The following is a 57,671-nucleotide window of genomic DNA, read 5'->3' as shown; positions in this document are numbered from 1 at the left end:
GCACGCGCGAGCGAATCTGATGCTGCAAGGGTGGAAAACGCCGTTGCAGGGGCAGGCGCTCGCGGAACAGATGCTGCAAGGGTGAAAAATACCATTGCAGCGGCGAGTGCGCGCGGATCAGCTTCTGCAATGGCGGAAAATGCCGTTGCGGACGCGCGCATGCACGAGCCAGACGCTGCAAGGGTGAAAAATGCCATTGCAGGGGCGAGTGCGCGCGGATCTGATGCTGCAATGGCGGAAAATGCCGTTGCTGACGCGCGCATGCACGAGCCAGACGCTGTAAGGGTGAAAAATACCGTTGCAGCGGCGAGTGCGCGCGGATCTGATGCTGCAATGGCGGAAAATGCCGTTGCGGACGCGCGCATGCACGAGCCAGACGCTGTAAGGGTGAAAAATACCGTTGCAGCGGCGAGTGCGCGCGGATCTGATGCTGCAATGGCGGAAAATGCCGTTGCAGCGGCGCGCGTTCGCGGATCTGATGCTGCAAGGGTGAAAAATGCCGTTGCAGGAGCGAGTGCGCGCGGATCTGATGCTGCAATGGTGGAAAATGCCGTTGCAGGGGCAGGCTCGAGTGGATCTGATGCTGCAATGGTAAAAAACACCGTTGCAGAGACGGGAGAGCACGGATTAGATGCTGCAATGGTGGAAAATGCCGTTGCAGGGGCAGGCGCTCGCGGAACAGATGCTGCAAGGGTGAAAAATACCGTTGCAGCGGCGCGCTTTCGCGGATCTGATGCTGCAATGGTGAAAAATGCCGTTGCAGGAGCGAGTGCGCGCGGATCTGATGCTGCAATGGTGGAAAACGCAGTTGCAGCGACGAGCGCGCGCTGCAAGGGTGGAAACGCCGTTGCAGGGGCAGGCGCTCGCGGAACAGATGCTGCAATGGTGGAAAATGCCGTTGCAGCGGCGCGCATTCGCGGATCTGATGCTGCAATGGTAAAAAACACCGTTGCATCGACGAGCGCGCGCGGATCAGCTTCTGCTATGGCGGAAAATGCCGTTGCAGCGGCGCGCTTTCGCGGATCTGATGCTGCAATGGTGAAAAATGCCGTTGCAGGAGCGAGTGCGCGCGGATCTGATGCTGCAATGGCGGAAAATGCCGTTGCAGAGGCACGCGCGAGCGAATCTGATGCTGCAATGGCGGAAAATGCCGTTGCGGACGCGCGCATACACAGGCCAGACACTGCAAGGGTGGAAAACGCCGTTGCAGGGGCGAGTGCGCGCGGATCTGATGCTGCAATGGCGGAAAATACCGATGCAGAGGCGCGCGTTCGCGGTTGCAACAACTATAGCGCTAACTTAGCGCCAGCATTGCGCAAAAAGCCGCTCCACGGATCATTTAATCCGGGAACGGCTTTACGTTTAAATCTGCTTCGATGTTTCGCTGCGAAGGCTTGGCGCGGCGCTTTTCTTCCCGATACGGGGGACGCGCCTTGATACTAGCGTCCTGCAGGCGTCGCGCAATTCTTCATAGACTGGCGGGTTTTCTAAACCGCCCGGGGCACCAAAGCTCGCCTCTTCCAGCCAATTCGCGAGCAAAGCAAGCGTCGCGCGTTTTTCTTCGGGCAGCCGCTCACCTAGCATACGAGTCAGCTCTCGCGTCGTAACGACATCTGGATTAGCGGCAAGCCCCTCACGCGATGCGAACGCCGCCTTCGATTCACGGCGGAGCTGGCTCAAGAGCAGCGCGAGCAGCGCCTCGACGACGGCGACCAGCGCGCCGCGCTGCCGCTCCGCCGCTGACGCCGCAGCAGCGGCTGCCTGCGGCCGGCGCGGCCCGAGCGCCTCGCCGGCGGCGCCCGTGGCCGCCTGCGGCTGCAGCGCGGCCCGCTCCAGGCTCGCCGCGCGATAGCGCCGCAGCGCGAGCGCTACGCGCAGCCGCCTGCGCTGCGCCGCAGCCACGGCCGCGCCTGCCAGCGCCAGCGCGGCTGCGCCAATCGCGGCCGCCGCCCCCGGCTCGGCCGCGGCAAACCGGGCGGCGCGCTTCGCCGCGCCCGCCAATTCTCGCGCTCCGCGCGAGATCGCGGCGGCGCCGTCCTCCGCCGCCGCCTCCAGGCGCTCGGCCAGCGTCAATCCGCCGCCGGCCGCCGCTCCCACGGCCGCGCTGCTTCCGCCGGCGCCGGCCGAAGCCCCTAGCATGCCGCCGCCAGGCGCCCCCGATGCGGCGGCCGCGATGGAGGAGACGCCGTCATAACCCGGCGTCGGGTCGAACGGGACCCACCCCGCTCCCGGGAAGTATACCTCTACCCACGCGTGGGCGTCCGAGCTTTTTACCTCGTAGAGCAGCGCGCCCGCTTCGAGCGAACCACCGCCTGAGCTTTCCCCTCGCACGGGCGTACCCGGCGCAAAGCCCTTCACCCAGCGTGCTGGAATGCCCTCGGCCCTCAGCAGAACAACCATCGCGGTAGAGAAATGGACGCAGTAGCCGTTTTTTTGCTCGAATAGGAAGTGGTCGACAAAATCCGCTCCCGCGGGCGGCACCGCGCTGTCCGTTTTCGAATAACGGTACGTGTTCTCCAAATATTGCTCAACCGCCTTCACCCGGTCATAGCGGCTTGTCACGCCTCCGCCGGCAACCTCGGCCGCCAATGCGCGAACGCGCACCGGAAGGGCAGCCGGCAGCTGCAGGAAGGGCGTGAGCTCCTCTTTGGTCCATTCCTTCTCGGCTCCCTGGACGCCCTGCGGCAGCTCATCTCCCGTTCCAAGCGACCGAAGCGTGGCCGCATCCGTCACCGGCAGGCGGCTTTGCACCGTGTACTCTTCCAGCAAAAGATCCCCCGATTGCGCATACAGCGAGCCAAGCTCGCCGTTGGACAGGTAGCTGCCCAGCTTTCGCCTGGGATCCGCCGCAATCAGCTCCGACACTTTGCCGTTTTTACCTGATAAAAAAATCGGCATCGCCGCGGTAGGATGGTCCCAAATGACCGTCTGCGTAATAAGCGGCCGCTCAAGCGACAATACCTCATCCTGCGAAGCCGCCGCAGCCGAGTCCTCCTCCGGTTCATCGCGGTCAACCTCTTCCGTTATCGAGCGCACCGGCATGAGCATCAACTGGTCATGGTCCGGATTGCTCCAGCCTCTGCCGTCATATTCGGCCTTCGCTTCCCCGCGCCAATACGTGCGGAGGGGCGAATAGCCCCAGAACACCGTCACGGGATTGTCGCTGACCGCGCCGCCAAGCGAGGTGTCATCGAACCCGTAACCGGTCAATGCCCGGCCGAGCCCCGATGAATCGACAGACCTCAGTGTCGTCACGCTTGATCCGCTGCCATTTAATGCGGCAAAGCTTTGCTCCAGACGGTCCGTAATGGAAGCTGTCCAGCCCGCGGGCGCCGCCGTATTGTCTTTATCCCCAGCGGCAAGCAGCGCGCAGCCGACCACGATCAGCGTAATGAACAAAGAGCCCGCCAGCCAGCTCCCCTCGATTTCCTTCAGCTTCCCGATGCCGGCATCCATGAGCCGCCGCGCACGGGGCAGGGCTACAATCGCCGCCAGCAGCAAGCCTTCCGCTGACGTCCGCAATAGACCGCCCATCACATCCATGCCGAGCCAGACATGCAGCGTCACCAAGTAAAGAAGCGTAAGCGCCGCAATGCCGAGGGCTGCCTGCCGCAGCCAAATCAGCGCTTGAAGAGCAGGAGCCAGCATTGCCCAGCCGGCGAACAGCAGCAGCGTTCGCAGCTCTCCGGACATTGCCCAAAGCCCGCCCTCTGCGATAAGCGTGACCTGCTCCGCCAACATGCCGGGAAACGACAGCAGCCAGTCGATGCTGGATTGGTTTTCGCTTTTGTACAGCCACATCAAACAAAAGATAACCAGCAGCGTATGAATAACCGCGGTCATCCATCCGTTCATTTTAAAAAGGCCGGTCGCCAGCATACAACCGATGATCGTAAGCAGCGGGACGGGGTGGTACAGTATCGTCCATTCCCCCTCACCGGTCCAAGGGAGCAGCCATTCCGCAAGCAGGCCGAACAGCAGCAAGCTCGTTATGAACCGGTAAGGGGCGGAGAGTCCCGCAGCAAGCTCATCCTTATCCCATCGCATAGGCTTTCACTCCCTCTCCTGCCGCAGACCGCTGTTCGTTGCGTCCCGCAACATGCATCCAGTATACCGGGATCCCTCGCTCCTCAAGCTGGCGCGCCTGTTCCCTCATTGCAAAGGACAATACGGTGTTCCGCGTGAGCAAACACAACTCAAGCCGGACGCCTTGGCTTCCCATTTCCTCCAAAAGCCTGTTCCATCGCTCCGTATTTTGCCAGTCTGCCGAAATCATTTTTAACATGTTATCCCTAAAAGGCTTAACCGACTCTTCGTCCAAATGAATCTTGTCCGCTTGCTCCGTCGAGGGACGCAACAAAGCAAGCCTCCGTCTCAACTCCTGTAAACCGGCAGATCGGTCTCTGCCAGCGGAACTGGACAGCATGTAACTCCAATCCTCGGTATGCAGCGTCACGAGGTTCCCCTCATCCGAAGCGCGCGTAACCGCTCCAAGCGCTAGACCAATACAAGCGTCGAACAATTCGTTATCTCCGCGATAAGGCGCGGCATATTGGTCGATCGCCACATGCCATTCCTTGTACGAATCGGAGGCATACACCTTTGTTTGCAGCCCCCGCCCTCTAGCCGCCGCCCGGAAGTCGAGATGGCGGATCGAATCGCCGTCCCGGTAAGCTCTTGTGTCCGGCCCCGATCCCGATCGGTTTATCGGAACGCCATCCACGCCCGGCTCGCGCAGCGCCTGCCTTGTCCGTACATGCTCATCCTCGGCAGAAGCCGATTGAACATAGCGTGACGCGGAAGCATCGCCAAGCATCTCCTCTTCCGTCCTGGCAGGCGTCACAACAAGCTCCGACTGCAAAGGCAGCTCGCGCCTTACACATGTCAGGCCAAATGGATCCCCGCACGTCACCGTAACGGAAGATAACGAATAAAGCCCTCTATCCAGCCCGTCCAAATCATAATGAACGGTCATCTCTCCCGCGAACATCGGCGCAAATACGGATCGGAGCGATACGTTTTTTTCTTCAAGCCCGCAATCGTTGTTCAGCAGATCCTCCAGCGCGAACCATACCATAGGAATTCGCCGGCTCCTGAGCAGCGTCATACGAATCGTCAACTGCTCTCCGGCAGCAATGTCTGTATCAGGCAAAGCGCGAGACACGGATATGTTCCGTATAGCGATAAACGGCAGCAAACCGCTAACAAGCACAAGGCCTCCTGTCAGCATCATAAAAAACCACTCCACCGCCCCGCCTCTTACAATGACAGCCGAGCATGCGCAGCCGAATGCCGCCGCGATGACTAGCCAAGCCGCCCATCTTGTGCGATATCGTTTGCGTCCGCTCATTTCCATTTCCCCTTTAGCGGACCTGCAGCCGCTTCCTTCGGCATCGGCGTCTCGCGGATCACTTGGCGGATGAGCCCCGCAGCACTTCTTCCCGCAAATCCGGCGCTGCCTCGCAGGCCAAGACGATGGCTGAGCACAGCCTCCGAAGTCGCCAGCAAATCATCCGGAATCACATACCGCCTGCCTTCCAAATAAGCGCTCGCTTGCGCGGCTCGAAGCCAATCCCGGAGCGCTCGCGGACTTAAGCCAAGCACGACGTCGGATGAACGTCGCGTTGCGTCGGCAACGTCGACCATATAACGGAATAGCGCGGGGTGCACATGGCCTTGTCTCGCTTCCGCCTGCATTTGCAGCCATTCCTGAACCGCAAGGACGGGACGCAGACGATGCGGCTCGACTCTTTTGCCATCGGCGTATTGCTCCAGCATCTTCCGTTCGAATTCGGCGCCTGGATAACCGATGGATAGCCTGATCATAAAACGGTCTAATTGCGCTTCCGGCAAACCGTTCGTCCCTTCGAAGCTGAGCGGATTCTGTGTCGCAATCAGCATAAACGGAACAGGAAGCCTTCGCGTCTTTCCTTCGATCGTTACGCTCCGCTCTTCCATCGCTTCGAGCAGCGCGGATTGCGTGCGCGGCGAAGCGCGGTTAATTTCGTCGGCCAGCACGACATTTGCCATAATAGGCCCCGGCCGATAGACAAGCTCGTTTGTACGTGGCTCCAGCACCAGCCCTCCGACCACATCGGCAGGCATCATATCCGAAGTAAATTGAATGCGTTTAAATTCACCGCCTACCGTTCGCGCAAAGGCGCCCGCCAGCATCGTTTTGCCGACGCCCGGCACATCCTCAAGCAGCACATGTCCGCCTGCCAGCAGCGCGATCAGCGTCTGCCTGATCATCTCTTGCTTCCCTAGCATCACCGACTCTACTTTATGCAGCAGCCGATTCAGCAGCACCTGCGGCGGCTCCGGCCAATGGCGCGTAAGCTCCTCGTTCGTGTTTTCTTCTTTGTTATCGAATAATGGGGGAGTTATCATCGCAGCTTTCGCCTCCTGAAAAATAAATCTATCTACTTTTCAGTGTCGCCACGTTTCTCTCCCTTTAGACCTGCTAGATTCCGATCATTCTGCGCTATTCTTTCCTACTCCTCAATCCAAACCTCTCTACGTTCGCTCGTGATGACATAGTCGGTGATGTCGAGACCGAACTCGCTAAGCGTCGCGCGAAGCGGAACGTCCATCATAAGGCTTTCGTCTTCCTCCTTCGGGGGCCAGGTATCTGTCATCCAGAACACTCGCTTGCCAAGCATGAACGCTTCAATAACGCCGGACTCCTCGTCAAGCTCCGCTTCTCCGCCCATCCATTCCGTAAGCGTAAGCAGCGGAACATGAATAACTCCGCGGATGAGCTCATACTGATCCGATTCCAGGACAAGCGTTTCTTCCCCGCGATGTATAATCAACGCCGGCTCTCTATATGGTGAAAGGTTGCGTTCTCCGCTTGCGTCCAGCTGCTTGCCAAAGCTCACCAGCATCTCGCGGTCCTTATCCCGGACTGCCCCTCTGCTCCATTTCGGCCGATCCGCAAGCTGGAACTGCATCGGTTTGACTTCATCGCTCAACACCTCAAAAGAATACCCAAGCTCCTTATAGTAACGAATAATTTGCGGAAGAGCTTTGACAGACTCCTCATGTCCTACGCCGTCATGCAGCAGCACATTGAGCGTATCCGCGATCCGGGACTCTTTGATATTGCTCATAATTTCCGCTGCCGGCACGCCGCGGCGCTTCGAATCGCCGCTGTCCACGTTCCAATCGTGGACCCGGTACCCTGCCGCCTCCAGTGCATCGAAATAGCCTTTGTCGAAGTTCGCGTACGTCCCCCCCGGCGCTCTGACAAGCGTGGTCCTTACTCCTGCAGCCTCATAAATCGCATCGTCCGTGCGCATAATTTGACTCGCAAAATCTCCGAAGCTGCCGTAGAGCTTCTCATAGACATGATTATAGGTATGATTGCCGATAGCGTGGCCCTCTTCTACAATTCTTTTGGCAATTTCAGGATACTGCTCCACATGCTCGCCCAGCACGAAGAAAGTCGCCTTTACCCCTTCCCGCTTCAAAATATCCAAAACCTCCGGCGTGTAGCGGCTTGGTCCATCGTCAAACGTCAAATACAGCACCTTCCCGCTTTTAGGTTCCGATGCGGCTTTCGTTTCCGGCTTCGCGTTTGGCTCTGATTTGGTCTCCGAAGACGCATCCTCTTGCTTGGCAGACTTCGCCCCTTTGCCTACTACGCCAGCTGCTCCCGTCTCCGGTTCTGCCTTTTCATCCGTGTTCGCATTCTCCCCCGTTCCCTGCTGTACAGTTGGCGTCTCCTTACTAGAATCAATCGCTCCGTCATAATCAGGCCTGTACACCGCTTTTTCCGGATGTAAGCCATCTTCCGACGCCGCGTCAGCCCCTTCACCCGACCCGCTTAATAATGGACGCGTTTCATATTCAAGAGATACCGTCTCGGAATAGCCGGATTGATGCCGATCAAGCGCATTCTCCTCCTGATGCAGCAGACCTCCCCCAAACTCCATCACGCCAAACCACAATACAGCCGCGCAAATAGACGCCGTCACTACTCGCCGCATTATCGTTGCCACCCTTCTCTATCATCAAATTTCGAATGGATTCTCGAATTGATAGAGTATATGAACCGCGGCTCTATTAAATGACATTAACAAGGTGTTTAATAAAACTTATATTTAAACCCCTTCACAAAAAAATACAGCCCAGACGATGTCTGGACTGTACTCGTTTATTCGCTCGTTTTTCCGTTATCTCGATCAAACTAGCGCTTCACGTTTATATCGGCAAAATAGAGGCTGCTGCTACCGAGCCCGCCCACTAACCGCGACTCGCGCCATTTAAACGCGCCGCACGTTACTATTCCACCAGCCAACGGCGACTCGCACCATTTAAACGCGCCACACGTCACTATTACGCCTATCTACCACGATTCGCGCCATTTAAGCGCGCCACACGTTACTATTCCACCAACCAACCGCGACTCGCACCATTTAAGCGCGCCGCACGTTACTATTCCACCAACCAACCGCGACTCGCACCATTTAAGCGCGCCGCACGTTACTATTCCACCAACCAACCGCGACTCGCGCCATTTAAGTGCACCACACGTCACTATTACGCCTATCTACCGCGACTCCCGCCAATTAAACGCGCCACACGTTACTATTCCACCAACCAACCGCGACTCGCGCCATCTAAGTGCGCCACACGATTGCTCGCTCACTTCTTTTTCAAGCTCCTTACCGCCTGCAGCACTTCCTCCGCATGCCCCTTCACCTTGACCTTGCGCCATTCCCGGACGAGATTGCCCTTGGCGTCGATTAGGAAGGTTGAGCGGACGATGCCCATATACTCTCTGCCGTACAGCTTCTTCAGCTGCCAGACGCCATATTGCTCACACACCTTATGGTTCTCGTCGGACAGCAGCAAATACGGCAGCTCTTTCTTTTGAACAAAATTAACATGCGACTTCACGCTGTCCCCGCTTATGCCGAGCACAACCGTATTTTCCGCCGCAAATTCCGAATAATGATCCCTCATGGCGCATGCTTGCTCCGTGCAGGTCTGCGTCATGTCCTTTGGATAAAAGAAAAGAACGACGTTCTGCCCCCGCAGCTCCATCAGCGAAACGATTTCCCCATTGGATGCGGGCAGCTTGAACTTGGGCGCTTTTTTTCCGATTTCGAGTGTCATACTACCTGCTCCTTCCTGCTACGATCCCGCTCCCCGGTACTTCTTCACGCCGTGATTCCAGAAAGCGAGCCCCAGACCGAACACGATGAGCCCCATTACGGGCGTCAGAAGCGCCAGCTGAGATAAGTCGTCGCTCTTCTTCTCCAAGAAGTAGGAAGCCGGGATCACCCCGACAAATGCGAACGGAAGCAGCCAAGTCAGAACGAAACGAATGAGTTTGTTATAGATGTTAACGGGATAACGCCCGTAGTTTTGAATGTTATACATCAGAGGCACAATGCCTGTCGGAGCGTCGGAATAGAACGATACCGCATTCAGCGCCGTATACAACCCTCCATAGATAAGCGTCGCCCCCACAACCAGCACGAGCATCAACAGCAGATCCGTCAAATGGAACGGCAGACCCATCTGCGTCCAGCAATACGCCATTATGCCCGCGCCCACGATCGACCCGACCATGGACGGCGGATCGATATTTTCGAACAGCACTTGGAATAAGCTGTGAGCCGGACGTGTCAGGACGCGGTCCATCTCCCCTTTGACGATATACCGCTCGCTGAAATTCCAGATGCCGAAAAACGTGCTGAAAAGTCCATAAGGGATCATAAAGAAGCCGTACACGAACACAACCTCAAGCTCGGACCATCCTCCGAGAGACGGCGTATGCTGGAACACGACCAAAATAAAGATCAAGTTCACGAATTGAAAAAGCAAGTCCGAGGCGACCTCGATCCAGAAGTCGGCTCGGTAGGTGAGCCTTGTTTTGGCATAGTTTTTTATATATTCCCAAAAAAGTACCGCATATCGCATCGGCGTTAACCCCCTTGCACGAACAGCCGCTTGCGCGCCGCCCGCCATGTCAGCCAGATAGGCAGCAGAAGCAGCAGGAACCAAAATACTTGAAGTCCAAGCACGCCGCCCGCTTCGCCCAGCGGCGTTCTGCCGGTAAACACAGAGCTGGGCAAATACGTGATCGCCTGGAACGGCAGCCATTCCATCGTGCTTTTAAGCCAGCCCGGGAAGAAAGCGATCGGCACGACCACGCCGGAGAACAAGTCGACCATAACGCGTTTCATACGCATCATGCCCTCGTTGTTTTCCACGAAGAAGGCGAACAGCCCGGTTAAAATGTTGATCTGCGAATTAATCAAAAAGCTGAAGAGCAGCATGACAAGATACAGCAGCCAAACAACCGGATCCGCCGGCAGCTGTACCGGGAAGATCAGACAAACGATAAGTAAGCCCGGCACCATGAACAGGAGCAAGCGGAACAGCCCCTCGCCGAAGCCCTGCATCATTTTTACGAATAAATAGTTATAAGGACGAATCAATTGCACAGCTACGCTTCCGTCGCGAATCTCGTTCGCAATTTCACGGTCCAAGTTATTGAAGTAGAATGCCCTTGCCATCCACGACACCGCGATATAGGTTGTCATCTGGGGGACGGTAAAGCCCGCCAGCGACTCCTGCTCCCCGTAAATCGCCTGCCATAAGAAATAATACGCGCCAATGTTAATCGCATAAATGATAATCCCGCTGTAGTAGTTAACCCGATATGCGAGCATCATCAAAAACCGGATACGGATAAAATCGAGATAAGCGCTCATCATGACGAAGCAACTTCCTTCTTCGCAATGTCAGCCGAGCCGGATTGGTAAATGCCTCTCACGATTTCGTCCGTGTTGGTCTCGAAAATTTTAATATCGCGGATATCCGCGCCGCTGACGACTCTCGCCATTGCCTCCGACACGCTCACCTCATGCGGCACGAACAGCTTGGCCGTCACTTCATTTTCCATCGACCAATCGACGGCCAGCCCTTGCGTCAGTTCTTGCAGCCTCGCCAGCTTCATCTGCGCGGCGAATTGGAACTGGATTTCGCGGCCTTTGCTCCATCTCGTCTTTAGCTCGTCCAGGCCGCCGTCGTAAATGATCTGGCCGTCATCCAGCATAATGACACGAGAGCATAGCGCCTCAATATCCTGAAGATCGTGCGTAGTCAGCAGGATCGTGGTCCCCTCTTCTTTGTTCATCTGCATGAGGAAATCTCGGATTTCCGTCTTCACAACGATATCGAGTCCGATCGTCGGCTCATCCAGGAACAGAATGGACGGATTATGCAGCAGCGACGCGACCAGCTCGCAGCGCATCCGCTGTCCGAGGCTCAGCTTCCTGACCGGACGATTCAGCAGATCGCCAAGCTGCAGCCGCTCAACCAAATTATCAAGCCGTTTTTTGAAATCCTGCTCCGACACTCGATATACCTTGCGAAGCAGCTGGAACGATTCGATTACCCCGATATCCCACCATAGCTGGGACCGTTGGCCGAACACGACCCCAATCCCGTTGACGAATTTTTCACGGTCCTTATACGGGACATACCCGTTTACCTTCAAGCTGCCTGCCGTAGGCACAAGAATGCCCGTCAGCATTTTGATCGTGGTCGATTTGCCCGCCCCGTTCTCGCCTATGTAACCGCAGATTTCTCCTTGCGGAATTTGGAACGAAATATCTTTTACCGCCCTTACCTCTCTATACTCGCGCTTGAACAGATCCTTCAACGCGCCGGACAGGCCTTCCCGGTTTTTCTGCACGCGAAAGTCTTTGCGCAGATCCTTCACATCAATCGCCAACATTACGTACATTGCTCCTCTCGCTTCGACATTTCCTGGGAAATAGCGACTATATTGTGCCCAAAATGATAAAACTTGCAACTAGTTAGTTATGAGCCTTATAATTTTATGATATGTAATCATACATCAGTTATCTCGATGCGTAAACTGTGTATAAAATTGAAACAGTTCCATTATAAAAGAACCTGCACATCCAATAAAAGTTTATCGTCGGGTACGGAACAATCCTAATCGTCTTTATTGAAAGGAGACCAACTAACGCAATGCGTACAAGGTCAAGCAAGAAGAAATCATCGAAATGGAAATGGATCATTATAAGCTTTTTAGTTATTCTCGTACTTGCTATCGCCGGAGTTGTCGTCTGGGGCGCCGGCGTCGTCAACGAACTGGATAAATTTCAGAAAGCGCCGGAGGAATCGATCTTTAAAGATATCGAACCGGAAAAAACGGTTGAAATTCCGAAGTGGGAAGGCAAAGAGCGCGTCAACATTTTGCTGCTTGGCGGCGACGCCCGCGGTCTGGCCGAAGGCGAAATTGCCCGTTCCGACTCCATATTAGTCGCTTCCTTCGATCCGGTCACGAAGAAAGCGCATCTGTTCTCCGTGCTGCGCGACACGTACGCGGATATTGAAGGCTATGGACCTAGCCGGATTAACACGGCGATTACGGTAGGCGGCCCGTCCCTTGCGATGAAGACGGTCGGCGATCTGCTCGGTCTCGAAATCCAATATTACGTCTATACGGATTTTGAAGGCTTCAAGGCGCTCATCGACAAGCTCGGCGGCATCTGGTTTGACGTCGAAAAGGACATGCATTACACGGATAACGCGGACCAGAACCGTTACGACATTGATTTGAAAAAGGGCTACCAGCTTCTCGACGGCGACAAAGCGCTGCAATACGTCAGGTTCCGTCACGACGCGATGAGCGATTATACGCGCACGGAACGTCAGCGCAATTTCTTAAAAGCCGTAGCGAAGGAAATGCAGTCAACCTGGAACATCATTCAGATGAAAGAAATATTAGGCAGCGTTTCTCCTTATATCGAAACGAACTTGAGCGTGATGGACATGCTGAAGCTCGGCCAGCTAGGCGTTGAAAGCCACGTCGGCGGCACCGCTCAAATCCCGCCGATGGAGCTTGTGAGCGAGGAGCATATCGGCGGCGCATCCGTCATCGGCATTCGCGATAACGACGCGCTGCTAGGCTACGTCCAGGAAGTATTGATGAAGGACGAGACGATTCCGGCGCCTTCCGAGACGCCGGGTGTTGACGGCGAAGACGGCGGCACAGACAACTCGGCGAGCGGCGGCGGCGTCTCCGGCAGCACAGGAAGCGCAAGCCGGTAAGATCATCCAAAAAGCAGCATCGGAAGCCATTCGGATAGAGCACTTCATGTGCTCTATTTCTCTTGGTATTGCTTTACTTCATTTCACAAGCGAAAGGACCGTTAACCATGAATCAGAATCGACCACAATCCGAAGCCCTTTATCAGGAGGCTCTGCAGCATATCGTCGGCGGCGTGAACAGCCCTTCCCGCTCGTTCAAAGCGGTGGGCGGCGGCGCTCCCGTGTTTATGAAACGCGCCGAAGGCGCCTACTTCTGGGATGTCGACGACAACCGTTATATTGACTACTTGGCCGCTTACGGCCCAATAATAACGGGACATGCCCATCCGCATATAACGGAGGCCATTGTCCGCGCGGCTGCTAACGGCACGCTGTATGGCACGCCAACCGAGCTGGAAATTACGCTTGCCCGCATGCTGAAGCAAGCGATCCCTTCTCTGGACAAGGTCCGCTTCGTCAACTCCGGCACGGAAGCTGTCATGACGACGATTCGCGTTGCAAGAGCTTATACGAAACGGAATAAAATTATTAAATTTGCAGGCTGCTACCACGGCCATTCCGATTTGGTGCTGGTCGCCGCCGGCTCGGGTCCCTCCACGCTCGGCATTCCGGACAGCGCCGGCATTCCTACGAGCATCGCGCATGAAGTCATTACGGTACCGTTCAATGATCTAGGAGCGCTCGAACAAGCCTTGCAGCGTTGGGGCAATGACACAGCGGCCGTCATGGTCGAGCCGATCGTCGGCAATTTCGGCATGGTCATGCCTCATGAAGGCTTCTTGGAAGGCCTGTGCAAGCTGACGAGAGAAGCCGGCGCGCTCGTCATTTATGACGAAGTGATCAGCGCCTTCCGCTTCCATTACGGCTCCGCGCAGACATACGCCACTTTCGCCGATCACGCCGCCATTGAACCCGATCTCACAGCCCTTGGCAAAATTATCGGAGGCGGTCTGCCAATCGGCGCTTACGGCGGACGCCGCGAAATTATGGAGCAGGTTGCGCCGCTCGGCCCGGCTTACCAAGCAGGCACCATGGCAGGCAACCCGGCCTCCATCTCCGCCGGCATCGCATGCCTGGAGGTGCTGCAAGAGCCGGGCATCTATGACAGGATGGACGCGCTTGCTTCCAAGCTTGCAGCCGGACTTATGGAAACCGCGCGGGAAAACGGCATTCCGCTGACCATTAACCAAATCCGCGGCTCCTTCTCGGCCCACTTCTGCGATCATCCTGTTACGAATTATGAGCAGGCGCAGGATACCGACGGCGAGCGGTTCGGCACGTTCTTCCGCCATATGCTGGATCAAGGCATCAACCTTGCGCCGTCGAAGTATGAGGCTTGGTTCCTGACGACGGCCCATACGGACGAGGACATCGAGACAACGATTGAAGCTGCCCGTGTCGCGATGGCGGCATTGAGATAGGAGGCTTCGCCCGTATGGATCCAATCATCCGTCTATCGGAACAGCGCGACCTGCAGGGGCTCGTTGATTTGAACAACACGGTATGGAACGACAAGAACGCCCCCGCTTCCCTTCACTGGGAAAGCCCGGAGGAGTACGCCGGCTACAACCCTCCGGGCTCGCAGCTCGTCTGCGTGCTGGGCGATGCGCTCTGCGGCTATGTCAGCTTGAAGCAGCCGCTCAAAACCCCGTCGAACGCGCATGTCGTGGAGCTTGTTATTGCCGTTAACGACCGATTCCGCGGACTTGGAATCGGCCGCCGGCTGCTCGACTTTGCCTACGAATGGGGCAAGGCGAACGGCAAAAAAAAGCTGTCCCTCCGCGTCATGTCCACAAACGAGCCGGCTGTCTCGTTTTATACGAAATGCGGCTTCGGCGTTCAAGGCAAGCTGGTGGGGGAATTTTTTATCAATGGACAGTATGTCGATGATATCCTCATGTATCGCATGATTGAGTAACGAGTGGAACTGAACAGGGAGAGGCGGACCTCAGATTGAGGCTCGCCCTCCTTTTTTTGTTGGCTGAGAGGCCGTTCTCCGACCTGCCGATGCTTCCGCTTCCTCTTCCTATAGGCTGCACACAAATGGGAATACGCCTATATATTATAAAAACGAAGGAATGAGGAGCATAGAAAACCATGTACAATTACTTCCAAGCCTATTGGAATTCCCCTTATCGTCAGGTGTTTCCCTTTACATGGACGCCTTCGAAGGTAACGCTGAATCAAACGCTCCGGACTCTGTGGGAGCAGCATGTCTATTGGACGAGGTTAACGGTAAACAGTATTATAGGCAGGCAGCCGGACGAAAACGTCACGACGGAAAGACTGCTCCGGAATGCGGTTGATTTCGAGGCCGTTCTAAGACCCTTGTATGGAGCGGCCGTTGCGGAAAGGTTCGGGGACCTGCTGCGAAACCATCTCACGATTGCGGCGGAGCTCGTCAAGGCGCTCCGGGACAATCAGCAGGCAGCGGCGGCGGACGCGAATAGGCGCTGGTTCGCCAATGCCGACGCCATCGCTGAGTTTCTAAGCCGTATTAACCCTCACTGGTCTAGAGAGGAATGGAGAAGGATGCTCTATGAGCATCTGAGGCTTCTTAGCAGCGAAGTCTCCTCCCGGGTGACCGGAAACTATACCGAGAACGTCGCGTTAAATGACCAGATCGAGCCTCAAGCGCTTCAGATGGCCGATACGATGACGACCGGCATCATTCAGCAGTTCCCGGCGGCTTTTAGCCGTTAATATGCATTACGACAACGACACCCGACTGCTCGCAGACGGGTGTCGATTTTTCGTTTACCAGCGCTCCACATCCCGGCTCTTCGTTTTCCCTGTCCGATTTACCTTTACGATGACTTTGACGTCCTTTAGCGAATCTGCCTTCGGTTCCGCAAGCCCTTGACTGCTCAGCCTCTTCCATTCCCGAACATTTTGCCTGTACAATGCTTGCTCCAGCTGAAGCAGGTCCGCTTTCCGCTTAAGGCCTTCGCGGAATACGCTCAAAATCTCACGCCTTACCTCTTCCTCCGCCTTCCTTTCGATGTCGGACTCTGTCATCGGTTTCACCATCTCCGTCATATTCCCGGTAAGCTCAACCCTCATCGTATAGGTCGCCAGTCCGTTCTCGATATGAGGCTTTATTTTAATTTTTGGACGTTCCAGAAATAAGGATGCCTCAATCTCTCCCTTTGATTTTAGGATGACCGGCGCGCGGATGGTTTCCGGTTCCACCCATGGGATACCTTTTATTGTTTCGTAAGAGACCCATCCACGATACTGGTCTTTGCTATTGATGATATACGCGCCGTTCATTTCCAGCATTCCGGTGCTTTTCTCGCCTCGTTTCATGCTGTTTTCGCTTACTGCCAGCGATGGCAGCAGCGTCGTTTTTCCCGGCTCCCGTAGATCCACGTTAAATTGGCGCATGGTAATCGGGCGGATGAACGACCTTTGTTTGTAGGTCTCTTGCGGCTGATGCATGACCGTTACGTTTTGGGAGAAGCTGAACAGCGAGGTGACGGCCAATAGCTTATCGACCGGTTGAGCGGTTCCGAATATCCATGGGGTATACCGAATTTCGAAATACCGGCTGAGGACCTCATAAATTTCTTTTAGCTTATCCCTGTTTTCAAGCAGCTTCTCTCCGATCACAATCGCGCTCACATGACCGTAAAACAACCTCAGCTGCGCCGTACGATACACATCCGAGAACGCATCGGTTAGCGTCTCCCCGCGTCCGATGCCAATCCAAGCCGGCGCCTGCTGCCCTTTTCCGCCTTCGGCCTTGGCGATCGAGCTGAAATCCAGCATCTGCGCATAGACGATGAATTCCTTCCCTTTCAGATCGAACCCTAATGCTCTGACATAGTTCACCTCCTGCAAATCCTTCAAATCCCAGCAGCCGGATAAGAGGAGCGCAAAAACGGCGGAAGCAATAGCCGCCTTCCCGAAACGGAGCATGCTCAACTCCTCCTCTCCTGCCGCGTGTCATCGGTCGTTCGCAGCATCTTCGGACGCTTGTTTTTTTTCACCCAAGGGATACGTGCGAGCACAAACTTGACATCCCTCCACGTAACCGGCGACAAGGGGGCCAAATAAGGCAAGCCGTACGATTTGAGCGTGGCAAGGTACAACAACGTTGCGATCAGTCCGAGTATGAACCCGTACACCCCAAGGAAGGAAGAGCAAATCATAATAAAAAGACGGCTGATGCTTACCGCAAATACGAGCGTTTGATTCACGATGGTGAAATTGGCGACGCCCGTCATGGCGGCAACAACGATCATGGTCGTGGAAGTGAGGCCGGCGCGGATCGCCGCTTCGCCGACCACGATTCCGCCGACTACAGCGACCGTCGACCCGACCGCTTTGGGCAGCCGTTCGCCCGCTTCCCGAAAGATTTCAAACATTATGACCATAAGAAAAGCCTCTAAAGGTCCCGGAAACGGGAGGCCCATACGGGATAAGCCGATGGTGGCAAGCAGCGGAAACGGAATCTGTTCCACATTGTAAGACGTAACCGCGATGTAAAATCCGGGAAGAAGCAATGCGGCCACCAGACCTAAATAGCGGAATATCAAGCTGAAGGTGGCCGGGAGATAGGAGAAATAGGAATCCTCCGGCGAACGAAGCATATAGAACAAATTGCCCGGCGCGAGCACCGCTGTCGGAGCTCCTTGCGCAATGACGGCGAATCTTCCGCGTATCAGGGAATCGACGACGAAGTCTGGTCGTGTTGTATAGCTAAGAAGCGGATACAACGAATATTTATTATCCGCGAGCTGCTCCTCGAGGGGACTTCCGCCCAGCAGTATATCCTTATTGATGCTTCGCAGACGTCTCCTCGCTTCTTCGATCATCTCCGGTCTTGCGATATCCTCTATGAACAGCAGTGCCACGTCGGTTTTGCTTCGCTTGCCGATCTTAAAACGCTCGCAGCGCAATGAATTGGTGCGGAGACGCTTACGCACCAGCGCAACGTTCGTGGCGAGCTCCTCCGTGAAGGCGTCCCGAGGGCCTTTGATCGACATTTCCGCGCTAGATTCCTCCGGCTGACGCTGCGGAATGTTGGCGATATCCATCGCAAAGGCGACGTCCAGTCCTTCGATGACAATGATGAGCTGGCCCGAAAACACCAGATAGATGACATCCTCGATTTGTTGGATTTTTTGCACATCCCACTTCTTATCGAGCTCCAGCCCGCCTTTTGTGACCGGCAACAGCGTGGTTAGTCCCGGCAGAATAAACCGGTTGATTTGATTGGTATGCACCATGCCTTCGCAATACGCCAGGTGCACGGTTTGCTGCAGTTCTCCGCTATCAAGCTCGCAGCGTTTCATCTGGACATCGTCATTTCCTTGGAGCAATTCATGGACGGCAGCGGGCGTAATGTTTTGAGTATCAGCCATGAGTCTTCCTCCTCGTTCGGATCGAATGAACGAATGCCATTACGAACAGCACGATAAGCACGCCTGTTGCCGTATATAGCGACACAGGCAAGTACACCATTTTCAAAAAAGCTAAAAACTGAATATCGCTAATCGGAAGCACCACCAAAATAACGAATAGAAGGCTAAGCGAGGACAGCCAGATCTTCCCCCGCGTTCCCTTCGGTCCGCCGGCTGCCAGCTCTGTCATCAGCAGCAAGGAGACCGATATTCGGGCGAAGGCGCCGGAAAGCCATTGATAAATCGATAAGAAGTCAACGTGCTGAATGTACCGGCCAATTCTGACAAGCCTCCATTCCTCGTAAGCGGGGTATCTCAGATCCGCCGCTTCAAACGGCCCGAACTCGGCAATCGCCCCCATGACGGGCCCTGCCGTTAGAATGACGAGCGAAGCCCCTAACAGGCTCACAGACCACAGCCGCTGCTTCGATTTCAGATGATGCTGAACGATGACAAGGACGAACAGCTCTGCGAGCCCTCCTCCGATATACACGCATCCTTCCAGCACCGGCTTCCATCCGTCCTCGAACATAGGAGTAAGCAAAATGTACTCCTTGCGCGGGAGATTCGCGCTCATCACAAAATCGCCGAATAGAATGACAAAGGGCAGCAGGATGCCCGAGACGATGGCGATTGCTTGAAGGCCGGCCCATGCAGCGAAAAAGCAAAGCAGCAGCAATGCGGCGCTGAGTATGAAGTCCGGCGTTCGCGGCAAATAGGACCCATGCGTCCAGTTGATCGTTTCCTTTACGGTTACCGCGCCGATCAAAAACAAATATCCCATCAAGATGATGCGGAGCGCTCCGCTGACCGCGCGTCCAAACCGCTGCTGCCGGACCCAATCGAGAATCGGCTGTTGATTCGTTTGCTTCATCACATAGTGCATGATTGCGATCCAAATCAAATAAGGTATCAATACGGCAAGCACGCTGATCCAAGCGTCTCTCTTCGCCGATTGGAGGAGCGGAGGAAGCACGATTACGTGGTTCATAAGCCCGAGCCCCAGTAACACAATGCAGTACATAGGAAACGTCCGGATTCCTACATTTGGATTAGACATAGCTAAGACTCCTTCGTGTCACGTATTCATGATCATTATTTTTCCAATAGATAGAAAAATTACTCTCCATGAGAACCCGGGAAAACAGAAAGAAATGAGCGCAAAAAAAGCGGCTCAAAGCACGCATTGCGCGCCTTGAGCCGCCTTATCCCGAGAGCTGTTCTCTTATTTCTACGTATAATCCATAGCAATGAGCCGGTCATCCGTCGCCGACGGCTGCCCGCGGCCGTCCCGGTTGTTTGTAATCAAGTAGAGCTTGCCGCCGCGAAGCTCCAAGTCCCGGATTCGCCCCTCTCCCTCGTGCAGCACTTCCATCTTGCCCGTCTCCAGCGTATAGCGGTAGATCGCTTCCCCTCTCAGAGCGGCGATAATCAGCCTTCCCTGATCGTCAACAATGGTGCCGGAAGGCGCAATCGCTTCGTCGCCTGTATGGTACAGCGGCGTTTCCATGCCGGCTTGAGCCGCATCGCCTATAATCGAAGGCCAGCCGTAATTACGCCCTGGCTCAATCTTATTGATCTCATCATGGCCGCCAGGCTGCCCTGACGGCCCGTGCTCCGTGCTGTACATCACGCCAGCCTTTGTCCAGGCGATTCCCTGCGGATTCCGATGACCGTATGAATAGACGTAAGATTGCCCAAACGGATTATCGGAAGGTATCTCTCCCTCCGGCGTCATCCGAAGAATCTTGCCTGCTAAGCTGTTTTTATCCTGCGAGAGCGCCCTTTCCTCAGCATCGCCGGTTGTGGCATACAGCATGCCGTCCGGACCAAACGCCAGACGGCCGCCGTTATGGTACATATCTCCCGGAATCTTCTCCAGCAGCGCCCTCTGCTCCGCCCATTCCGAGCCCTCGAGCTTAAGCAGCACGATTCGGTTGAAGGTTTTGCCGTTATCCTGATAAGTATGGTAAGCGTAAGCAAGGCCGGTCTCCGCGAAATCCGGAGCAAGCAGCAGACCGAGAAAGCCGCCCTCTCCTTCATGCCGGACTGCTTTGGTTAGCCTTACGGCTTGCCGTTTCATTTCGCCATTTTCGATTTTAACGATATTCCCTTCCCGCTCGCTTACATAGATGACATCATCCGCAAATTCGATCGCCCATGGGATGCGCAATCCTGCCGCAACCACACGGTAAGGCTCGTCGGCCTCCACCGGTTCGTCATGCTCGGTTGGAGCCGGTGTCTCTGCAGCCTTCGTTGGGTTTGGCGGACCCGAAGCAGTCGGCGCCGCGTCCCCCGAAGACTTAGGAGCATTATCGTTATCGTTACCGGAGCATGACGACACAAGCGCGGCGAGCATGACGGCGGCAAGGGACAAGCGGAGCCGGCGAGCCATTACTCATGAGCTCCCGCCTGCTCAAGCGCGTCCAGCAGCTCGGTATGCATATGGCCGTTCGTTGCAACGACATTGCGCACGTCAAGCGAGTAGCTTCCGCCTTTCGTATCCGTAACGAGACCGCCTGATTCCTGAATGAGCAAAGCGCCAGCCGCCAGATCCCAGCTGTTCAGTCCGATTTCCCAAAAGCCGCTGAGCCGGCCGGCAGCCACATACGCCATATGCAGCGCCGCAGAGCCCGCCGTCCGAAGATTGCGAACCCTCGGGGCAATTTCTCCAATTCCCTTTATGTTGAGCGGCAGCGCATAGCGATGGTCAGCCGGGAAGCCTGTTGCGACCAGACTTTCCCTCAGGGTTTGCTCCGAAGAAACGCTCATTCTTTTCCCATGGACGTAAGCGCCCTTGCCTTTCTCTGCGACAAAAAGCTCGTCTCTTGCCGGATCGTAGACAACGCCTACGATGACCTCTCCGCGATACGCCAATGCGATCGATACGCAAAAAAACGGAAATCCATGCACAAAATTCGTCGTTCCGTCGATCGGATCGACAATCCATAAATATTCCGAATCCCGCGCTTCCTCAAGCGCCTTTGCGGAAGCTTCCGGTCCCGGCTCGACCCCTTCTTCACCCAGGAAGGAGTGATCGGGGAAATGAGTAGCGACAAGCTTCCGAATAAGACGCTCCGAGCCTTTATCTACTTCGGTTACCAGATCATGCGCCGAATATTTAAGCTCCAGGCTCGTGTAATTGCCGAGCTTCGTCATCGCCCATTCTCCGGCTTTTGCCGCGCAGTTGATCGCGACAGCGGTAAAGCTCTTTCCGCCTACGATTGGCGCGTTATTCCCGTCATTCACGATTTTACACACCCTTTGCGATTAATAATGATATGGAATAAATAATTTGTTAGCCTTACTCCCGAATGAATGTCCTCGTCAATCATTTCTAGTCCATCCGTTTTTTACGTTTCAATCCGGCTTAAGTTGCACGCTTTTCAGCAATTAGAGCTCGCGTATTCCCTCGATTATTAGCTGAGCCGCAAGAAGAACCAACGTCGCGCGAAGCAGCCATAGCAGTCCTTTGCCGCTCATCCGGAGAGCGATGCGGGCGCCTAGCTTGCCGCCGATCCAGGCTCCGGGTATAAGGGCGGAAACGAGCAGCCAATTGATCTCGCCGAGCGCGATATGCATGCCGCTTCCTAATAGGGAGGACAGGAAGATGACGAACATCGATGTGGCGGTCGCGACATGCGGCGGGAAACGAAACAGCAGGACCATAAGCGGAACGAACAGCGAGCCTCCGCCAATGCCGAATAATCCGGAGATCAGGCCGACGCCGACGCCGATTGCGAGCGCCGGCAGCGTTCCGTAGCTGTATGTATGCCGCTCTCCCGAAGCATCGATCAGCTCCCGCTTGATCGGCCATTCTTTCGTAAACGGTTTCATATAATCGCGAGCAATTAGCAGACCCGCCATCAATAAAATAAAAACGCCAAACACCAGCTGGAACATGCCCGCCTGTAGGTAGCCCGTTATCGCTGCTCCGAGAATTGCAGCGGGACCGCTTGTCATAAAAAACAGCAGCGCGCTGCGGAAATCTACCAGCTTCTTCTTCGAATAAGATATCGTAGAGGAAAGCGCGGTGATGACGAGCACGGATAATGAAATGCCTACGGCCGTTGCATGATCGATCGGCGAACCGATAAGAGAGGGCGCTATGTACAGTAAGGCGGGTACAATGATAATGCCCCCGCCCAGTCCAACGATGCTGCCGAATATCGCCGCCAGGGCGCCTAGCAAAACGAGGATAACCCATTCCATGCCGGCTATATAGGCGAGATTTCTACGCTTGCTCCATTCAAAATCTTCACGCCTTCTCCTTTCGCTTCCAGTTGTTTGAAATCCTCCATTAATTGCAGCAGTGCGGCATCTTTATTTTTTGCCTCGAGCATGCAGTCGAGATGTCCGGTTTCGCGGGCAGCCCTTTGCAGAAATCGAAGCAGCGGCTCAGGCTCCACATTGTCGGCATGGCCGCGGGGATCCGTCGCGCTTTTTGGACTGGAAGCATGAATCTTCGGAGGAAGCTCGGATTCCGTAAGTCCGAGACGCTCTCTCTCCTTCCTCCATGTTCCGGCGATTCGAGGCCATACGTCCGCAAGCAGCTCGTCCTCCTCCAATTCGCCCGGATTAACTGCATGATGATGAATATCAAGCACCATCGGCACGGACACGGTTTCCGCTGCCGCGAGCGTCTCTATCACATTAAAGGTTTTGTCGTCATTTTCTAGCGTTACCCGGTGCCTGCACCGGTCTGGAAGCGCGCCGAATTGTTCGACGAAGCGTTCGCCCGCCGCTTCCTTATTGCCGTAAGCACCGCCCATATGAATATTGTTTTTCGATCTCTCGTCAAGCTCCATCAACTCCAGCATCCGCACATGATGCTCCAAATCCTTTATCGAATTTTTGAGCACTTCGGGCCGCGGGGTGCTGAAAACGCAGAAGTGATCGGGATGGAACGACGTTCGAATCCCGCTCTGCGTCGCATAGTGCCCGACCTCGCGAAACGCGCCGGACAAAGCCGTGGCTTTATACGGATCCCAGTCTTGAAGAGCTTCATGTGTAGCAAGCGGAATCAGCTTGGATGAAAAGCGGTACATGGCAATATCATGAGCTTTGCTGTGCTTCAAGATGCGCAGCGTGTTTTTTAAATTTTCTTCTGCGATACGTTCCAGCTTTCGAATAGCGGCTTCCCGATCATCCAGCTTGGAGAACGCTGTAAACGTCATCGTCTTTGACGGAGACGCATTCTCCAGAAGCAGGCTCATCGCGACAAAGCCGAATCTGACGATCATTCGATTAATTTCGCTCCCCAAAAAACATTTCGTAGGCCAGCGCGGTTTGCACCCTCGCTTCCTCGTCCGTTAATTTGCGGATCAGCTCCATCTCCACCTGCGTCACTTCTTCGCCTTGGAAGTTAATTTCCGCAATGGACGCGGAAATGCGCACAATGGCAATCGCTTCGTTGTTCGGCGTATACGCGATCACTTTCTGACCGGTCGGATATACGCGAAATCCGCTCTTCACCATTTTGCCCTTCCCGTATTCCAGTAATTCATACAGCTCTTGCTCGGATTTGAATTTGCAGACCGAATTAAATTCCGTTTGAAATCCCATGCTTCAACCCATCCTTCCTTGTAAATGAAGCCGCGCAACCTGCTCCACTTGCGGAGCGCCGCGCGGCATATTTTTTTGCATTTGAGCTGTCTTAGAGAGACTCCCCGGTATAGTCGATTCGCTGCTTTTCCTTATGCCTTTCAAGCGCCAGGCGTATTAAGGTTTTTAGCAGTTCCTTGTACGGCACGCCTGTTTCGCGCCAAAGCAGCGGATACATGCTGAAAGGCGTAAAGCCGGGCAGCGTATTCACTTCATTGATCAACAGCCGATTATCTTCCTTCCGAAGGAAGAAATCGACGCGGGAAAGCCCAGAGCCGTCAATGGCCAAAAACGCGCGAATCGCCATTTCACGGGCGGCATCCGCCGTTTCTTCGGGAAGCTCGGCCGGTATGATCATCGTGGACTTGCCGTCGATATATTTTGCCTTGTAGTCGTAAAACTCATTGGACGGCGCGATTTCTCCCGGAACCGAAGCGATCGGCTCGTCATTGCCCAGAACGCTGACCTCGATCTCCCGCGCATCGATAAACTCCTCGACAATTACCTTACGGTCAAAGCGGAAAGCGTAATTAATGGCATCGATCAGCTCCTCGCGGTTTCTCGCTTTGGAGACGCCTACGCTTGAGCCTAAATTCGCAGGCTTGATGAAGCATGGATAACCAAGCGACACTTCGCATTCCATGATGAAATAGTTCGGATCCTTCTCCCACTGCGTCCGGTTAAAATAGCGGAACACGCATTGCGGAAGCCCCTCCTGCGCGAATACCTTTTTCATCATGATCTTGTCCATGCCTACGGCCGATGCAAGCACGCCTGCACCGACATAAGGGATGTTCGCCATCTCGAACAATCCTTGGATCGTGCCGTCTTCCCCGAAGGTGCCGTGAAGCAGCGGGAACATCACGTCGACCGCTTCTCCCTGCGTCTGATCGATGACGGCGGGTTGTCCGCTAATCGTCGCTTCGCCGGTCTTCTTCACAGACTTGCTGTCGAGCGCGCTGAACAGCGGCGACAGCGCGGTTGTCGATGTTCCGCCCGACTCCGATCCATAACGAAGAGCCTCCACGCTCTCAGGCGGAGCAAGGAGCACGTCGCCGCTTTTCCACTCGCCTTGTTTCGAAATATAAAAAGGCTTGATTTCGTATTCGCTGTAATCGAATTCGCGCATAACCGCAAATGCCGTCTGCAGCGACACTTCATGCTCGCCGGACTTTCCTCCGTACACAAGCCCTACTCTTACTTTGGTTCCCATAGTTATCCTCCGGTATGATGTAATTTCCCTTCCAGGCATGCCTAAAGCAGATCCTCTATATGAAAAAAACGATAGCGTGTTGCTTTCGTCCATGCGTAAGAATCCCGGTAATCCCAGAATCGGTGTCTGCTGGCTACCGTATTGGCATTAACTAGCGGCTGACCGGCCGAATCAAAGGCTGTGACGATCGTACTGTGCTCAAACCGTCCGTCTCCGTTCCAGTCGTATGTAATAACGTCGCCAAGCTGAAGCTCGCCTGCCGTCTCCGTCTCGAAAGCGCGAAGGCCGGATTTGCGGGCTGCGGATAAATATTGCGTTAAAGAATTGGATACAGCCCAGCTGTAGCTCCACCATTCCTGGCCGCCGTTCCTTCCTTTATACCACCAGCCGTTGCCCCTTTTACCAGTATAGTTCATAGGGGCATTGCCTGCAAAGATGCATTGAGATACGTAATTCGTGCAGTTGACCTCGAACAGCTCATACGCGGGGTTTCCTTCATTCCACCAGCGGTCCGCATACGCCGCAGCCAAATCTCTCCTGTAACGAATACCCTTCACCCGGTTTTTGAATCCCGGCATTAGGTCATAATTTAAGTAAGGCAGCGAAGGCATGATGTAGATTTCTTCGCCCGGAGCTTCTTCCGGCTCCGGCGTCCGCTGAAATACGGAAGCGCCGTAACGCGGCCTCCGCTCCGCGATGACCGGCTCAATCTGCAGCACTTCCCAATGAGGTCCCGAAGAAGCAAGCCATAATCGTTCGTATTCATAACGCTCTTCCGTGTAGAAGCGTCCGCCCTGCTCCATCCTTCTTTTAATATGGAGCCTCAGCAGCACAGACACTTCGCTGGCGGATTCATTCACCCGCACGAGCTCGGCTTTCGTCTCGCTGCCGGCAGGGAGCGCGCCGCGGTACAGATCCCGCTCCCGAAGCCTCTCGAGACGCAGGCGAAGCCGGTCGCCGTGAATCGGATCGGCGACAAAGTCGGTTAACACGCGCGAATGCTGCTCCGTCTCCGCCTGATTGTATAAATTGATGTATTGTTGAATGGAGCTTCTCCAATTCCGGTTGAGAATAGCACCTCGCGTTCCGGCAATATCAGAGGATTGGAGCAGCGAGCTCAGCTTCGGTTTGTGGGGCTCACTGCTCCTCTCTTGCCTATCTTCCTTATCGTTCAACCGGATGTCGGCAGGCGAAATCGTCTTTTTAAGGCGTTCCGAGGAGGCCGATGGCGATTTGCCGTTTTTTCTCGTTTTTTTATCGTCGCGTCTCGCGCGCCCGCCTGCGGGCATTCGGTTACCAGATTTAGACATCTCGAGCCCTCCCGATCCAGATTAAATTATGCCGTATTTTTCCAACCAATACCGTAACAGAGTTTGACTGCTTCATTATATGAACGCCCTGCCGTATTCATGTAACATTTTCATTTCGTAATTGCCGATAACGGCGGTATTTAGCTAGAAATTGGTCACAATTGGTCTTTACGTAAAGCCCTATTTAAAGCTATACTAGAGACATAAGCTTTTTTGAAATTATGTTTCATCTAGTGAAACAACAATAACGATGTGAAGAGGAGAATAGCGAATGTCAAAACAAAACGAGTATTCTGTTCGCGCAACGCTGGAATCCGGCGGCAAGCAGTACGCTTATTACCGTCTTGGCGGACTTGAAGAGCAAGGTCTTGGCGACATCTCCAAGCTGCCTTTCTCGATTAAAGTGCTGCTTGAAGCGGCTGTGCGCCAATTCGACGGACGCGCGATTACGAAAGAACATGTGAAGCAATTGGCGAACTGGGCAAAAGGACGCGAGGACAAAGAGATTCCTTTTATCCCTGCCCGTATCGTTCTTCAAGACTTCACCGGCGTACCTGTAGTCGTTGACCTCGCGGCTATGCGCGATACCGTGAAGAAAGCAGGCGGCGATCCTAAAAAAATCAATCCGCTTGTGCCTGTCGACCTTGTTATCGACCACTCGGTCATGGTTGACGCTTTCGGCAGCCCGGAAGCTTTGGAATACAATACGAAAGTGGAATTCGAGCGCAACGAAGAGCGTTACCGCTTCCTGCGCTGGGCGCAAACGGCGTTCGATAACTTCCGCGCTGTTCCTCCGGGAACAGGTATCGTTCACCAAGTGAACCTGGAGTATTTGGCATCCGTAGCGGCTACCAAAACGGTTGACGGCGAAACCGTTGTCTACCCGGACTCCCTCGTAGGTACAGACTCCCATACAACGATGATCAACGGTCTTGGCGTTGTTGGCTGGGGCGTCGGCGGCATCGAGGCGGAAGCCGGCATGCTGGGTCAACCTTTGTATTTCGTCATGCCGGAAGTTATCGGCTTTAAACTGACAGGCAGCCTGGCGGAAGGCGCGACAGCGACCGACCTTGCCCTGACTGTCACTCAAATGCTTCGTAAAAAAGGCGTTGTCGGCAAGTTCGTCGAGTTCTTCGGCCCTGGCTTGTCCAACATCAGCCTGGCTGACCGCGCAACGGTTGCCAACATGGCACCGGAATACGGCGCAACAATCGGCTTCTTCCCAGTGGACCGCGAAACGCTTGATTTCATGCGTCAAACCGGCCGCAAAGAAGAGCAAATTCAGCTTGTTGAAGCTTACTACAAAGCGCAAGATATGTTCCGCACGGACGCTACTCCTGATCCAGTATTCTCCGATATCATCGAGCTGGATCTGTCGACGATCGTTCCTTCCCTTGCCGGTCCTAAGCGTCCGCAAGACCGCGTAGAGCTGACGGCAATGAAGGAATCCTTCAACAGCATCATCCGCACGCCGATCGACAAAGGCGGCTATGGTCTGACAGAGGAAAAAATCGAGCAGGTTGTACCGGTTCAGCATCCGAACGGCGTCGAATCCAAAATGGGTACTGGCGCAGTCGTGATCGCGGCGATTACAAGCTGTACGAACACATCCAACCCAAGCGTTATGCTAGGCGCAGGCCTCGTTGCGAAGAAAGCCGTTGAGCGCGGCCTAGTGAAGCCGGCTTACGTGAAGAGCTCCCTGACACCAGGCTCGCTGGTCGTTACGGAATATTTGAAGAAAGCGAACCTGCTGGAATCGCTTGAAGCTTTGGGCTTCCACGTTGCAGGCTACGGCTGCGCAACTTGTATCGGTAACTCCGGCCCGCTTCCTGACGAAGTAAGCAAGGCGATCGCGGACAACGACATGACGGTAGCGGCTGTATTGTCCGGTAACCGTAACTTCGAAGGACGCGTTCACGCTCAAGTTAAAGCAAACTACCTGGCTTCTCCTCCGCTTGTTGTCGCTTATGCGCTGGCGGGCACGGTTAATATCGACCTGGCCAACGATCCAATCGGCCATGACAAGGACGGTCAGCCGGTTTACCTGAAAGATATTTGGCCAACTAACGCCGAGATCAAAGAAGCTGTAGCTACGGCTCTTAACCCGGAAATGTTCAACGCGAAATACGAAAATGTATTTACGCAGAACGAGCGTTGGAACGCAATCGACGTACCGGAAGGCGAAAGCTACGAGTGGGACGCGAAGTCCACTTATATCCAAAACCCTCCGTTCTTCGAAAACCTCGGCTCCGAAGTGGCCGACATCAAAAACATTCCTGCGGCTAACGTGCTGGCTCTTATGGGCGATTCCGTTACGACGGACCATATCTCCCCTGCGGGCAACATCACGGTTAACAGCCCGGGCGGCAAATACCTGATTGAGAACGGCGTAGAACGCAAGGACTTCAACTCCTACGGCTCCCGCCGCGGTAACCATGAAGTCATGATGCGCGGCACATTCGCGAACATCCGGATCCGCAACCAAGTGGCTCCTGGTACAGAAGGCGGCGTTACAACATACCTGCCGACTGGCGAAGTGATGTCCATCTACGATGCTTCCATGAAGTATCAAGCTGAAGGCAAAAACCTCGTTGTTATCGCCGGCAAAGAATACGGTACTGGAAGCTCCCGCGACTGGGCGGCTAAAGGCACTTATTTGCTGGGCGTTAAAGCGGTTATCGCGGAAAGCTTCGAGCGTATCCACCGCTCCAACTTGGTTGGCATGGGCGTTCTTCCGCTTCAGTTCCAAGAAGGCCAAAGCTGGAAAACTCTTGGCATTACAGGAAGAGAGACATTCGATATTTCGGGTCTTTCCAACGACGTGCAGCCTGGTCAGACGGTTACCGTTAAAGCGACTCGCGAAGACGGCACAACGTTCGAATTCCAAGCGATCGTTCGCCTGGACTCCCTCGTTGACGTAGACTACTACCGCAACGGCGGCATCCTGCAAACGGTGCTTCGTCAAATGATCGCTAACATGTAATAATACAGCTCGCGCGGTCCTAATCGGCCGCGCGGCAAACGAAAAAAGCCCTGAGTTTCAGGGCTTTTTTTACTTCCTCCGAGTTAAGGCGGTGTGGCCGGTTTATTCTCTTCCGGGCCGGCTACCCTGCCGATTTAAGGAGGTATAGCCGCCTTCTTTTATCCGAATTGAGCTCTCTTGCTACTTTAAGGCGGTATGAGCGACTTACATTACTTTAGAAGGACAAGAACGCCGATCTAAGGCGATTAGAACGACTTACATTACTTGAAAAGTCCAGTTTCACCGATTTAAGGCGGTATGAACGACTTACATTACTTAAAAAGTCCAGTTTCACCGATTTAAGGCGGCGTCGCCGACTTGAACCATCTAAAAAATCAATTACGCCGGTTTGCGTCGCCGCGGACTTAAAGCCACTCAATAACAGCTCTAGGCTGTAATAGACGGCTTACTGATACTTGCGTAGAAATCAAGCCAGTAAACCGTAAAAATCGGCTTATTGATGCTTCCACCGCACTCCAGCAACCTGTAAGCCGTATAAATCGGCTTAATGACGCAGGAGTCGCAGCACAGTACTCTGTAAGCCGTATAAATCAGCTTATTGACGCAGGGACCGTGCCACAGTACTCTGTAAGCCGTAAAATTCGGCTTACTGATGCATGCGCCGCAGCCAAGCGCCTGCAAAGCCGCGGCACTCACCAGCCAAGCCCATTAAAAAAACCTTCATGCTCGCTCATCGCGAGTATGAAGGTTTTTCCCATTATGCTATTTCATCATCGTGCCCATCCGTTTCGAGGCTTCCATCATGACCGGCGCATATTCGCGCATCGTTTCCATCGTCAGCCTGCTCGCCGGGCCGGAAACGGACAGCGCTGCCGCAACCTTTCCAAACCGGTCGAAGATCGGCGAGGACAACGCCGCGGCGCCCTCCTCCCGCTCCTCGAAGCTGGTCGCGTAGCCCTGCGTTACAACTTCCTGCAGCTGCTGCTCGTATTGCTTACGGTCGATTGAAGCCGGCCAGGACGGCGATTCCAGAATACTGTCGCGAACTGCGGGCTCCGAGAACGCGATAAGCACCTTGCTGGACGCGCCCGCATAAAGCGGAAGCCGCACGCCAACCGGCGCTACCCGGCGGACAGGCTGATTGCTCTGCACCGCCTGCATCCGGATCCGCTCCGCCCCGTCACGCACATAAATGCTGACGGTTTCGCCAAGCTGGTCTCGCAGCCTTACCATCTCCGGCAGCCATATCGTCGCCTGATCGTCTGTGCGCGACAAATTCGCGGACAGCTCCCAGACCTTAAGTCCCAAATGATAACGGTCCGTTGCCCGGTCCCGCTCGATAAAGCCTTTCTCCTCAAGCGTTGCCAGCATACGGTGAACCGTGCTTTTGTGAAGGCCGACATGCTCGGCGATTTCTGTCATCGCCCAATCCGTCTTCGAAGTAAAGCAAAGCAGAATATCGAGCGCCCGATCAACCGCGCGTACCGTAGACTTTCCTTCTTCCACAGCCGTTCACCTCCCTAATCTCTGTGAAGTCCATCTCTAAACGCTTCCCTAGTCCTTATTCTCTATTATATTCGAGTTTCATCGGCTGAAACCTTTTTTCGAAATGAATGAAATCCATTCTCATTTAGTATACAACATTACAGATCGATTACAAGCCTCTAACAATCCGGCGACACGAATTGACAGGCTCATAGGACTCTACTACCATAAAAATAAGACGAAATATGCAGCGCTTTCAAAACGATAGATGGCTGTAGGAGGGATATCAGGATGACCACCACGACAATCACGACGACACATCCCATGGAGGGGTTATCCCCTCAGCTTCCCGCTTTGCCCGGTCTGCTGCCGGCACCTATTGCTCCCAAAGCAAGAACAACCGGGCAGCGTAAGCATTTGCTTCTCGCGACAATCGCCTCCTTGCTTGCGATGTGTATGATTGCTGTCATTATTTTTCACGGTTATGTCGCATGGCTTCTCGCCTATCCGTATGTTGCGCCGCTGTCCTCGAACCCAAAGGATGCGATCGGCGTCTCTTACGAAGACGTCGTATTCCCAAGCAACAGCGGTGAGACAACGGTGAGCGGCTGGTATGTTCCCGTCGAGCCGGCTGTCGCTTCCGAATCGGTGCGGACCGTCGTGTTCAGCCACGGCTACGGCGCGAATCGGGAAGAAGACTGGGTGCCGATGTACGAACTGACCAAGCTGCTTCACGATTTGAATTATAACGTGCTTTTATTCGACTACGGATACGCTTCCGAGCAATATAAAGCGCCGGCTACCGGAGGCCGTGAGGAGTCTCAACAGCTGCTGGCCGCCATTAACTATGCGAAATCAAGAGGCGCGGAGGATATTGTCGTCTGGGGCTTCTCCATGGGCGCCGGAACGGCTCTGCAGACAGCTCTTCAGACGGATGAAATCGACGCCATGATTTTAGACAGCTTATTTATTCCAAGCTCCGAAGCTCTATTCGATAATTTGAATCAATTTGTGCCGCTGCCAAGATTCCCGTCATTGCCGCTAATCGAGGCGATGATTCCGCTTTGGACGGGAAGCAGCTTCGGCTCGATTCCGGCCGACGAAGTCATTGGAAACGCTTATGACATGCCAATCTATATCATTCACGGAACCAATGATGTCAAAGCGTCTTTCAGCACGGCCGAAGCGATCGCCGACAACCAAACGAACGTATTATCGCGTTCCTGGATTGTCGAGGACGGCCAGCATGAAATGTTATTCCGGATGCATCCGAGAGAATATATTCAGCGAACTGCCCTATTCCTCAGTCAAGTCGACAGCGAGATTCAGGCTGAGCGGGAAGTCTAATGTAACCAAGCTCATCCAATAACAAAGAGCATGCTCCGCGCGGCGTATTCCCCCGCATGAAGCATGCTCTTCTTCTTTACTCTGTTATTGCTTAAGCAGCGCCAAAAATTCCGAACGAAGCGCCTCGCTTGTGCGGAATTCCCCGCGTACGGCCGAAGTAACCGTCTTGCTGCCCGGCTTCTTCACGCCGCGCGCGCACATGCACAAATGCTCGCCTTCCACGACAACCATTACGCCATGCGGCGAAAGCTCGCTTTCAATAATATTGGCAATTTGCGAGGTGATGCGCTCCTGAACCTGAAGACGCCGGGTAACCGCTTCGACGAGCCTCGCAAGCTTGCTCAGCCCGGCAATTTTGCCGCTTGGGATATAGCCGATATGCGCCTTTCCGAAGAACGGCGCCATGTGGTGCTCGCATTGGCTGTAATACACGATATCCCGGACGATTACCAGCTCTTCATGCTGCTCATCGAACGATACGCCAAGCACGTCTTTGGGATCGACTTCATAGCCCGCAAAGATCTCTTCATACATTCGGGTTACGCGAGCAGGCGTCTCTAACAAGCCTTCGCGCTCGACATCCTCGCCGATCAGCTTCAATATTTCTTTGATATGGTATTCGATCTTCTCCCGGTTGTTCGTTACCTTCGAATTGACGTAATCCTTCAAACCCGCCATTCGTATCCGCTCCTTCCGGACCTAACCCCGCTTATTATTTGCGAGGAAACTTTTGATTTTTCATCATATTTTGGGCGCGCGTCATTTGCTGTTTATTTAGGTTATACCCCATTTGCTTTGCCATCCGCTGAATCATTTCCGGATCATTCTGCATTTTTTCGATTTGCTTCCGCAAATAGAAGACGCCCGCAATGAATCCAAGAATCGCGCCGACGATCAACGTCACAATTGGAATTACGATGGTATACCATTCCATTTATTTCACCTGACCCTTTTTGAAAATGAGAAAAATATTACAGCATCACTGTATAATAGCATGTTCGACCCTTGTTCGCAATGAACCGGACAGCCAGGAACGGACTGGCTAAACGAGCCTCCATTCCATCTGCTCAAGATCGAGAAGAGCTACTTTAATCGGAAGCCCGCCGCCGTATCCGACAAGCTGGCCGCCTGCTCCGATCACTCTGTGACAAGGCACAATGACCGGCACCGGGTTGCGGTTATTCGCGCCCCCAACCGCTCTCATAGCGCCGGGCTGTCCGATTGCGAGCGCAATATCCTTGTACGTGCAGGTCTCGCCGTACGGGACCGCGCGGAGCGCCTCCCAAACCTTTAACTGGAACGGCGTGCCCGCCATATGGAGCGGAAGCTCGAAGCTTGTGAGCCTGCGATCGAAATACGCCTGAAGCTGAGCGTACGCTTCCTTCAGAATCGGATGCTCAGCCGCGCCGACCGTCATAAGCTCACCCTGAGAGCCGGCAAGGTGACGCTTCGACCAGCCCTTTAACGTCTCAAGCGATTCATCCAGCCCTCCGAAATGAATGTTGCAGAGCCCCTGATCCGTTGCGGCCAGCACAAGCGGACCGATTATCGAGTCCATCTCTGCCGCGTACACAGCCGTCATCTGACTTCCTCCTCTTTCATGCCGCCTCGCAGCATGTTAAGCGCAAACTCGATTGCGTCGAGCGCCTCCTTGTCCTCTTCCTTCCCCTTCGCTTCATGCAGCGCCTTCTCCGCCTGCTCGCCGCCGATTCTGCCAAGCGCCCATGCCGCTGTTCCGCGCAGCACGGGTCTTGTATCGTTCTCCAGCACGCCGATCAGATCGGGAACCGCGCTTGGGTCCTTGAAGTTGCCAAGCGCGATGACCGCGTTGCGCTGAATCGGCTTTTTGCCTCTCCATGCCCCCGAAGTTCCTCCGAAACGCTCCTTGAATTCGCGGTTGCCGATCGTAAGCAGCGGCGTAAGCAGCGGCTTCGCCAGCTCAGGATCGGGCTGCAGCTCCGGATGCTGCGTCCAGTTCTTGCCCTTATTCGCGGGGCATACGATCTGGCAGGTGTCACAGCCATAAAGACGGTTGCCGATCTTGCGCATAAATTCATCGGACAGCATTTCTTTCGTCTGGGTAAGGAAGGAGACGCATTTCCGCGCGTCCAGCTCGCCCGGTCCGACAAGCGCGCCTGTCGGGCAAGCGTCGATACATTTGTTGCAGCTTCCGCAGCCTTCCGTTACCGGCTCATCCGGAGGCAGCGGCAAATTCGTGATCATCTCGCCAAGGTAGATCCATGAGCCGAGCTCCGGTGAAATAATCGCGCAGTTTTTGGCGCTCCAGCCGATGCCTGCCCGCTCCGCTACCGCTCTGTCAGACAGCTCGCCGGTATCGACCATGCTTTCGGCTCTTAAGTCCGGGACGCGCTCCCTCAGCCATTCCTCCAGCCTTTGCAGCCGGTTCCTCAGCACGCTATGGTAGTCCTGCCCCCAGGAGGTGCGGGCCATTATTCCACGCCTTGCTCCGGGCTCCGACTTCGGCGGGTCGGGCAGCTTAGACGGATGGGCCACGGCGATCGCAATGATGCTCTGCGGCTTGTCGAAGAGCAGCGACGGATCGGTCCGCTTGTCCAGATCCTTCTCCTCGAAGCCCGATTCCCGTCCGAGCTCGCGGTGCCGAATAAGCCGCTGCTTCAGCGTCGTGAACGGCTCCGCGGAAGCGACTCCGATCGCGTCAATGCCAAGCTCCCTAGCGGCTTCCTTCATCTCGCGTTTTAGGTTGTCCCAACGGTCCGTCATCGCCTAAAGCCTCTTTATCGCTTCGCGCGCCAACTCGTCGCAGCGATTGTTCCATTCATTGTCGCTATGTCCCTTTACCTTCACGTATTCGACAGTATGCTTCTTCATCAGCTCCCACAGCTGCTTCCACAGGTCCTGATTCTCAACAGGCTCCTTCTTGCTGTTCTTCCACCCGTTGCGCAGCCAGCCGTGAATCCAGCCGTTCTGAAAGCAATTCACCACATACGCGGAGTCGCTGTACACCTTCACCGTACACGGCTCCTTGAGCAAGCTGAGCGCTTCGATGACGGCCTTAATTTCCATCCGGTTGTTTGTCGTCGCTTTTTCGCCGCCCGAGATCTCTTTCTTATGCTCGCCGTAAAACAGTACGGCCCCCCAGCCTCCCGGACCAGGATTCCCGGAGCAAGCTCCATCCGTATAGATCATTACTTCCTTCATTCTTGCACCTCCGCTCAACGTTTCATTATTATAAAAGCTCAAACTCCCGCATAGGCCAGACGATGAGGTCTGCCCTTCCCGTTATAAGCTCAGCCGGCACGGCTTGAAAGATTCTGCTGTCCAGGCTGGCCAGCAGGTGCCGGTTATCGCCCATTACAAAATAATGGCCGTCCTCGACCACGATCGGCCCATAGCTCGGATCCTCGATTAACGTATCGGTGTAAGGCTCGTCCAAACGCAATCCGTTACGGTACAGCTTTCCGCCTGAAATTTCAATCCGGTCGCCCGGCTCGCCGATAATCCGTTTGACCAAATATTGCTTACCCGCCAGACCGCCGATGGCTCCCTTCAAAATGACAATGTCGCCCGCTCGGGGAGCATGGAACCAATATGCGGTCTTATTGACGAATACCCACTGCTTCTCCCTAAGCGTCGGTTCCATCGAATGGCCTTGCACGGGGGACAGCGTAAAGACAAAGTGAAACAAAAGCAACGCGGCGCCAATCGTAACCGCCGTCGTCTTGAGCCAATTCAGCAGCAGCTGCCCCAGACTCATTCCTCCGACCCGCCCGTGCTCTCCAGCCAGCCCTCATAATAAGCGAAAGCCGCGTCATCCGAGAAAGGCGCGGCGCCTCGTTCGACGCGGTCAAGCAGAGCATTCAGTCCTTCATAGACCTTACTTTGAACAGACTGCGGATAATGATACAGCCTCTTATGCTGCTCGTATTCATCTTGATCGACAATATACCGGTTTCCGTCCGCCGTTCGAATGACGTCCAGATCATAATCGATATACGTCAGCACTCCGCCCTGAAGGTAAGGCGGCGATGCAATGTTGCAATAATACCGTACACCGCTTCCTTCAAGAAGAGCCACAACATTAAACCACTGTCCCGGGATAAAATAAGAAACCGCCGGCACGCGGCTTATCCACTGCTTTCCGTCCGATTCCTGGATAGGTGTCTGCCTATTAATGAGAACGATCATGGATTCCTTCTGATGATCCTCGATTAAAGCGTCGTTTGGCACAAGCCAATTTTGCTGCCACAGCCGATGGAGATGACCGTTATGTTTGAAGCTCTTAATGATGCATTGCTCGTATCGTTCCATGCTGTTCGTGCTCCTCAATTTCCTTATAGTTATAAGAAAAGCATATCTGAGCGCCAAATGCAACGGCGATGCAGATATGCTCCATGTTAAACACGAATTGCCAATAGCTCTCTATATACTAGCCCGTCACGATACTAAGCTTCTGGAAAGCTCTGAAGAAATCCGTCGAAGCGAATCCCATCGCTTCGTATAACGGCAGAACGGGCTCATTGTGCTCGTCGGCCGTTATTAAGATCTTTGTAACGTTTCGCTGCTCGAAGCGTTGACGGAGTGCCGATACAAGCGCTCTCCCTACGCCGCTTCGTTGATGATTCGGAGAAACTGCAATTCGATAGTAATAGCCTTTGTTGTTATCAATCGTTCCGATAATCATACCGACGATTTCGGATTCCTTGACAGCGACCAAAACCAAATCACTATCCCATGACAATTGACGAGCAAATGCTTCCATCGTTTGCTCATAACATTCCGTTGTCAGAACTTCCTCTAGCAGTTCTGTAAGCGGCTTGTAATCAGACAACTGGAAGGAACGTACGTTCATATCCATATACACCTTCTACCATGTCATAGTCTCGTATCTGTATATAATACGACGTAATTATCGCTATTCCTTCTTTTTTCGCAGAAAAATATATAAAAAATTAAACTTATCGACGGTTTTCTCATGAAAACGCTTAATTTTAAGCGCTTTCATCGTTTTTCGTTCTATTTATTTCATTATTCCCGGTTATATTTACTCCTTGTATAAAAAGATTCCAACGGTGAGACGATATGGCTGGTTAAATAAAGAACGTTCATTAAACCCTTTGTAAAGCGCCAGACTTTTTCAACAACAATGTTGATTTATTCCTTCCGATAAGGGATAATGGTTTTGATCAAACCTACATAATTTTAGGAGGTAAATCGTAATGGCACATCAACTACCTGCACTGCCATATGCGCACAATGCACTTGAGCCGCATATCGATGCAATGACTATGGAAATCCACCACGGACGTCACCACAACACTTATGTGACGAACCTGAACGCGGCGCTGGAGTCCGCTCCGGAGCTTCAAGGCAAATCCGTTGAAGAGCTGATCGGCGACCTGGCTAGCGTGCCTGAGTCGATTCGTACGGCTGTACGCAACAACGGCGGCGGACATGCGAACCACAGCCTGTTCTGGGAAACAATCGGCCCGAACGGCGGCGGCGCTCCTACTGGCGCTCTTGCAGCTGCGATCGACAGCGAGCTCGGCGGCTTCGAAGCGTTCAAGACGGAATTCGCGAAGGCTGCAACGACTCGTTTCGGAAGCGGCTGGGCATTCCTTGCTGTTGCAAACGGCAAACTGAAAGTATACAGCCTGCCTAACCAAGACAGCCCAATCATGGAAGGCGAAACGCCGATCCTTGGCCTGGACGTTTGGGAGCACGCTTACTACCTGAAATATCAAAACAAACGCCCTGACTACATCGGAGCGTTCTGGAACGTTGTGAACTGGGCTGAAGTTGGCAAACGCTACGAAGCTGCAGTGAAATAATGTAGCCTTTCTCCAGAAACCTCAAGCCGGCCATAAACCGCTTGAGGTTTCTTTATATGAAGAAAGCTGCCCGCAGGCAGCTCTTATGCTTGAATTTTATCGTGCCGGAATTGGCTTGGCGTGCAGTCATAATGCTTGCGGAACACCTGCGTGAAATGACGGACGTCGGGATAGCCGACCATATCGGCGATTTTCGTGATCGACAGCTCCGGACTGGCAAGCAGCTCTTTCGCCTTTTCCATCCGAATATTCGTCAAATATTCCTTGTAGCCCGTCCCCGTTTTTTGTTTAAACAGCTTGCTGAAGTAGACCGGGTTCAAATAAACAACGGATGAAACAAGCTCAAGCGACAGGTTCTCCTGATAGCTGCGTTTCATATATTGAATCGCGATGTCGATGATATCGTTTTTGCTTTCTGATGACGGCTCTTCCGCTTCAGCCGGCGTCGTATGGAGCTTTCGAATTTTCGCAGGAATCGCGTAGAAATCATCCATCAGTTCGCTCATATATAACTGATAAGGAACCTTCAGACATTGGTTTAAATACGACTCCGCGCCTTTTTTGAAAGCGGCCGCTCCTACCTCATCCTTAAGCGTAACCACTCCGACCAGGAAATCCCCGTCCATATTGATCATAAATCCTTTGCCGTTCAGCTGGATATATTCCGTCATCACATTCTCGACGATAAAATTCCGCAGCGACAGCTCCGGATTGCTCTCCAGCGTAACGGCAAGCAGATGAAACCGTTCATACTCATCCCGAACCGAGCTTAAATCGAAACGCCCGATATCAAGCCCTTGTATCCATCTGCGGAATACCGCTTCCCGCAAATAGTTCAAATTCTGCTCCAGCAGGTCCGAGCGGACCGTCCCCTGATTCGCTTTACGCCACTCTTCCTGCAGCTCGGCCACCAATTTCACAATATGTTCCTTACCGAACGGCTTCAAAATATAATCCTTAGCGCCAAGCCGCAGCGCTTCCTGCGCATAAGCAAATTCGGAGTGGGCGGACACCACGATCCACTGGATTTCTTTGTACGTGCCGCGCGCCTCGGCCAGCAGCTCCAATCCGTTCATCCCCGGCATCATAATATCCAGCAGGACGACATGAACCCGTTCCTGAACCAGGATAGCCAGCGCCTCTGCGGCCGAGGCCGCCGTGCTGACGCGAATATCGGGAAATGCGCCGCTGATTGTGCGCTTCAAGCCCTCGCGGATCGTTCTCTCATCATCGACGACAATAATGTGCATGTCATCCCTCCTCGAATGCTTCGCCTAGGCCAAGCATGTTGCGAAAGCGTCCGCTAGCCGTAATCTCGCTTGAAACGATCAAGCCTTTGGTTTTATAGCAGAAAGGTCCGGAGCGACAATCGTTACAACCGTCCCTTTATGTTCTTCGCTTTCAATGCGCAAGCCGTAGCCTGCGCCGTACTCCAGCACCAGTCTGCGGTGAACGTTAAGGAAGCCGGCCCCCGATCCCTTGGACCGTCCATAGATGGCGGGCTCCTCTCTCTGGCTCCGCTTCTCTTCCTCCATCAGTTCGTTCCACTCCAGGCGTTCCGCCCTTTTCAGCGACTGCTGAAGCTCTTCCAGCTTGGCCGGCGGAATGCCCGCGCCGTCGTCGCGGATTTGAATTTCAATCACTTGTCCGTCGCGGCATGCCGTTATCGTAATGGTTCCTTCACCCGTATAGGATGCCAATCCGTGAATAACCGCGTTCTCAATGAGAGGCTGCAGCGTCATCTTCGGCAGCTCCGTAAGCAGAAGCTCTTCATCAATGTCATGCTGAATATGGATGCGGCCGTCAGATCGTGCGCCTATGATTAGCATGTAGTGACCGATCTGCTCCAACTCATCCTTGAGCGTCGCGACCGAATTTCTCCAGTCACTGCTGTACCGGAAAATGCGGGACAGCGAAAGCACCAGATTAGCCAGCTTCTCATTATCCTGCTCATCGAGCAGCCAATAAATCATCTCCAATGTGTTGTAAAGGAAATGCGGGTTAACCTGCGATTGCAGCGCGTGAATCTGCGCGTTCTTTTCGCTGGCAGCCGCTATTTTGTTTCGGACGACCAGCCCGTTAATTTCACTGACCATCCGGTTAAAGTGCGTATTCAAATAATTGATTTCTTCATACGATTTATCCGCTTGAATCTTCGTGGATAGGTCGCCCCGCTCCACGCGCCGCATCTCCTGCACGATCGATTTAATCGGCTTTGAGATCGAGCGGGATAATATAAAGGCGATGGCGATAGCCAAGAGAATGACGGCGACGGTGACGATAATAAAATAGCGGTTAGCCGCCGCCATCTCAAGCTTCGCGACAGGCTTCGGCGTAATCGTAATCAGCTTCCACCCCAGCTTCGGGTCCTCAGCCGTTACGATCAGATTATCCTTGTTGCTGACATCCAGAGCCTGCTCCTGAAACGGGTAGCGGGATAATTCCGTTAACGACGGATTCGTAATCTCCTCGCCTGGATGCGAAGAAACCAGAAGCGAATCCGACGCTGAAAAAACGTAGGAACGGCTTTCTGGTTTGATCATCAAATTATTCATGGAAGAAATCAGATTTCTTGGATCCGCTTCGATAACTAAAATCCCGATCGGCCTTCTCGTGACCAGATTTGTCATCTCCCGGCCTAGCGTAAATACCGGATCGTTGTCCCGAAGCGTCAACGACTTATTGCCGAGCATGCCGCCCCATACAAGCGAACCGTCCGACTGGCGAAGCTCATCCATAAAATCGCCTTGCAGGAAGTTTCGGTTAATTTTATGGGTCGTCGATTCATAGCTGTATACATTGCCTACAGGAGAGATGACATGTATGCCCTTCACCTCGTTATAACTGTAGAAAATCGTTCCGAGCGCCCCCATCATAAGCAGCTCCTTGTTAAATTCATCCTGAGGGGTCGTCTCTTCCCGGGACAGGAGCCGCTGAATTTCGGTGTTGCTCATGATCGATTTCGTCAAGCTGTCATAACCTCTGGCAAGCAGAGAGAAGTTGTCCATCGCTTGGGATACGTTGCGCTGCGCAGCCTCCCCGACCTTTAAATCGATCTGCTGCGCTGTGTATTGATAAAATGTGCCAGCCAGTACAATAACCAGCGCCAGTGTAGAAAGCAGAGTCCACATGAGCAGACGCGCGCGAAACGTATTAAGCCGAAGTCCGAACAAGAAGATGACGCCCCCTTATATGCGTGCCGCTTTATCCTTTGACGGCGCCTGCTACCATGCCTTTCGTTATTTTATCCGAAAGAATGAAGTAGACGATGACGACCGGCAGCGCGCCGAGCACGAGGAATGCGCCGATCGCGCCGTAATTCGCCGTATATTGGCCGACGAAGCTGTTCAGACCGAACGGCAGTGTTTTGAGTGAATCGGAGGATAAGAATGTAGCAGCAATAATATATTCATTCCATATCGAAATAAACGTCAATATCGTCACGGTCATAATTGGCGGTACGATAATCGGCAAAATAATGCCGAAAAATATCCGATAAATGTTCGCGCCGTCAATCATCGCGGATTCTTCGATTTCAGTCGGAATGCTTCTCATAAATCCGGACAGGATGAACACCGCTATCGGCAGCGAAAACGCGACATAAGGAATAATAATCGAAGCGTGCGTGTTCAAAATATCCATATTTTTGAAAATGACCATGAGGGGCAGCAGCGTCGATTGAATCGGAATCATAATTCCGATCATAAATACCAGCATGACCAGATTGCCGTACCGCCATTTGAACCTCGTGATCGCGTAGGAAACCATACCGCTAAATACGATCGTGAGCACCAGAGTGACTCCCGTTACAAATATGCTATTGCCAATATACTTCAAGTAGTTGCCCGAAGTAAATGCGTCCGAGTAGTTTTGCCACACCCATTCCTTCGGCAGTGCAAAAAATTGGCCTGACGTTATTTCGCTGTTCGTTTTAAACGAGTATAGAAGAAGCCATACCAGCGGATAAAGCTGAGTTACCGCCAATATACTCATAACTACCCATGCGCCTGCACGTCTTAAAGAACGAAAATCCTTCATCGTCAACTTCTCCTTTCTCTAAGAGGCGGCTTCTTCGGCGCGTTTGAACGCCATGTTCAACAGAACCGTCATCACAAGACAGAAAATGACGAGGAACGTTGAAATTGCGCTGCCGTATCCGTATTTGAATGAATTAAAGGTCATGAAATACATATGCGTGGAGATGACTTCCGTCGTATTGGCGGGTCCGCCGCCGGTCATCACGACAATTAAGTCGAACGCTTTAAGCGAACCGATTACGGCGAGGACGGTCGAAATTTTAATAACCGGCGACAACAGCGGAAGCGTAATGTAGCGGTCCGCTTTAAAGCCGTCCGCGCCGTCGATGCTGGCAGCCTCGTAAATATCGGTCGAAATATTTTGAACGCCGGTAAATTGAATGAGGACGTGGTATCCGATAAACTGCCAGAGGATCACGACACATAAAGCGAAAATCGCCAATTCCGAATCCGCTAGCCACGTTCTTGTCCATGATTCAAGACCAAATTTCACCAGCATCTGGTTGATCATGCCGCCGAGCGAAGCCGGGTTATAAATGGACTTCCACAGCTGGCCGATGACGACTACGGATAAAATAACCGGCAGGAAATAGCTGGAGACCAAAAAGTTCGGGCGTCTAACGTAACGGCTCAGCAGGATCGCAACCACGATCGCGATCGGGATTTGCAGAAGCGAAGCTACGGAAATATACAGCGTCCTCAGCACGGACGGCCAAAAAATAGGGTCTTGTGTAAGCAGCACTTTAAAATTTTCAAATCCAACAAACTTCTGCGCGCCCATTCCGGCCCATTCGACGAACGAGTAATAAACCGAAACGAGAATCGGCGCAAAAACAAAGGCCAGATAGAACAGCAGACAGGGAAGGACGAATACCGCTAACGTCCATTTTCCTACACGCAACACTCCGTTCACTAGCTTTCCCTCCCACTCATTATCATTGGCAAAGGGAACCTTTCGGCTCCCTTTGTCATTCTTCCTCTTATCGTTTCCTCATTGCTTTGACAGGCTTTTACTTCTTGTTAAGCTCCCATGTTTTTTGATGCTCGGCTGCCAATTCTTCAACGTTCACGTCTTTGATCAGGAGGCCTTGCAGACCAGTCAAGTGCGTTTGCGTCGTAGCCGGCTCAATCACGTTGTCAAAGTTCATGTCGCCGCCTTGCACTTCGTTGAAGCGGGAAAGAGCGTCAATCGCCAGATCGGAGTAGCCGGCAGCTTTGAAGTCGCCGTCTACCTTTTGCGCCAAGCCTACAGCCGCTTTTTTCTCGAATGCGACCTTCGGATAGTTGATGAGCAGGTATTTCAGGAATTTCTTCGCTTCTTCCAGGTTGTCGCTGTTCGCGCCAAGCGCATAAGCCGTACCAGGAGCGACGACGTAGTCTTTTGCATTGCCTTTGCCGGCTACTGTAGGGAACGGCATGAACCCGACTTTGCCGCCTACTACCTCAGAAGCTTCAATGGCGGAGATTTCCCACGTACCCATGAAGTACATGGCCGCTTTACCGTCGCGGAACTGCTGGGAAGCCGTCGTGTTGTCGAAAGTAGCCGCGCCTTCTTGATAAGCGCCTGCATCGATCAGCTCTTTTGTTTTTTGCAGCGCTTCAACGAATACCGGATCTGTAAATTTCTTATTTCCTGCGTTCACTTCATCCAAGAACTTCGGTCCGCCGTTCACACGCTGCAGAATGTTCGTGAACATGAAGGACAGCGGCCATTTGTCTTTTCCGCCCAGCATCATTGGAGCGATGCCCGCTTCTTTGAATTTCGGGAATGTCGCGATAAGGTCTTCAAATGTAGTCGGAACTTCTACGCCGGCTTTTTCGAACAGCTCTTTATTGTAGAAAATACCCGCCAGGTTCATGTTGTAAGGCAGAGCGTATAACGTGCCGTCGAAGGAGTAATAATCCAGAACGCCTTCCAGGAACGTGCCTTTCAGCTCCTCGTCCTCCAGCATGTCGTTCAGCGGCGCCAGCACTTTGCCGTCTGCGAAAGGCTGCAGCTGGGCGCCCGGGTTAACCATTGTGATGTCCGCGACTTCGCCCGAAGCGGCTTGCGTTTTCAGCTTCACTTTTTGCTGCTCGGTGTCGAGACGGTCCCACTCGATTTTGACGTTAGGGAATTCCTTCATATAGTTGTTGACGATCTCTTCTTCAACTTGATACTGAGGCGTCGATTTGTCCGTTTGGATCGTTTGAAGCGTCAACGTTACTTTTTTGCCTTCTGCCGGTTTCTCGCTTGCGCTGTCCGTCGCTGCCGGTGCGCTGCTGCCGCCGGTATTGTTATTCGCGTTATTGCCGCCGCACGCCGCTAACGTAAACGTTAACGCAGTAGCTAATACTAGGCCGAGTGCGCGTTTTTTGCTCATCTTTGTAATCCCCCTCAAAATATTGTGATCGCTTACAGGATTAACTTTACTCTTTTTATAAATTTCTCAACATACAAAAAATCAACTATTTGTGTTGAAATTTTATACATATTGGCGACGCCGCAAGCATAGTTTCACCAGCTAGGCATATGCCGCATAGAATAAATGGGATTTGCCTATTCGGATAAAAAGGAGACTTGATGCTCGGATGACGCAAGTTGCACAAGGATCGTATGACAAGCCGTCAGCGCAGCCGTCTGTCAAATACCGCTCGGTCAAAAACCGCTGCGGCTGCGGCCATTCGCGTAAGGCTGCGCCGGCAAAGGCTGTTCTGTCCGGGACGGGAACACCACAACTAGCCTATGTGCCAAGCCCCCACCCGCCTATAGCACAAGCGCCCGATGTCGGAGCAAGACCGCCGGCCGGTTTTCCGTTCGGGGCGGGGCTGTACCCCTATGGGCCAGGCGCTTACTCGGCTGGACTAGCGCCGCTGCTGTACGGGGGAGCCCCCTATCCCTATGGTTGGGGGCCGCAAGGTTTAGGGTATGGAGCATACCAGGCCGGGCCGGGCGCGCTGCTGCCCGGAATTGGCCAGCTTCTGCTGGGGGCGGGGCCATTCGCGCCTGGAATAGGCGCGTTCATGCAAGGCGGAGGCCATCACCCCATCGGATGGGGGCCGCATCCGCATGGACAACAGCCGCATGGGCCGCATCAGCATGGACCACAGCCGCATGGGCCGCATCAGCATGGACCAAGAATGAGTGCTCCCGAGTCGGGACAGTTCCCGCGCCGGCCAATAAGCGGATCGGCCGGGCAATGAAGATAGGGAGCGCAGCCTGATATAGCTGGCCGCGAGCGGCGAGCTTTGTGAGCGGCTCCGCAATGGCGCTTTTCGCCTTTGCAAGGGCTGCTTCGCATGCGCCGGGCGCTGCAATGGCGCTTTTCGCCATTGCAAGAGCTGGTTCGCATGCGCCCGCCGCTGCAATGGCGCTTTCCGCCATTGCAAGAGCTGCTTCGCATGCGCCCGCCGCTGCAATGGCGCTTTTCGCCATTGCAAGCGCTGCTTCGCATGCGCCGGGCGCTGCAATGGCGCTTTTCGCCTTTGCAAGGGCTGCTTCGCATGCGCCGGCCGCTGCAATGGCGCTTTTCGCCTTTGCAAGGGCTGCTTCGCATGCGCCGCTTGCTGCAATGGCGGCTTTTCGCCATTGCAAGAGCTGCTTCGCATGCGCCGGCCGCTGCAATGGCGCTTTTCGCCATTGCAAGCGCTGCTTCGCATGCGCCGGGCGCTGCAATGGCGCTTTTCGCCTTTGCAAGGGCTGCTTCGCATGCGCCGGGCGCTGCAATGGCGCTTTTCGCCATTGCAAGAGCTGCTTCGCATGCGCCGGTCGCTGCAATGGCGCTTTTCGCCTTTGCAAGAGCTGCTTCGCATGCGCCGGCCGCTGCAATGGCGCTTTTCGCCATTGCAGGGGCTGCTTCGCATGCGCCGCTCGCTGCAATGGCGCTTTTCGCCATTGCAGGGGCTGCTTCGCATGCGCCGGCGCTGCAATGGCGCTTTTCGCCATTGCAAGAGCTGCTTCGCATGCGCCGGCGCTGCAATGGCGCTTTTCGCCATTGCAAGAGCTGCTTCGCATGCACCGGCCGCTGCAATGGCGCTTTTCGCCATTGCAAGCGCTGCTTCGCATGCGCCGGGCGCTGCAATGGCGCTTTCCGCCATTGCAAGAGCTGCTTCGCATGCGCCGGCCGCTGCAATGGCGCTTTTCGCCATTGCAAGAGCTGCTTCGCATGCGCCGGGCGCTGCAATGGCGCTTTTCGCCTTTGCAGCGACCAGTCTTTTCGCGCGCCCGCTATAGCAAAAAGAAACCGCCGCGCAACTGCATGAATGCAACTGCGCGGCGGCTTCTTCATTTTCGAATAACCTTCCCTTTGCCCGATAACAGCTTTAGCTGATCGTTCTCGTAACCGACCTTGTACGTCACCTGGTATTTGCTGAGCACGTTTTCCCCATTCTTCCGTTCATCGACCGAGATGACGGCTGTGACGGACGCTTCCTCCCCGCTGCTTGTTACATGCATGTCGTCAATGACGACATTCCGGGTCGTTAAGTAGCCTTTGCGAAAATTAACGTAGCTTGTGCCTTCCTTCCAGCTCCCGCCTAGGAGCGAATATGCGTATACATAATCGCGGCTGTTGATGCTGTCATAGAAATGCGTAACTAAATAGCCGGCCAATTGCTCGAGAGAGGTGTCATCCTCCGCCTTGTTATTCTCTTCCGTAATCGACAGGTTGGGAAGCATCGGCATCGGCTGCCTCGACCAGCCTTCCGCCATCGCGAGCACATTCGCGATGGGGATGCTGAATCCGATGGTTCCTTCCTCAAGGCCTGCGGAATTGATACCCAGCACGGCTCCTGTCGCCAAATCCACCAAAGGCCCCCCGCTGTTTCCCGGAGCGATCGGCGCCGATATCTGGTACAAATCTTTGTACGTATACGGATTGATCTGGAAGCTGCGATTCACGCCGCTAATGATGCCCGTCGTTACCGTATTCTGCAGACCCAGCGGGCTGCCAACGGCCAATACGTCATCGCCGACTTCGCCTTTTTCATACCGGACGAGCGGAAGCGGATCGGTCCCCGCTAGCTCCTTCACCCGAACGACCGCAACGTCCGTGTCCGTGCCGATGCCGATGACCTCGCCGTCAAGCACCCGGGCGTCCGAGGTCTTCACCTTTACATGGCGAACCCCCGCCACAACGTGAGCATTCGTCAGCAGATCGCCCTCCGTATTATATAGAAATCCCGATCCCTGCTCGCCCGTATCCGTTTCGATCATGACTACAAGCTTTTGCGTTTCAAAAATAATATCCTTAAGCGACTTCTTCACTTCGCCGACAGCTAGCAGCGGGCGGCCGTCTAATTGCTTCGGCATTTCCGAGCGGATCGCCAGCGCCGCAACCGCTCCCGATCCCAGAATGAGAAGGAAGCCAATCGCGCCTATCCATACTTTTTTTCTCATAAGCTCCTCCAAAGCCTTGCAAGCTCGCTCACCGTACAACGCTTAGTCCAAATACCAAGTCGCGTTGTCTACGACAATTTCGCACTCCTCGTCGTAAATGCCGTAGATGGTCGCGGTAAAGGTCATCTGTTCTCCCGGCTCGATGTAATTCGGCGTCGCGTTAGCCGTGCCTTTGCCCAATACCTCTCCGTCCTGGCTTTGCACGGTGAAATCCACCGTAACGGAATAGATCGGCCTCGTAGCCGCATTGCGGAGCACCCCGACAACGGTTAAATCGCCGAATTCGTCCAGCGTCTGATCGGTGCTGACGACTTCTACGGCGGCGGTCTGGTTGATCAAATCCTCCTCCGCGGCACGCTGCATCGCTTGCTCGATCCGCTGCTGCTCCTGCTGCTCATATTGCGAACGCTCGCTCTGAATCCGCTCCCTGAGCTTAATGAGCGAAGCATCATCCTTCAGCCACGCAAGCCCTTCGTTCACCTTCTGCTCGGCGCCCGAATAATTTTTTTTGGCGAGCAGCGCGTCGACATCCGCTTCGGTCATGCTGACAATGGCCGATTTGATCTGCTCTCTCAGCGCTTCGGCTTCCTCGCCGATCAGTCCGTTCACCACATTGAGCATCTCGCCGTGCTCCTTTACGGTCGTCAGCGTCTCCAGCTCCGATGTCAGCTTCTGAAGCGTCAGATTCATATTCAATTCATCCATTCTGAGCTTCAGCTTATCGTAAATCGGCTCTTTGTGACCGTTAAATTCCGATTTCAGCTCATTGATGCCCTTCTCCGCATCGAGAATCATACCCGTGGACAAGCTCACTTCAACCTGCTCCGTCAGCCGTCTCACTTGCATGGCATGCTGAATAATATTCATGTCTGCGGAGAGGGCAGCGTATTCTGGCCGAGCCTCCGATGCGTCCGACAGAAGCTCCAGCGCTTGCTCGAAGTCGCCGCCAAGCGCAGCCGTCCTCGCTTCAGCCTGAAGCTGCAGCACGTCCTCGTTGATTTGCTTCTCGTGGCCGTAATACCAATAAACCGACAAAGCGGTCGCAACGCTTGCCCCGACTAAAGCGGCCGGCAGCAGCCACCCCGTTCGCGGAGTCTCGGTTTTGGGGCTGCTGCCAGCTTGGGCAAAATAATGATTCGTGGGCAGCAGCTCCATGGCAGCGGCGCCCTCGGCGTCTGCCTCCGTCCAATCTCCCTGCTGCAATACTTTATGAGAATGCAGTCTTCTTCCGCATTGACTGCAATATTTGGCGTCATCCGCATAGCTTCTTACGCACTGATGGCAATACACCCCGCGTTCAACTCCCAGCCGATTCTCTCTATCATCCTAGCAGATGTGTCTCTTCTCACTATTCTATAATAAATAGTAAATAATCTCCATCTTCATAGAACGCCTCTTATTTCCAATTCTTATTGCTTTCCAAAGAGAAAAAGCACCTAGGCCTAGTAAATAGGACGTAGATGCTTTTTTTGACGTTTATCGGTCATGTTTATCCTTTTGCCTGAAGCCCTAGTCTTGCCATTAAATAGTTCCGCACATCGTCCGCCAAGTCTTCGCGCTCCAGCGCAAAATCGATCGTCGCCTGCACGAAGCCGAGCTTGTCGCCGACATCATGTCTGCGGCCGTCGAACCGGAACGCCGAGAGCGAGGATGCGCGGTTCAGCTCCTGCAAGCTGTCGGTCAGCTGAATCTCTCCGCCCTTGCCCGGCTTCGCGACCTCCAGCAGGCCGAAGATGGACGGATGCAGCACATAGCGGCCGACAACCGCATAGTTGGACGGCGCCGTGCCTGGAGCCGGCTTCTCCACAATGTCGCGGACAGGGGCAACACGCTGTCCGGGATCGATGTCAACGATGCCGTATTTATGCGTCTGATCCCAAGGCACCTCCATTACCGCGACGACCGACGAATCCGTCTGTTCGTAGATATCGATCATTTGGCGCAAGCAAGGCGGCTGGGAAGTCAATATATCGTCGCCAAGCAGAACGGCGAACGGCTCATCCGCGATGAAGCGTCGGGCGCAGAGCACCGCGTGCCCGAGTCCAAGCGGCTCCTTTTGCCGGACATAATAGATGTCCGCCAGCTGTGAAATACTTCTGACAACGGACAGCATCGTTTCGTTATTGCGGGCTTCAAGCTCCGCCTCCAGCTCGTAAGACTTGTCGAAGTGGTCCTCGATCGCCCGTTTATGTCTTCCGCTTACGATAATAATGCTTTCAATGCCGGATTGAACGGCTTCCTCTACAATATACTGAATAGCCGGTTTATCAATGAGCGGCAGCATCTCTTTGGGCTGCGCCTTGGTTGCGGGAAGGAACCGAGTCCCCATTCCGCCTGCCGGTATAATCGCTTTTCTAATTTTATTGGCCATGCAGGCATACCCCTCTCTAATCATGGCAAACGTTTAGTCCATCTATCATACCATTTTTTCCTGCCTAGAGCCATGAGCGGATGTCCATATGACCGGCAAGCAAACATGAAGGTTAGGTGAACTGTATTGACAATCGTTACAGTTTGTAATAGCTTTAAGCATAAGAACTTTTCATCATTTGCATCCACTTGAATCGGAGGGCTTACCCATGCACAAAACCATCATTATCGGAACCGGACCTGCCGGACTGACGGCTGCGATTTATTTGGCCCGCGCCAACATGGAGCCGCTCGTCATCGAGGGCTGGCAGCCTGGCGGGCAATTGACGACGACAACGGAAGTGGAAAATTTCCCGGGCTTCCCGGAAGGCATCCTCGGCAGCGAGCTCATGTCCAATATGCGCAAGCAGGCGCAGCGGTTCGGCGCGACGTTCAAAACAGGCTCCGTCAGGAGCGTTGACTTCAGCAAACGCCCATTTACGCTGGAGGTTGAAGGAATCGGACAGCTTCAAGCGGAGTCCGTGATCATCTCAACCGGCGCCTCTGCCAAATACCTTGGCATTCCGGGCGAGCAAGATAACGTTGGGCGCGGCGTCAGCACTTGCGCGACATGCGACGGCTTCTTCTTCCGCGGCAAAAAAATTATTGTAGTCGGCGGCGGCGATTCCGCGATGGAGGAAGCGAGCTTCCTTACCCGCTTCGCTTCGGAGGTGCGCCTTGTGCACCGCCGCGAGGAGCTCCGGGCCTCCAAAATTATGCAGGACCGCGCCCGCGAAAACGAAAAAATTACGTGGAGCTTGAACCGTACGCCGCTAGAAGTCGTTCCCGGCGATATCGGTCTCAAGGGCCTGCGCGTCCGCAACAACGAAACCGGCGAGGAAGAGCTGCTGGAGGCGGACGGCGTATTCGTCGCGATCGGTCATACGCCGAATACCGGCTTCCTTGGCGGTCAGATTACGACGGATGAGCAAGGTTATATCCTCGTGAAGCCCGGCACATCCGAGACGAACATTCCCGGCGTTTTCGCCTGCGGCGACGTGCAGGACAAAATTTACCGTCAAGCGATTACGGCTGCGGGAAGCGGCTGTATGGCGGCGCTTGACTGCGAGCGTTACCTGGAGGCGCAGGCGCATGAGGCGGTTAAAGCCTAATTCCTATGCGAAACCGCTGGCGCGGCTTTCTTGATTGATGTATAATAGAAGCAGTTACGTGTTCAAAATATGAAGGCACTGCTACCGCATACAAATGTCCTCTTCCGCTCTATTACAGGCGGGGAGGTCATTTCGGGTGAAGGTACAACCTCGGCTAAGTTAGCGGAGGTTGTGCCTTTTTTTGTTGTTGGCAAGACCAATCGAGAGGAGAATGAAACATGTTATTAGAAGCGATCTACCATCGCCCGAAGCAAAACTGGGCTTACGCCTACGACGGGCAAACGCTGCACCTCAGAGTGCGGACGAAGCGAAATGATGTGCAGCGCGTAGAAGCTGTAGTCGGCGACAAGTACGCTTGGGCGCAGACCGTCATCTCTGTCGAGATGCGCATCCTGAGCTCAGACGATAAATATGATTATTGGGAGACATCCGTTAAGCCTCCCTTCCGCCGCCTGCGTTACGCGTTCCGGTTTTTCGGCGAAGGCGAGACGGTTATTTTAACCGAAAAAGGCTTTGTGACCGAGCTTCCGGACAACCCGAATACGTTCTTCGACTTCCCGTTCATCAATCCTGTCGACGTGTTCGAGCCGCCGGCATGGGTGAAGGATGCCGTGTTCTATCAAATCTTCCCTGAACGGTTCGCCAACGGCGACCCTTCGCTGGATCCGGAGAACGTTGAGCCTTGGGGCGGCAAACCGACCCCTCAAAACTTTTTTGGCGGCGACCTGCAGGGCGTTATCGATCACTTGGACCATCTGTCCGGCCTTGGCATTAACGCGATTTATTTCACGCCGCTGTTCGAAGCGACAACTAACCATAAATATGATACGCAGGACTACTTAAAGGTCGATCCGCAATTCGGCACGAATGAGAAACTGAAAGAGCTTGTAGACTTGTGCCACGAGCGCGGCATCCGCGTGCTGCTTGACGCCGTATTCAACCACTCCGGCCGCACCTTCGCTCCTTTCCTTGACGCAAGGGAGAAAGGCCAAGCTTCCAAATACGCCGACTGGTTCCATGTGCGGGAGTGGCCTCTGCAGGTTGTAGACGGCGTGCCAACCTACGAGACCTTCGCCTTTGAACCGCTGATGCCGAAGCTGAATACGGAGCATCCAGAGGTTAAGGCGTATCTATTCGAAGTTGCGCGCTACTGGATCGAAGAAATCGGCATCGACGGCTGGCGCCTCGACGTTGCGAACGAGGTTGACCATCAATTTTGGCGCGAGTTCCGGCAGGTCGTGAAGTCGGTGAATCCGGACGCTTATATTTTGGGCGAGATTTGGCATGATTCCATGATGTGGCTGCAAGGCGACCAGTTCGATGCGGTCATGAACTATCCGTTCACGAACGCGGTGCTCGACTTCTTCGCTTACGGCACCATTGACGCTTCCTCCTTCGCTCAAGCGATCGGCGCGCAGCTTGCCGCTTATCCGCAGCAAGTGACCGAAGCGGCATTCAACCTGCTGGACAGCCATGACACGCCGCGCCTGCTTACGATTTGCGAAGACAATATCGATAAAATGAAGCTGGCCGCTTTGTTCCAGCTCACATATCCGGGAACGCCGTGCATCTATTACGGCGACGAAGTCGGCATCAATGGCGGAGGCGATCCGGACTGCCGCAAATGCATGGTTTGGGAGCCGGAGGATCAGAACCAGGATCTGCTCCGCTTCTATCAGGAGACCATCGCGCTGCGTCATAAGCATGACGCGCTTCGCGGCTCGGCTATTTCCTTCACGTATACCGGCGAAGAGAACGGCCTGATCGTGTATGAACGGGCGTCGGAGGGCGAGCGTCTGCTCATCGCCATTAACGCGCGTGAAGAAGCAGCCGACCTCACCTTCCGTGTAACTCCGGCCGGTAATGGCGGACAGGCGCAAGCGGTCGACATCCCGTTCCGCGGTTTTGCGGATAAGGCGACTGAAGCAGCAGTTGCGGAACCGACAGCAGATCCGGTCGATCCTGTTGTCGTGAAGCCGGTTGCCTCTGTCGAAGCAGGTCCTAGCAGCTGGTCGGTTCTGCTGACGAATGCAGACGCGTATCAAGCGGACAAAGAGCTTCGCACAGATGCGCAAGGTGATCTGGAGCTGAACATGAGTGGCTTCAGCTATCTTGTTTTGAAGCAAGTTTAATATACACCAGCATTAACATGAAGCAGCCTTCGCCTGCCCGTAGACAGACAAGGCTGCTTTATGCGATAATTCACTTAAACGATTAAGTTGATTGGGGGATTGCTGCAGGATGAGTTCCAGCCATAAAAAAGCGACAATGAAGGATATAGCGAAGGCGGCTCAAGTATCGGTCGCTACCGTCAGCTATGTACTGAACTGCGCGCCTAACCAGACGATCCCGGCGGAGACAAAGCAGCGGGTGCTCGAAACCGCGAAGGAGCTCCAGTACGTCCCGAACCTCGCCGCCCGTTCTTTAATTAAAAATCGCACCGGCCTTGTAGGCATCCTTGTGAATCGGTCCCGCGATGAGCGCTGGTGGGAACAGCTCGCAATTTCACGAGATGTCGACGCCCTGGAGCGCGGGCTAACCCGGCTTGGATATCACGTTGTGCTTGCGAGCTTGGATGCGGATAACCCGAATATGGCCGTTATATCAGAACGCAAGCTGGATGCGGTATTCGTGCTCGGAGCCAAGGAACAAACCTTTCATGACATATCCGTTCATTTCTCGGCCGGAGTCCCTCTTATCGTTGTGAACAGCTATATCGACGACCCCTTGTTCTATAAAATCGTCTACGACTATGAGCGAGCCGTCGATTCCGCCTTAACGAAACAACCGGATCATCGAAGCTTTCTTATTATGGACCGCTTGTCTCAAGGAGCCGGGGAAGCCCTTTGCAGCCAGCTCTCCCTCTCTTCCTCTCAAGTGCTGGTGTTGGAGGACGAGAGGCAGCTCCCTGATTTCCTAATGTCTCAGCAAGGAAGCGGCATCATCCTGAATGAAGGCATTGCCGTTCTCGCCGCACGCTGGATGGAATCGCCGAGGTTCACCACGCTATGCACCGCAGGTTGCCCAGAGCTGCTCCATGCCCTGCCGGGCTCGGCATACGTATCGTTTGGCGATGGGAAAGCTCAATCCTCCATCGCGCTGATGCAAGCTTTGCTGAACGAACAGACGGACCCGCCGGCTGAGAAATACATGCGCATCAAGCCGCTGTAGCGGAAACTGCAGTTTGAACAGCTAAACAGGAAACATATCCGATCTTCAGGCGACAGCTGTGGTAAACAGCAACCATATCCGATCTTCACGCATCCGCTTGCTAAACTGTAAGCATGTCCGATCTTCAGGCATCCGCTTGGAAAACAGTGAGCATGTCCGATCTTCAGACATCCGCTTGGAAAACAGTGAGCATGTCCGATCTTCAGGCATCCGCTTACTAAACTCGCTATGCCCGTGCCCTTGATGTATGCATTAGTCGATGCTCCTGCGTGAAAAATGCTGCAATTATGCAGTATTTTATCGCACAATGGGGCTGTATTCATAAAATTCCTGCAAATATGCATGAATTGCGGACGTTTCAGCTTACTTGGCGGATTTTTGGCAATAATTCCTGCACAAATGCAGGAATTTTCCGTAACCAATGGATTAGTGAGCTCAAATCCTGTATTTTTGCAGGATTTCGGTCGGACCGCAAAGTAACCAATGCTCCTGTGTGAAAAATGCTGCGATTGTGCAGGATTTTATCGCGCAATGAGGCTGTACTCATAAAATTCCTGCAAAAATGCATGAATTGTGGACGTTTCAGCTTACTTGTCGGATTTTTGGAAAAAATTCCTGCACAAATGCAGGAATTTTCCGTAACCAATGGATTAGTGAGCTCAAATCCTGTATTTTTGCAGGATTTCGGTCGGACCGCAAAGTAACCAATACTCCTGTGTGAAAAATGCTGCGATTATGCAGGAATTTATCGCGCTATGGGGCTGTATTCATAAAATTCCTGCAAATATGCATGAATTGCGGATCTTTCAGCTTACTTGTCGGATTTTTAGCAAAAATTCCTGCACAAATGCAGGAATTTTCCGTAAACAATGGTTTTGTGAGCTCAAATCCTGTATTTTTGCAGGATTTCCGTCAGGTCGCGAGAAGGTAAAGTTGCAGGGGATAAGGTGAACTTTGTTAAAGGCAAAGTAGAAGGCCGACCTTGCAAATTTTTATCAACTTAAACGTTTAAGTATCGGCACTGATGAGTGTTTTCCACGGAGCTTGGTGTGGGATTGTCTCGTTGTACCCATGCACTCATGCAGTTAATGTTCTCGAACTCTCATTGCGCTCGTGCTCTCGTTGCACTCAAGCTCTATGGACACACGCACTCATGTGCTCTGATAGGCTCTCATGTTCTCAAGCTCACATGCTCTCATTGCACTCGTGCTCTCGTTGCACTCAAGCTCTATGCACTCACGCACTCGTGTGCTCTGATAGGCTCTCATGTTTCACGCTCACATGCTCTCATTGCACTCGTGCTCTCATGCACTCGTGCTCTCGTTGCACTCAAGCTCTATGCACTCACGCACTCGTGTACTCTGATAGGCTCTCATGTTTCACACTCACATACGCTCTTTGCACTCAAGCTCTATGGACACACGCACTCATGTGCTCTGATAGGCTCTCATGTTCTCAAGCTCACATGCTCTCATTGCACTCGTGCTCTCGTTGCACTCAAGCTCTATGCACTCTCGTGTGCTCTGATTGGCTCTCATGTTTCACGCTCACATGCTCTCATTGCACTCATGCTCTCATTGCACTCGTGCTCTCATGCACTCGTGCTCTCGTTGCACTCAAGCTCTATGCACTCACGCACTCGTGTACTCTGATTGGCTCTCATGTTTCACACTCACATGCGCTCTTTGCACTCAAGCTCTATGGACACACGCACTCATGTGCTCTGATAGGCTCTCATGTTCTCAAGCTCACATGCTCTCGTTGCACTCATGCTCTCGTTGCACTCAATCTCTATGTACACACGCGCTCATGTGCTCTGATAGGCTCTCATGTTCTCAAGCGCACATGCTCTCATTGCACTCATGCTCTCGTTGCACTCAAGCTCTATGGACACACGCACTCATGTGCTCTGATGGCTCTCATGTTCTCAAGCTCACATGCTCTCGTTGCACTCAAGCTCTATGCACTAAAGCTCTATGCACTCACGCACTCGTGTACTCTGATTGGCTCTCATGTTTCACGCTCACATGTTCTCGTTGCACTCACCCTCTCTTGCACTTATGTTAACTTGCTCTTTCTTAACTAGCTCCATCGCTCCATCCAATACCCATCTAACAGGAGGTCAACCTTTATGCTTGAAATAGATCAACCCTCTCCGGAACGACAAGCCCAGGCGCGTGAGCAGGTATCCATTTGGCGGAACCGCGCCTTTGTGTTGGTGTTCTCCAGCTACAGCTTCAATCTGCTTGGCAGCACGTTCCACAGCATTGCGCTGAATTTGTGGGTGCTGCAAACGACAGGCAGCGCCAAGCTGATGTCGCTGGTGCTGATTACGCATCTGGTCGCCAGCATGGTGCTTGGACCGATAGCCGGAACGCTGGCTGACCGTGTCGACCGCCGCAAGCTAATGCTGACCAGCGATTGGATTCGCTTTGGTTTGGTTGGTCTGATCGCGCTGTGCATGACCATCGAAGCCACGCCGTTCTATGTTATCCTTCTGCTAACCGCTCTCGTCGCAATCGTAAGCGCGCTGCGTTCTCCCGCCTTCCAAGCGTCGCTTGTCGAGATTGTCGGAAAGGACAGCGTAGCTCCCGCTGTCGCGGCCATCACCATCGCCGACAATATGATCCGCATCGGCGGATTTGCGGTAGGCGGAGCGGCGGTCGCCCTCTTCGGCGGCGCGTTTGCCGTTGCGATTGACGCATCCACCTTCCTTTTATCCGCTATCCTGCTTCTGCTTGCCGGCCAATTCCCGTATCAATCGTCGCGCCAGCAATCGCAGGAAGCGAAACCAACCTTCCGCGCGGACTTCCTAGAAGGCTTTCGGGCGGTATGGCAGAACACCTTTATTCGAAGCATAGTGCTTTTGCTTCCGCTTGTTATGTTCTTCTTTTTATCCACCTTTATGCTGATCCAAGTGATGGCGGTTCAAGTTTGGAGAGCAAGCCCCTTCGTCTTCGGACTGCTAGAGGCTTGTATCCCTCTCGGCTATGTCGTCGGCTCCTTCCTTATTATGAAGTGGAATCATCGTCTTCAGAAAAGAGGCCTTTGGATACTCGGCAGCATCCTTTTGCTCGGCCCCTGCTTTATTGCGATTGCGCAGTTCGATACGGCGCCATGGGCGCTGCCCGTCATCTTTGCGGTCGGCTTCCTGTTTTCCTTCAGCACGACGATTATTTCCATCGCGCTCCGCATGAATGTGGAGACCGACCTGCAGGGCCGGGTATTCGGCTTGCTCGGCACGCTCACAAGCGTCGCTCCCCCTATCGGTCTGGCCGTCTTCTCCGCCTTGTCCGACACG

General features: G+C 53.9%; 49 protein-coding genes (2 of these 49 cut by a window edge). 14 read left to right on the top strand and 35 right to left on the bottom strand.

Annotation, left to right across the window (positions count from 1 at the left end; all coding sequences use genetic code 11):
* Positions 1-1,437, top strand: partial view of a hypothetical protein gene (locus D3P08_RS02665; RefSeq protein ID WP_147381767.1) — the 3' portion only. 381 nt of this gene lie to the left of the window's left edge; only the last 1,437 of its 1,818 coding nucleotides appear in the window; the start codon falls outside the window, past its left edge; it ends in the stop codon at positions 1,435-1,437.
* Here D3P08_RS02665 and D3P08_RS02660 read toward each other — a convergent pair.
* The 8 genes from D3P08_RS02660 to D3P08_RS02625 all read right to left on the bottom strand — a co-directional run bounded on the left by D3P08_RS02660 (position 1,363) and on the right by D3P08_RS02625 (position 11,758).
* Positions 1,363-4,047 (bottom strand): transglutaminase-like domain-containing protein, encoded by a 2,685-nt coding sequence (locus tag D3P08_RS02660; protein ID WP_119597853.1) that lies wholly within the window; start codon positions 4,045-4,047, stop codon positions 1,363-1,365. The two genes, D3P08_RS02665 and D3P08_RS02660, sit on opposite strands and share 75 nt — an antisense overlap.
* Entirely contained in the window at positions 4,034-5,350 is a 1,317-nt protein-coding gene (locus D3P08_RS02655; protein WP_162848340.1) for a DUF58 domain-containing protein, read from the bottom strand. The genes D3P08_RS02660 and D3P08_RS02655 overlap by 14 nt, the downstream gene beginning before the upstream one ends.
* On the bottom strand, positions 5,347-6,390 hold the full coding sequence (locus tag D3P08_RS02650) for an AAA family ATPase (protein ID WP_119597851.1): 1,044 nt from the start codon (positions 6,388-6,390) through the stop codon (positions 5,347-5,349). Before D3P08_RS02650 ends, D3P08_RS02655 begins: the two co-directional genes overlap by 4 nt.
* 104 nt (positions 6,391-6,494) lie before the next feature.
* Positions 6,495-7,991 carry a polysaccharide deacetylase family protein gene (locus D3P08_RS02645; protein WP_240647220.1) on the bottom strand — a complete coding sequence of 499 codons (1,497 nt, stop codon included), beginning with the start codon at positions 7,989-7,991 and terminating at the stop codon, positions 6,495-6,497.
* Positions 7,992-8,649: 658 nt separating this feature from the next.
* Positions 8,650-9,123: a thioredoxin-dependent thiol peroxidase gene (bcp, locus tag D3P08_RS02640; RefSeq protein ID WP_119597850.1), complete on the bottom strand. Its 474-nt coding sequence runs from the start codon at positions 9,121-9,123 to the stop codon at positions 8,650-8,652.
* A gap of 18 nt (positions 9,124-9,141) precedes the next feature.
* On the bottom strand, positions 9,142-9,933 hold the full coding sequence (locus D3P08_RS02635; RefSeq protein ID WP_119597849.1) for an ABC transporter permease: 792 nt from the start codon (positions 9,931-9,933) through the stop codon (positions 9,142-9,144).
* Positions 9,934-9,938: 5 nt separating this feature from the next.
* The gene (locus tag D3P08_RS02630; protein WP_119597848.1) at positions 9,939-10,733 is read right to left on the bottom strand and encodes an ABC transporter permease; all 795 of its coding nucleotides are present in this window, start codon (positions 10,731-10,733) and stop codon (positions 9,939-9,941) included.
* The gene (locus D3P08_RS02625; RefSeq protein WP_119597847.1) at positions 10,730-11,758 is read right to left on the bottom strand and encodes an ABC transporter ATP-binding protein; all 1,029 of its coding nucleotides are present in this window, start codon (positions 11,756-11,758) and stop codon (positions 10,730-10,732) included. Before D3P08_RS02625 ends, D3P08_RS02630 begins: the two co-directional genes overlap by 4 nt.
* A gap of 260 nt (positions 11,759-12,018) precedes the next feature.
* On the opposite strand from D3P08_RS02625, the gene D3P08_RS02620 reads away from it, so the two are divergent.
* From D3P08_RS02620 to D3P08_RS02605, 4 genes are all read left to right on the top strand, one after another.
* Positions 12,019-13,104: an LCP family protein gene (locus D3P08_RS02620; RefSeq protein WP_119597846.1), complete on the top strand. Its 1,086-nt coding sequence runs from the start codon at positions 12,019-12,021 to the stop codon at positions 13,102-13,104.
* 107 nt (positions 13,105-13,211) lie between these two features.
* On the top strand, positions 13,212-14,525 hold the full coding sequence (locus D3P08_RS02615; protein ID WP_119597845.1) for a glutamate-1-semialdehyde 2,1-aminomutase: 1,314 nt from the start codon (positions 13,212-13,214) through the stop codon (positions 14,523-14,525).
* 14 nt (positions 14,526-14,539) lie between these two features.
* Positions 14,540-15,022 (top strand): GNAT family N-acetyltransferase, encoded by a 483-nt coding sequence (locus D3P08_RS02610; RefSeq protein WP_119597844.1) that lies wholly within the window; start codon positions 14,540-14,542, stop codon positions 15,020-15,022.
* Between the two features lie 179 nt (positions 15,023-15,201).
* Positions 15,202-15,807 (top strand): acetylglutamate kinase, encoded by a 606-nt coding sequence (locus D3P08_RS02605; RefSeq protein ID WP_119597843.1) that lies wholly within the window; start codon positions 15,202-15,204, stop codon positions 15,805-15,807.
* A gap of 54 nt (positions 15,808-15,861) precedes the next feature.
* On the opposite strand, the gene D3P08_RS02600 is transcribed toward D3P08_RS02605, so the two are convergent.
* From D3P08_RS02600 to D3P08_RS02555, 10 genes are all read right to left on the bottom strand, one after another.
* Positions 15,862-17,025 (bottom strand): Ger(x)C family spore germination protein, encoded by a 1,164-nt coding sequence (locus D3P08_RS02600; protein ID WP_119597842.1) that lies wholly within the window; start codon positions 17,023-17,025, stop codon positions 15,862-15,864.
* Between the two features lie 2 nt (positions 17,026-17,027).
* A complete protein-coding gene (locus D3P08_RS02595) occupies positions 17,028-18,473 on the bottom strand; it encodes a spore germination protein (RefSeq protein WP_119597841.1) in 1,446 nt (481 codons plus the stop codon).
* Positions 18,466-19,536 (bottom strand): GerAB/ArcD/ProY family transporter, encoded by a 1,071-nt coding sequence (locus D3P08_RS02590; protein WP_276311113.1) that lies wholly within the window; start codon positions 19,534-19,536, stop codon positions 18,466-18,468. The genes D3P08_RS02595 and D3P08_RS02590 overlap by 8 nt, the downstream gene beginning before the upstream one ends.
* Positions 19,537-19,743: 207 nt before the next feature.
* Entirely contained in the window at positions 19,744-20,907 is a 1,164-nt protein-coding gene (locus D3P08_RS02585) for a PQQ-dependent sugar dehydrogenase (RefSeq protein ID WP_119597839.1), read from the bottom strand.
* Positions 20,907-21,761 (bottom strand): inositol monophosphatase family protein, encoded by an 855-nt coding sequence (locus D3P08_RS02580; protein ID WP_119597838.1) that lies wholly within the window; start codon positions 21,759-21,761, stop codon positions 20,907-20,909. The genes D3P08_RS02585 and D3P08_RS02580 overlap by 1 nt, the downstream gene beginning before the upstream one ends.
* Positions 21,762-21,905: 144 nt before the next feature.
* Positions 21,906-22,724 carry a sulfite exporter TauE/SafE family protein gene (locus D3P08_RS02575; RefSeq protein WP_119597837.1) on the bottom strand — a complete coding sequence of 273 codons (819 nt, stop codon included), beginning with the start codon at positions 22,722-22,724 and terminating at the stop codon, positions 21,906-21,908.
* Positions 22,725-22,729: 5 nt separating this feature from the next.
* Complete coding sequence (gene uvsE / locus D3P08_RS02570; RefSeq protein ID WP_119597836.1) at positions 22,730-23,755, bottom strand: UV DNA damage repair endonuclease UvsE; 1,026 nt, start codon at positions 23,753-23,755, stop codon at positions 22,730-22,732.
* A 4-nt stretch (positions 23,756-23,759) separates the two neighbouring features.
* On the bottom strand, positions 23,760-24,077 hold the full coding sequence (locus D3P08_RS02565; protein WP_119597835.1) for a hypothetical protein: 318 nt from the start codon (positions 24,075-24,077) through the stop codon (positions 23,760-23,762).
* Positions 24,078-24,168: 91 nt separating this feature from the next.
* Positions 24,169-25,329 carry a D-alanine--D-alanine ligase gene (locus D3P08_RS02560; RefSeq protein WP_119597834.1) on the bottom strand — a complete coding sequence of 387 codons (1,161 nt, stop codon included), beginning with the start codon at positions 25,327-25,329 and terminating at the stop codon, positions 24,169-24,171.
* Between the two features lie 41 nt (positions 25,330-25,370).
* Positions 25,371-26,639 carry an amidase domain-containing protein gene (locus D3P08_RS02555; RefSeq protein WP_240647218.1) on the bottom strand — a complete coding sequence of 423 codons (1,269 nt, stop codon included), beginning with the start codon at positions 26,637-26,639 and terminating at the stop codon, positions 25,371-25,373.
* Positions 26,640-26,910: 271 nt separating this feature from the next.
* Here D3P08_RS02555 and acnA point away from each other — a divergent pair, with 271 nt between their 5' ends.
* The gene (gene acnA / locus D3P08_RS02550) at positions 26,911-29,622 is read left to right on the top strand and encodes an aconitate hydratase AcnA (protein ID WP_119597832.1); all 2,712 of its coding nucleotides are present in this window, start codon (positions 26,911-26,913) and stop codon (positions 29,620-29,622) included.
* A gap of 762 nt (positions 29,623-30,384) precedes the next feature.
* On the opposite strand, the gene D3P08_RS02540 is transcribed toward acnA, so the two are convergent.
* Positions 30,385-31,128: an IclR family transcriptional regulator gene (locus D3P08_RS02540; protein ID WP_119597830.1), complete on the bottom strand. Its 744-nt coding sequence runs from the start codon at positions 31,126-31,128 to the stop codon at positions 30,385-30,387.
* Between the two features lie 270 nt (positions 31,129-31,398).
* On the opposite strand from D3P08_RS02540, the gene D3P08_RS02535 reads away from it, so the two are divergent.
* Entirely contained in the window at positions 31,399-32,454 is a 1,056-nt protein-coding gene (locus tag D3P08_RS02535) for an alpha/beta hydrolase (protein ID WP_119597829.1), read from the top strand.
* Positions 32,455-32,538: 84 nt separating this feature from the next.
* Here the strand turns inward: D3P08_RS02535 and folE are convergent, their stop codons facing one another.
* The 8 genes from folE to D3P08_RS02495 all read right to left on the bottom strand — a co-directional run bounded on the left by folE (position 32,539) and on the right by D3P08_RS02495 (position 37,285).
* Positions 32,539-33,132, bottom strand: a complete 594-nt coding sequence (folE, locus tag D3P08_RS02530; RefSeq protein WP_119597828.1) for a GTP cyclohydrolase I FolE — start codon at positions 33,130-33,132, stop codon at positions 32,539-32,541.
* A gap of 34 nt (positions 33,133-33,166) precedes the next feature.
* Complete coding sequence (locus D3P08_RS02525) at positions 33,167-33,388, bottom strand: YneF family protein (protein ID WP_119597827.1); 222 nt, start codon at positions 33,386-33,388, stop codon at positions 33,167-33,169.
* Between the two features lie 108 nt (positions 33,389-33,496).
* Positions 33,497-34,036 (bottom strand): methylated-DNA--[protein]-cysteine S-methyltransferase, encoded by a 540-nt coding sequence (locus D3P08_RS02520; RefSeq protein ID WP_119597826.1) that lies wholly within the window; start codon positions 34,034-34,036, stop codon positions 33,497-33,499.
* On the bottom strand, positions 34,033-35,196 hold the full coding sequence (queG, locus tag D3P08_RS02515; protein WP_119597825.1) for a tRNA epoxyqueuosine(34) reductase QueG: 1,164 nt from the start codon (positions 35,194-35,196) through the stop codon (positions 34,033-34,035). Before queG ends, D3P08_RS02520 begins: the two co-directional genes overlap by 4 nt.
* A 3-nt stretch (positions 35,197-35,199) precedes the next feature.
* Positions 35,200-35,634, bottom strand: coding sequence for a ribonuclease HI (gene rnhA, locus D3P08_RS02510; protein ID WP_119597824.1), 435 nt, complete (start codon positions 35,632-35,634; stop codon positions 35,200-35,202).
* A gap of 28 nt (positions 35,635-35,662) precedes the next feature.
* Positions 35,663-36,190 carry a signal peptidase I gene (gene lepB, locus D3P08_RS02505; protein WP_119597823.1) on the bottom strand — a complete coding sequence of 176 codons (528 nt, stop codon included), beginning with the start codon at positions 36,188-36,190 and terminating at the stop codon, positions 35,663-35,665.
* Entirely contained in the window at positions 36,187-36,744 is a 558-nt protein-coding gene (locus D3P08_RS02500; RefSeq protein WP_119597822.1) for a DUF402 domain-containing protein, read from the bottom strand. The genes lepB and D3P08_RS02500 overlap by 4 nt, the downstream gene beginning before the upstream one ends.
* Positions 36,745-36,862: 118 nt before the next feature.
* Complete coding sequence (locus D3P08_RS02495; protein ID WP_119598015.1) at positions 36,863-37,285, bottom strand: GNAT family N-acetyltransferase; 423 nt, start codon at positions 37,283-37,285, stop codon at positions 36,863-36,865.
* A gap of 367 nt (positions 37,286-37,652) precedes the next feature.
* Here D3P08_RS02495 and D3P08_RS02490 point away from each other — a divergent pair, with 367 nt between their 5' ends.
* Complete coding sequence (locus tag D3P08_RS02490; RefSeq protein WP_119597821.1) at positions 37,653-38,264, top strand: superoxide dismutase; 612 nt, start codon at positions 37,653-37,655, stop codon at positions 38,262-38,264.
* An 83-nt stretch (positions 38,265-38,347) separates the two neighbouring features.
* Here the strand turns inward: D3P08_RS02490 and D3P08_RS02485 are convergent, their stop codons facing one another.
* The 5 genes from D3P08_RS02485 to D3P08_RS02465 form a co-directional block, all read right to left on the bottom strand.
* The gene (locus D3P08_RS02485) at positions 38,348-39,514 is read right to left on the bottom strand and encodes a response regulator transcription factor (RefSeq protein ID WP_119597820.1); all 1,167 of its coding nucleotides are present in this window, start codon (positions 39,512-39,514) and stop codon (positions 38,348-38,350) included.
* Positions 39,515-39,592: 78 nt separating this feature from the next.
* A complete protein-coding gene (locus D3P08_RS02480; RefSeq protein WP_119597819.1) occupies positions 39,593-41,437 on the bottom strand; it encodes a sensor histidine kinase in 1,845 nt (614 codons plus the stop codon).
* A 31-nt stretch (positions 41,438-41,468) separates the two neighbouring features.
* Positions 41,469-42,302 (bottom strand): carbohydrate ABC transporter permease, encoded by an 834-nt coding sequence (locus D3P08_RS02475; RefSeq protein ID WP_119597818.1) that lies wholly within the window; start codon positions 42,300-42,302, stop codon positions 41,469-41,471.
* A gap of 18 nt (positions 42,303-42,320) precedes the next feature.
* The gene (locus tag D3P08_RS02470; RefSeq protein ID WP_240647216.1) at positions 42,321-43,214 is read right to left on the bottom strand and encodes a carbohydrate ABC transporter permease; all 894 of its coding nucleotides are present in this window, start codon (positions 43,212-43,214) and stop codon (positions 42,321-42,323) included.
* Between the two features lie 97 nt (positions 43,215-43,311).
* Positions 43,312-44,664, bottom strand: coding sequence for an extracellular solute-binding protein (locus tag D3P08_RS02465; protein WP_119597817.1), 1,353 nt, complete (start codon positions 44,662-44,664; stop codon positions 43,312-43,314).
* Between the two features lie 208 nt (positions 44,665-44,872).
* On the opposite strand from D3P08_RS02465, the gene D3P08_RS27060 reads away from it, so the two are divergent.
* Positions 44,873-45,484 carry a hypothetical protein gene (locus D3P08_RS27060; RefSeq protein ID WP_147381766.1) on the top strand — a complete coding sequence of 204 codons (612 nt, stop codon included), beginning with the start codon at positions 44,873-44,875 and terminating at the stop codon, positions 45,482-45,484.
* A 385-nt stretch (positions 45,485-45,869) separates the two neighbouring features.
* Positions 45,870-46,514 carry a hypothetical protein gene (locus D3P08_RS02455; RefSeq protein ID WP_119597815.1) on the top strand — a complete coding sequence of 215 codons (645 nt, stop codon included), beginning with the start codon at positions 45,870-45,872 and terminating at the stop codon, positions 46,512-46,514.
* 51 nt (positions 46,515-46,565) lie between these two features.
* On the opposite strand, the gene D3P08_RS02450 is transcribed toward D3P08_RS02455, so the two are convergent.
* The 3 genes from D3P08_RS02450 to galU form a co-directional block, all read right to left on the bottom strand.
* Positions 46,566-47,678: a S1C family serine protease gene (locus D3P08_RS02450; RefSeq protein ID WP_119597814.1), complete on the bottom strand. Its 1,113-nt coding sequence runs from the start codon at positions 47,676-47,678 to the stop codon at positions 46,566-46,568.
* 42 nt (positions 47,679-47,720) lie between these two features.
* A complete protein-coding gene (locus D3P08_RS02445) occupies positions 47,721-48,968 on the bottom strand; it encodes an FxLYD domain-containing protein (RefSeq protein WP_119597813.1) in 1,248 nt (415 codons plus the stop codon).
* Between the two features lie 199 nt (positions 48,969-49,167).
* Entirely contained in the window at positions 49,168-50,049 is an 882-nt protein-coding gene (gene galU / locus D3P08_RS02440; protein ID WP_119597812.1) for a UTP--glucose-1-phosphate uridylyltransferase GalU, read from the bottom strand.
* A 208-nt stretch (positions 50,050-50,257) separates the two neighbouring features.
* Here galU and trxB point away from each other — a divergent pair, with 208 nt between their 5' ends.
* From trxB to D3P08_RS02420, 4 genes are all read left to right on the top strand, one after another.
* On the top strand, positions 50,258-51,199 hold the full coding sequence (gene trxB / locus D3P08_RS02435) for a thioredoxin-disulfide reductase (RefSeq protein ID WP_119597811.1): 942 nt from the start codon (positions 50,258-50,260) through the stop codon (positions 51,197-51,199).
* A gap of 218 nt (positions 51,200-51,417) precedes the next feature.
* The gene (locus D3P08_RS02430) at positions 51,418-53,331 is read left to right on the top strand and encodes a glycoside hydrolase family 13 protein (RefSeq protein ID WP_119597810.1); all 1,914 of its coding nucleotides are present in this window, start codon (positions 51,418-51,420) and stop codon (positions 53,329-53,331) included.
* Between the two features lie 109 nt (positions 53,332-53,440).
* The gene (locus tag D3P08_RS02425; RefSeq protein WP_119597809.1) at positions 53,441-54,370 is read left to right on the top strand and encodes a LacI family DNA-binding transcriptional regulator; all 930 of its coding nucleotides are present in this window, start codon (positions 53,441-53,443) and stop codon (positions 54,368-54,370) included.
* 2,131 nt (positions 54,371-56,501) lie between these two features.
* Positions 56,502-57,671, top strand: partial view of an MFS transporter gene (locus D3P08_RS02420; protein WP_119597808.1) — the 5' portion only. It continues 99 nt past the right edge of the window; the window shows 1,170 of its 1,269 coding nt (coding positions 1-1,170); it begins with the start codon at positions 56,502-56,504; its stop codon lies beyond the right edge, outside the window.

This window comes from Paenibacillus nanensis, assembly GCF_003583765.1.
GTDB lineage: Bacteria > Bacillota > Bacilli > Paenibacillales > Paenibacillaceae > Pristimantibacillus > Pristimantibacillus nanensis.
This window is presented reverse-complemented; position numbering and strand designations above follow the sequence as displayed.

Coding starts and splice junctions, on each gene's coding strand:
- D3P08_RS02660 (WP_119597853.1), bottom strand. CDS start 4,047: ATGCGATGGGATAAGGATGAGCTTGCTGCGGGACTCTCCGCCCCTTAC.
- D3P08_RS02655 (WP_162848340.1), bottom strand. CDS start 5,350: ATGAGCGGACGCAAACGATATCGCACAAGATGGGCGGCTTGGCTAGTC.
- D3P08_RS02650 (WP_119597851.1), bottom strand. CDS start 6,390: ATGATAACTCCCCCATTATTCGATAACAAAGAAGAAAACACGAACGAG.
- D3P08_RS02645 (WP_240647220.1), bottom strand. CDS start 7,991: ATGCGGCGAGTAGTGACGGCGTCTATTTGCGCGGCTGTATTGTGGTTT.
- bcp (WP_119597850.1), bottom strand. CDS start 9,123: ATGACACTCGAAATCGGAAAAAAAGCGCCCAAGTTCAAGCTGCCCGCA.
- D3P08_RS02635 (WP_119597849.1), bottom strand. CDS start 9,933: ATGCGATATGCGGTACTTTTTTGGGAATATATAAAAAACTATGCCAAA.
- D3P08_RS02630 (WP_119597848.1), bottom strand. CDS start 10,733: ATGATGAGCGCTTATCTCGATTTTATCCGTATCCGGTTTTTGATGATG.
- D3P08_RS02625 (WP_119597847.1), bottom strand. CDS start 11,758: ATGTTGGCGATTGATGTGAAGGATCTGCGCAAAGACTTTCGCGTGCAG.
- D3P08_RS02620 (WP_119597846.1), top strand. CDS start 12,019: ATGCGTACAAGGTCAAGCAAGAAGAAATCATCGAAATGGAAATGGATC.
- D3P08_RS02615 (WP_119597845.1), top strand. CDS start 13,212: ATGAATCAGAATCGACCACAATCCGAAGCCCTTTATCAGGAGGCTCTG.
- D3P08_RS02610 (WP_119597844.1), top strand. CDS start 14,540: ATGGATCCAATCATCCGTCTATCGGAACAGCGCGACCTGCAGGGGCTC.
- D3P08_RS02605 (WP_119597843.1), top strand. CDS start 15,202: ATGTACAATTACTTCCAAGCCTATTGGAATTCCCCTTATCGTCAGGTG.
- D3P08_RS02600 (WP_119597842.1), bottom strand. CDS start 17,025: ATGCTCCGTTTCGGGAAGGCGGCTATTGCTTCCGCCGTTTTTGCGCTC.
- D3P08_RS02595 (WP_119597841.1), bottom strand. CDS start 18,473: ATGGCTGATACTCAAAACATTACGCCCGCTGCCGTCCATGAATTGCTC.
- D3P08_RS02590 (WP_276311113.1), bottom strand. CDS start 19,536: ATGTACTGCATTGTGTTACTGGGGCTCGGGCTTATGAACCACGTAATC.
- D3P08_RS02585 (WP_119597839.1), bottom strand. CDS start 20,907: ATGGCTCGCCGGCTCCGCTTGTCCCTTGCCGCCGTCATGCTCGCCGCG.
- D3P08_RS02575 (WP_119597837.1), bottom strand. CDS start 22,724: ATGGAATGGGTTATCCTCGTTTTGCTAGGCGCCCTGGCGGCGATATTC.
- uvsE (WP_119597836.1), bottom strand. CDS start 23,755: ATGATCGTCAGATTCGGCTTTGTCGCGATGAGCCTGCTTCTGGAGAAT.
- D3P08_RS02565 (WP_119597835.1), bottom strand. CDS start 24,077: ATGGGATTTCAAACGGAATTTAATTCGGTCTGCAAATTCAAATCCGAG.
- D3P08_RS02560 (WP_119597834.1), bottom strand. CDS start 25,329: ATGGGAACCAAAGTAAGAGTAGGGCTTGTGTACGGAGGAAAGTCCGGC.
- D3P08_RS02555 (WP_240647218.1), bottom strand. CDS start 26,639: ATGTCTAAATCTGGTAACCGAATGCCCGCAGGCGGGCGCGCGAGACGC.
- acnA (WP_119597832.1), top strand. CDS start 26,911: ATGTCAAAACAAAACGAGTATTCTGTTCGCGCAACGCTGGAATCCGGC.
- D3P08_RS02535 (WP_119597829.1), top strand. CDS start 31,399: ATGACCACCACGACAATCACGACGACACATCCCATGGAGGGGTTATCC.
- folE (WP_119597828.1), bottom strand. CDS start 33,132: ATGGCGGGTTTGAAGGATTACGTCAATTCGAAGGTAACGAACAACCGG.
- D3P08_RS02525 (WP_119597827.1), bottom strand. CDS start 33,388: ATGGAATGGTATACCATCGTAATTCCAATTGTGACGTTGATCGTCGGC.
- D3P08_RS02520 (WP_119597826.1), bottom strand. CDS start 34,036: ATGACGGCTGTGTACGCGGCAGAGATGGACTCGATAATCGGTCCGCTT.
- queG (WP_119597825.1), bottom strand. CDS start 35,196: ATGACGGACCGTTGGGACAACCTAAAACGCGAGATGAAGGAAGCCGCT.
- rnhA (WP_119597824.1), bottom strand. CDS start 35,634: ATGAAGGAAGTAATGATCTATACGGATGGAGCTTGCTCCGGGAATCCT.
- lepB (WP_119597823.1), bottom strand. CDS start 36,190: ATGAGTCTGGGGCAGCTGCTGCTGAATTGGCTCAAGACGACGGCGGTT.
- D3P08_RS02500 (WP_119597822.1), bottom strand. CDS start 36,744: ATGGAACGATACGAGCAATGCATCATTAAGAGCTTCAAACATAACGGT.
- D3P08_RS02495 (WP_119598015.1), bottom strand. CDS start 37,285: ATGAACGTACGTTCCTTCCAGTTGTCTGATTACAAGCCGCTTACAGAA.
- D3P08_RS02490 (WP_119597821.1), top strand. CDS start 37,653: ATGGCACATCAACTACCTGCACTGCCATATGCGCACAATGCACTTGAG.
- D3P08_RS02485 (WP_119597820.1), bottom strand. CDS start 39,514: ATGCACATTATTGTCGTCGATGATGAGAGAACGATCCGCGAGGGCTTG.
- D3P08_RS02475 (WP_119597818.1), bottom strand. CDS start 42,302: ATGAAGGATTTTCGTTCTTTAAGACGTGCAGGCGCATGGGTAGTTATG.
- D3P08_RS02465 (WP_119597817.1), bottom strand. CDS start 44,664: ATGAGCAAAAAACGCGCACTCGGCCTAGTATTAGCTACTGCGTTAACG.
- D3P08_RS27060 (WP_147381766.1), top strand. CDS start 44,873: ATGACGCAAGTTGCACAAGGATCGTATGACAAGCCGTCAGCGCAGCCG.
- D3P08_RS02450 (WP_119597814.1), bottom strand. CDS start 47,678: ATGAGAAAAAAAGTATGGATAGGCGCGATTGGCTTCCTTCTCATTCTG.
- galU (WP_119597812.1), bottom strand. CDS start 50,049: ATGGCCAATAAAATTAGAAAAGCGATTATACCGGCAGGCGGAATGGGG.
- trxB (WP_119597811.1), top strand. CDS start 50,258: ATGCACAAAACCATCATTATCGGAACCGGACCTGCCGGACTGACGGCT.
- D3P08_RS02430 (WP_119597810.1), top strand. CDS start 51,418: ATGTTATTAGAAGCGATCTACCATCGCCCGAAGCAAAACTGGGCTTAC.
- D3P08_RS02425 (WP_119597809.1), top strand. CDS start 53,441: ATGAGTTCCAGCCATAAAAAAGCGACAATGAAGGATATAGCGAAGGCG.